This is a genomic window from Mucilaginibacter sediminis (assembly GCF_051903035.1).
Lineage (GTDB): Bacteria > Bacteroidota > Bacteroidia > Sphingobacteriales > Sphingobacteriaceae > Mucilaginibacter.
Map to the genome: position 1 here is coordinate 1 of NZ_CP170602.1, position 57,671 is coordinate 57,671.

Below are 57,671 nucleotides of genomic sequence, written 5' to 3' on the forward strand. Positions count from 1 at the left end.
TAAAAAAAGAAAAAATAAGTTTTGGAAAAGTAAAAAGGAATACTACCTTTGCAGACCCAAACGGAGGGTTGCTTTGAGGAGCGAAAGAAGTTAAAAAGCCGGAGCGATTCCGGTAATGAAAATGACAAATCAGACAAGGCAACTTGTAAAGATTATATAGCGGATTCGGATGATGAAGCGGGAAAGTTCTTTTAAGAAATAGAAAATCATGTAGAGTAACAACTCAAACAAAAAGAAGCTGCAAGGCGGAAAAGAGTAAGAGGAGTTATGATAACAAACAAGTGTTAGATACTGTATAAAGATATAATGATTATACAGATTCTATTATTAATAATAGGGTCAGTGAACAAACGAGACATTTTACAATGGAGAGTTTGATCCTGGCTCAGGATGAACGCTAGCGGCAGGCCTAATACATGCAAGTCGGACGGGATAGGAGAGCTTGCTTTCCTTGAGAGTGGCGCACGGGTGCGTAACACGTATGTAACCTACCTTGTTCAGGGGGATAGCCTCTCGAAAGAGAGATTAAGACCGCATAACATTATGATATGGCATCGTATTATAATCAAATATTTATAGGAACAAGATGGGCATGCGGAACATTAGCTAGTTGGTAAGGTAACGGCTTACCAAGGCTACGATGTTTAGGGGATCTGAGAGGATGACCCCCCACACTGGTACTGAGACACGGACCAGACTCCTACGGGAGGCAGCAGTAAGGAATATTGGTCAATGGGCGGAAGCCTGAACCAGCCATGCCGCGTGCAGGAAGACGGCCCTACGGGTTGTAAACTGCTTTTGTACGGGAATAAACCTTTGGTCGTGACCAAAGCTGAATGTACTGTAAGAATAAGGATCGGCTAACTCCGTGCCAGCAGCCGCGGTAATACGGAGGATCCAAGCGTTATCCGGATTTATTGGGTTTAAAGGGTGCGTAGGTGGCTTATTAAGTCAGGGGTGAAAGACGGTAGCTTAACTATCGCAGTGCCTTTGATACTGATGAGCTTGAATGAACTAGAGGTAGGCGGAATGTGACAAGTAGCGGTGAAATGCATAGATATGTCACAGAACACCAATTGCGAAGGCAGCTTACTATGGTTAGATTGACACTGAGGCACGAAAGCGTGGGGATCAAACAGGATTAGATACCCTGGTAGTCCACGCCCTAAACGATGAATACTCGATGTTGGCGATATACGGTCAGCGTCTAAGCGAAAGCGTTAAGTATTCCACCTGGGGAGTACGCCCGCAAGGGTGAAACTCAAAGGAATTGACGGGGGCCCGCACAAGCGGAGGAGCATGTGGTTTAATTCGATGATACGCGAGGAACCTTACCCGGGCTTGAAAGTTAGTGAATTGAGCAGAGACGCTCAAGTCCTTCGGGACACGAAACTAGGTGCTGCATGGCTGTCGTCAGCTCGTGCCGTGAGGTGTTGGGTTAAGTCCCGCAACGAGCGCAACCCCTATGTTTAGTTGCCAGCACGTTAAGGTGGGGACTCTAAACAGACTGCCTATGCAAATAGAGAGGAAGGAGGGGACGACGTCAAGTCATCATGGCCCTTACGTCCGGGGCTACACACGTGCTACAATGGGCAGTACAGAGGGCAGCTACCTGGCAACAGGATGCCAATCTCCAAAAGCTGTTCACAGTTCGGATCGGGGTCTGCAACTCGACCCCGTGAAGTTGGATTCGCTAGTAATCGCGTATCAGCAATGACGCGGTGAATACGTTCCCGGGCCTTGTACACACCGCCCGTCAAGCCATGGAAGCTGGAAGTGCCTGAAGTGCGTAACCGCAAGGAGCGTCCTAGGGTAAAGTCGGTAACTGGGGCTAAGTCGTAACAAGGTAGCCGTACCGGAAGGTGTGGCTGGAATACCTCCTTTCTGGAGCAGTATCGATACATCAGTTATTGTAACAAGTTACCTACATGATTATTTCTTAAAATTGGTTGATTGGTTTATTGAGTTAGATTAAGTTGAATAGGTTATATGCTATATATAATACAAAACAACAAATCAGTAATTCACTAATTCAGTCATTCAATAATTAAACACAAAAAGGAAACCCAAAAGATGAAGCCATCTATGTGGAGCGAAGCCGAAAGGTGAGCTGGGACACAGTTGGCAGTTCACAGTGGGCAGTAAAGAGCAGTTAGCAGTTGGCAACAAGAGCTAACTACAAAGCAGTACAAGCTGCAAACTGCAAACTAAAGACTGCAAACTGAAATATAGTCCTGTAGCTCAGCTTGGTTAGAGCACTACACTGATAATGTAGGGGTCAGCAGTTCAAATCTGCTCGGGACTACAAGCGCAGCGAAGCTGCGAGTGGGCAGTAAACAGTTCACAGTAGGCAGTAAAAAAAGGCTGCAAACTGCAAACTCAAAACTGCAAACTCATCTTAAGGGGGATTAGCTCAGCTGGCTAGAGCACCTGCCTTGCACGCAGGGGGTCAACGGTTCGAATCCGTTATTCTCCACCATGCCAGTTAGCAGAAGGCAGTTTACAGTGGGCAGTTAAAATAACTGCAAACTGAGAACGGCAGACTGCAAACTGACAAAACGTTCTTTGACATATTGGAAGAAGTAATAAAAAAGAGAAGACAACAGTATAGAGGACTGTTGCAGGCTTTTGAATATTGCGGAAAAGTAAAAAAGGAGAAAGGCTTCGGTCTTGCTACTTGATACTAAGTACTTGATACTAAAAACGGCAACAAGAATCAAAAAGCATACTATACGAGCAAAAGGCGTATAAGTAGAAGAAAGTAAGAAAGGGTACACGGGGGATGCCTTGGCTCTCAGAGGCGATGAAAGACGTGATAAGCTGCGATAAGCTACGGGGATTTGCAAATAAGATTTGATCCGTAGATTTCTGAATGGGGAAACCTAATTAGTTGAAGACTAATTGCATAAATGCGCAAACCTGCTGAACTGAAACATCTAAGTAAGCAGAGGAAGAGAAAATAATAATGATTTCCTGAGTAGTGGCGAGCGAAAGGGAAGAAGCCCAAACCAATTATGTTACGGCATAATTGGGGTTGTAGGACCACAACATGAAAATCAAACAAAACCGGAACGGGGTGGGAAACCCGGCCATAGAGCATGATAGCTGCGTACGGGTAATGAATGATTGGATAGTGGTATCCTGAGTACCGCGAGGTCGGAGACGCCTTGTGGGAATCTGCCGGCACCATCCGGTAAGGCTAAATACTCCTGAGAGACCGATAGTGAACCAGTACCGTGAGGGAAAGGTGAAAAGAACCCCGAACAGGGGAGTGAAATAGAACCTGAAACCGTGTACTTACAAGCGGTCGGAGCAGAGCAATCTGTGACGGCGTGCCTTTTGCATAATGAGCCTACGAGTTACTCTTTCCTGGCAAGGTTAAGTGTTTAAGACACGGATCCGAAGCGAAAGCGAGTCTGAATAGGGCGTATAGTCAGGGGAGGTAGACGCGAAACCTTGTGATCTACCCATGGACAGGTTGAAGGTGCCGTAACAGGTACTGGAGGACCGAACCGATAAACGTTGAAAAGTTTCCGGATGATTTGTGGGTAGGGGTGAAAGGCTAATCAAACTGGGAAATAGCTCGTACTCCCCGAAATGTTTTTAGGAACAGCCTGGCGGTTGAGTTAATAAGAGGTAGAGCTACTAATTGGGTGCGGGGGAGTCAAATCCTACCAAATCCAGATAAACTCCGAATGCTTATTAATATACGCTGGAGTGAGGCTCTGGGTGCTAAGGTCCAGGGCCGAGAGGGAAAGAACCCAGACCATCAGCTAAGGTCCCCAAATTACTGCTAAGTTGAACTAACGAGGTCCGATTGCACAGACAGCTAGGATGTTGGCTTGGAAGCAGCCATTCATTTAAAGAGTGCGTAACAGCTCACTAGTCGAGCGATCGGGCATGGATAATAAACGGGCATCAAGCAGTATACCGAAGCTATGGATTTGCAGCAATGCATCTGGTAGGGGAGCATTCTATTATCCGGCGAAGCAGGAGGGACAACCGACTGTGGAGGGAATAGAAAAGCAAATGTAGGCATAAGTAACGATAAGGCGGGAGAGAAACCCGCCCACCGAAAGACTAAGGTTTCCTGATCAACGCTAATCGGATCAGGGTTAGTCGGGGCCTAAGGTGAAGCCGAAGGGCGTAGCCGATGGACAACTGGTTAATATTCCAGTACTTTTTATAACTGCGATGCGGTGACGGAGTAGTGACACTGACGCGAACTGACGGAATAGTTCGTTAAAGGCCGTAGGTATATGGACTGTAGTTAAGTACGCAGACCATGCTGAAAGCTGATAGTATACCAAATCTTCGGAGGCGGTAATAGTTCAGGTAATCAGACTTCCAAGAAAACCCGCTAAGCTTCAGGTTATAAAAACCCGTACCGTAAACCGACACAGGTAGTCGAGGAGAGAATCCTAAGGTGCTCGAGTGAATCATGGCTAAGGAACTCGGCAAAATGGCCCTGTAACTTCGGGAGAAGGGGCGCTTTCAGCAATGGAAGCCGCAGTGAAAAGGCCCAGGCGACTGTTTAACAAAAACACATGGCTATGCAAAATCGAAAGATGACGTATATGGCCTGACACCTGCCCGGTGCCGGAAGGTTAAGAGGGGATGTTAGTCGCAAGGCGAAGCATTGAATCGAAGCCCCGGTAAACGGCGGCCGTAACTATAACGGTCCTAAGGTAGCGAAATTCCTTGTCGGGTAAGTTCCGACCTGCACGAATGGTGTAACGATCTGGGCGCTGTCTCAGCCATGAGCTCGGTGAAATTGTGGTATCGGTGAAGACGCCGGTTACCCGCAACGGGACGGAAAGACCCCATGCACCTTCACTACAACTTAACATTGATATCGGATACAGGATGTGTAGGATAGGTGGGAGACTGTGATCCAGCTTCGCTAGGAGTTGGTTAGTCAACGTTGAAATACCACCCTTTCTGTATTTGGTGTCTAACTCTGCACAGCGGAGGACATTGTTTGGCGGGTAGTTTGACTGGGGTGGTCGCCTCCAAAAAGGTAACGGAGGCTTTCAAAGGTAAGCTCAGTACGCTTGGTAACCGTACGTGGAGTGCAATAGCATAAGCTTGCTTGACTGTGAGGCAGACAAGCCGAGCAGGGTCGAAAGACGGATATAGTGATCCGGTGGTTCTGCATGGAAGGGCCATCGCTCAAAGGATAAAAGGTACGCTGGGGATAACAGGCTGATCTCCCCCAAGAGCTCATATCGACGGGGAGGTTTGGCACCTCGATGTCGGCTCGTCACATCCTGGGGCTGGAGAAGGTCCCAAGGGTTGAGCTGTTCGCTCATTAAAGTGGCACGCGAGCTGGGTTCAGAACGTCGCGAGACAGTTCGGTCCCTATCTGTTGTGGGCGTTGGAAGTTTGAGTGGGGCTGACCTTAGTACGAGAGGACCGGGTTGGACTAACCTCTGGTGAATCTGTTATGGCGCCAGCTGTATTGCAGAGTAGCTACGTTGGGAATAGATAAGCGCTGAAAGCATCTAAGTGCGAAACTAGCCACAAGATGAGACTTCCATTGAGGGTCGTAGCAGACTACTACGTTGATAGGTCATAGGTATAAAGGTGGTGACATCATAGCCGAGTGATACTAATTGCCCGAAGCTTTCTCATAGCAGGTAATAATAGTGGTTGATGGCAAATGGATCATAGTTCATAGTAATATGTACGATGAACCATGAACTATCAACCATGAACAGACTAATATTGTTGTTTTCTCTGATTAATTACTTCTTTCAATAATATGTCATTGTTAAGGCAGAAAGGCCAAAGGATAAAGGCAAAAGGTATTAAAAACCTTTCACCCTTCACCTTTAAGCTTTCACCTCAACATTAAAAATATTCAGGTGCCTATATCGGCGGTGTCTACCTCTTCCCATTCCGAACAGAGAAGTCAAGCCCGCCAGAGCCGATGGTACTGCGGTAAAACGTGGGAGAGTAGGTCGGTGCCAAATCTTAAATTAAGCCCTTGCTGGAAACAGTCAAGGGCTTTTTTGTGGACTGGAAGTTCATTGGTTCACTCGTTCATTAGTTCATTGGTGTTCGGTTGGATAGCATACTGTTCGGGTGTTCGGCACTGAACGCTTATATGGTTTATAGACAGCGGGTTAAGTGTTCGGGCAATCCAAAAACATGAATTTTACAGGCTGATCAACGCCTCCGTCCGCAGGCATAAGCATGCAATAATCCATCAATCTTCAGAATAGCACAGCGGAATAGGGTATCCCTGCCGGCACCTCGTCAGCTCCTTATCTGCTATCATCAGGCCACTATCGGTTACCCTTAATGCCGTCAATATGCACCCTTCGGGTACCGGGGTTTGGGGGTGGGCTGTTTTTGGCGGGGGCTGAGTGGGAAAGTCCATCAGGGGTTATTGGGTAAATCCTGTTAACAGAATTGTGGCGGGGTAGGTACCCTGTCGCGACAGGGCACTTGAAGATATAGAACCGAACCACGCTCCCGAATCACCCACCGTAAGCTTGTTCGCAGGGTAGTAGCTGCGGCCGGGCCGCGGGGTGTAGTTGTGCCGGGCAGGCCGGTGGTTAATCCTATTTAATCAGAACGGTCGTTACAGAAATCCAGGTGAGTCCGCCTCTGCTGCGGGCTTACCTGGGTAGTTGTTTTGAGGCTTATTTTATCCGAAGTAATTGCGCCTGCCTGCAAAAATTATTGCCTGCCGAAGAGCCATTTTACCCCCAGGCTCATGTATCTGTTGCCCGCGTAATAATTGCTGTTGTTGGTGTAATAAGCGTATGGAGCAAAGCCGAACGAAATTTCTGCTTTCCTGTTGAACATTACCCCGGCCTGTACCGGGAAATTAACCCATAACGAACTAAGATTAAATGGTTGGGGCACAGCCGTAGTGCCGTTATTGGCATTCGCATCGGCAAGGCGGAATTTATTGTTCGAATACACCGAATAATTAAGCCCCATCCCGCCGCCCAGGTACACCTTAACATCATCCTTATTATAAAAGTTAAATATTACCTGTGGCGTAAGCGAAGTGGTGTATTGGTTAAATGAATAAATCTCGTTGGTAGTTATCGTGTTGATGGTTACCGGGTACGGCAGCTGCGGCCTGATGTACCCGAACGACAGCTCGGCCCTGAATATAAATTGCTGAACGTTGGGGTTACTAAACAAATCAACCCCCAAACTTATTTTGGGCGTTATCGAACTGTAGGTTGATACCGTTGTTGTGGTAAAATTATGCACATCATTCACCTTGGTATCGGTGTTCACCAGCGCAATACCAACAAACAGCCTGGCGCCCGATTGCCTCTTAGCGGCAACGGCCTGGCCGGCGTTCAGCTGGTTTACCAAAGCTTCCAGGGCTGCATCGTCAAAGGCCGCCTGCTGGGCCCGGGCAATCAGCTTGCCGTTTGCGGGGGCATATTTATTAATGTACCACAAAAATTGACCCTTGTACACGTCCGATGTTATAATCTGCTTGCCGGGGTTGTAGTATACGTGGTACCTCAGCTCGGCCGGTTCGGCGGCTGTTTCGGCAATAAAAAAGCGGGTTTTAATATCGTCGCGGTGCTTAAAAAGCGTTAAATGTTCGCCCGTTGCCAGGCGCTTTAAAAAAATCGAAGCCACCGTTTGGGTGGTATCAAAACCATCGGGCAAATCGGGGAAGCTGGTTTTATCCATACTTACCGGGCCGGTATAGCTCATGTAGGTTTCCGCGCCGCTTATCCCAAACCCTTTAATAGCCTTAGCATCAAGCTGCTGCACCTGGTTACCCGTTTTCTCAACCTTAAAGTCGACAAGTATGGGCGATTGCTGCCAGTCGCGGTAATTAATATACCCTTTTACGGTATCGCCGTTATTTTTTAAAATATAACCCGCATGATAGTTTGATTGTGCAAAAATAGCCAGCGGAAAAGCTATTAACAGGATAAGGCAAAAAGGCTTCAAATGCATAGTGCGACTTGGTTCAGACGCCAAATATAACATAATTCTGTTGCGTATCATGTGCTGCGTGTCGCCAATTTAAAAGCCCCCAACCCGCCGGCGAAGTTAAAAAAGTCTTGCTACCTGGTACTTACTACTTGATACTAAAACCCCCCATCCCCGCACACAAGCAAAAAAAAATCTTACTACCTGATACTTACTACCTGATACTAAAACCCCATCCCCGCACACAAGCCAAAAAAGTCTTAACTCTTGATTCTAACCTCTTGATTCTTCTTCCGGGCGTTCCCTGCGGGCCGGGCTTTACATTCATACGCCTGCAGGCATTACGCTCGTGGGCCGGTACCCATTTCAATCCCTAACGCAAACGCCGGGAAATTGTAAACCTAAGGCCTCCCAATAAAATCCAGGTTTGCACGCGGGTACACAGGCCTGCCGCAGCATTAAAGGTTGCTTTCTACAGCATATGCAACAAAGTCGAACGAATTTGCAACATATGAGTAGGTGTTTTCTTTGGTCGGCTAAGTTTATTTGTAGCGAAATAAATGACACTTATGGTTAATTAATTAACTGTATCGGTGGTATTTATTGCTCTTAATTTAAATAATCAAAAAAAACAAAAACCATGAAACACAAACAGTATGAAGTTGATCCGGAAATGACCAACAGTTTAATCCAAACCATCAATCATCCTAACTTTAAAAAGTTCATTTCGGATATCGAGGCGCAGCCCGAGGCAGAGCGGCTTGAATATGCCCGTAAAATTACCAATATCGATGAAATGAGAAAAAGGCATATCCCCATCAACGAGAAATTCAGGATCACGTTACGCACTTTTGAAGATCCCTCACATCCGCTGGCGTCATTTGATTATAACCCCGCTAAAGATGATGATGCCTTAAGGATAGGGGGCACGCATACCATTTGTGGTTCTGTTGGCTATATTGCCTGCGCTACCTATGGTTACTCGTGGCCTGCAACTGATACACCTCAATAACCTAAATTTTTTTGACATATGACACAATCCTTAGTAACATACACCGAAGACGAATTAAAAAGTGTTTATGCCGAGCTGATCTCTTTTTACAACGATGAACCGTTTCAAAAAGTGGTTGCCGAACTTTTTTCAATACCCGATAGAAGCGGGCGCTTTGAGTTTGTAAAAGAGCAACTGATAAACAAGGAATATTTGCTTGCAAAAGGTGTTGATGTGCCTGAAGACATCATTGTTCAACGGTCGTATTTTTACGATAACCGCCCAACATTATTTTGCCTTACCAAATACCTGCAGGATAAAAAAAGAAAAGTGACGATAACTATCGACGACGGCGCTTTTTAATTCGGTGCTGGTTTTTGCCAGCTAAATGAAACGCCAGGTTCACTTGAGCCTGGCGTTTTGTTGTTAAGTGACGTTTTGAGGCGTTAGCGAACCGGGCGAAAGCATGGCGTACTCGCGTACGCTATTGGTAGTGTTGTTGATAACATCGGCCATAGGTTGACAAGCTAAAACGGTTTACAAATTGCCTCCGTTTGCTGGCGCACATGTGTCGTTATTCAATTGCAGGTATCGAACCAAAAATACATGGTGTGTCATGGCGTTTACCTATCAGCGGCACACACGAAACGGGTAGGTCAGCATAGGATAAAATCGGCGATAGCCTGGGATGCTAAAACGTTTTACAAATTGCGCACGTGTTTCAACCTGTCGGTAGTCTGATAACACCGACCAGAAGCTAAATGAAACAACAAGACTCACAATTACATTGGTATATGAGAGGATTGGAAATGGGGAATAAATAATTAAATTGAATTATGAAACAGTATTTAACCGAAGAGCAGATTAAATCCAACGTAAGACTTGGCAAATCCATAGAACAGTGGTTAGGTTTTACCGGGGAAGATGATTACGTGATACTTAAATGGTTAAGGATCGATAAGGAGAAAAATCAAGGCTATTCAGTATCATATTTTGAATCCTTCGACGAAGGAAATGAAGACTTATTAGACATTTACGAGTTTTCATTATTAGATCCTGATGAGCCTTTCGGAGTAATAAATACGTTTGCATCAATTGATGAAGCCTTGGAATTCGCAACTCAAACATATAATGCATCAAATACTAAATATGTTTCGGCTGGAATGATTCAAGAAGAGTATAGGGATTATCTTAACCGATAATTGTAAACTATAAATAATATAACACAGAATGCAAGAGCTCACTATGCGCACTACCGCGTAGATAACCCCAGCTACCGCGAGCGTTTTGTCGCTGCCGCAAGGCTCCAGCCTTGTTGGCCCGCTGATAGGTAAACGCCATGATAAGTAATGAATATGCAAATTCCGGATGTTTAATTTCATCCAGGATTTTGTATTTTAAACAGCGCAAAAGAGTAATACAAGAACTTAAGGTTAACAACAAACATTGTTGATTGTCCTAAAGGCATGGCGTAAACTTAGCATGTGGGCCACAAGGCCGGAGCCTTGCGGCAGCGGGAGGGGGCCCGCTGATAGGTAAACGCTATGATAAGTAGTTTTTTGGGTGTTTTTTGTCAGATAATGTTTAGTTTTAACTTTGAATCTAATGATTCAGACCGTTGTTTATAAAAACACATCAAAAAACCTGGACTATCATTTATCACTGATGGAAATTATAAAGTTCACACTCCAAAATGACGAGTTGGTCGTCCATAATGACAAGGTATTTACCGAAAGGGTATTTAATATCCATGATCAATCCTATTTCTTCAAAATTAATCCTCAGAGTGACTTCTGGAGATTTGGTATACGTTTTTCGAGGTCAAGAGAAATTCCTTTCCATCATCCGGAAAAGAGATATAATAGAGATTATATTGGTTATCAGGATCTGCATTTAGGAGTTGGAAACTGGGATAACAGTAGTTGGACCGATCCCGAAAAATTATACTTGGTTCAATATAATTTCGAAAATCAAAGAAAAGTGTTAAATGAACAGCAAGGTTATATTGGTGGCCAACTAGACCTGTTTATTCAATATCTCCCTGAAAAAGCCGCGTTACTGGTCTCCTATACCGCGATGGGGTGTGAGCCGTTTTCCGATTTGTATCCATTCAACCCCCAATTGGAGAACTTCCAGGTTTTTGCTTGGGCGGATATGTATCCTTACCACGTCGATTGTGAACTAGAGATAGTACCCAACAGCGATATCGACAGTAATTTTGCTCCATTTCGTATAGACAATGTTATCTTTCGATTGGGTGATATGTTCGACCATGAAGTCATGGTCAAATCAAATGTCGTCCTGCTTCCTGCTGCTACTGAAGGCAATGCCACCCATAATATCGTCAATAGGGCCGCGGAACTTGGTATTCCGCCAGTTGATGAAGGTTCAGCGGGCAGTATCAAGATTTTTGATATCTCTAAAAACGACAGAGTCCAATATGCCGGTTACGCTTACTCCGTTTCAAACTTTAGGTCTGAAATTTCTATAATTGTTGAGATCTGTAAAAATATTTTCAAGTTCATTAAGGGTACGGGCAATCTGTCGGGCGTAAATGTTCCCTTGCTAGGTGCGGGCAGCGGGCGTTTGAGTGCCATAAATGTGGCGTCTATTTTCGTCGAGGAATTTAAAAAAGCTAAATTTATCACCCCGATCATTATCAGTGTCCAGAGTGAAATGACATTTCTGGATATAAAACACCATTTCAATCGGCAATACATGCCCTTGCCGCATGAATTCAGGCTGGAGAAACCTAAAGTGATTAAGGTACTAGAAATGGAACTCAACAGCTACCTTTATTCGTCAGATTATAGGGTAGACAGCGAAGGAAAGGTGGTCGAGCTAAATCTGAGTAGGTTTAAAAATCCGCATCCATCGGCTCTACTGGATTTTTACGATCTCCAGGTATTGAATTTAAGTAATTCCCGGCTAAGTAACTACGATTTTCTTCGGGACTTGCATCATTTAAGGCATTTGTATCTGAGTAATTGCCAATTAGGTAGTTTTGATTTTTTCAGACATCTAAAGATGTTGTACACGCTTGACTTGAGTAGTTGCAATGTCGCGAACATCGACTTTCTGTATGATTTCAAGAACGTTACCAGTTTGCAGTTGCGCAACAACAAGATCGTTGACATCTCTGCGTTAAGTAAACTTTTAAAGCTGGAGTATCTTGATCTCAGCAGCAATAACATTTTCGACGCGCAGCCTCTGGCCGGCCTGATTGGGCTAACTAACCTTAACCTCTCATATAACAGAATTACCGACTTGCAATTTTTGAAGCGCATTAAATCGCTTTCGATTCTAGATGTCAGCTTCAACCAGGTTTACGACGCGAGTGTGCTGACGGATTTGGAAAAGCTAAGTTATCTCAAAATTCATCGCAATGCCGTTGTGTTAGCCTATGGCATAAGTGTAGATGAAAAAGAAAATCACCTGACAGCCATCAAGAACTATTTGTTAAAAAAGGATGAAAAAGATAGATTGCCACATAAAAGACCGGTAAAGGTCATGCTGTTGGGAAATCATGCAAGCGGAAAATCATCACTGCTACATTATCTACATACTGATTCATTACCTCAAACAGTCAGAAGTACACATATCATCAAAATAGAACATTATCCGGCGACTGATCCGCATGAGCCGGAAGCTATTTTTTTTGATTTCGGTGGGCAAGATTATTACCATGGCATCTACCGAGCTTTCCTAAGCGGGGAGGCCATCTATTTATTGCTCTGGCATACCGCTTCCAACTTAAATTGCCAGGTAAAGGACAACCAGGGTATTCTTACACAGAATTTTAAGCTGGACTATTGGCTATCGCAAAAAAAATATCTTGAGCAGGAAAAATTTGGTTCACATGATCCGGTAATGTTGATACAAACGTATGCTGGCACAGACACGCGGTCTTTTTGCGAGGATATCAGCGCTTTCCCTGATATTATAGGAGAATTTAATGTTAATTTAAAACATAACAGCAATTGCGTTCAACCTATAAAGAATAAGTTTGCCCTACAATACCTCAAAGCCTCAATTGAAGAACTAATTAAAGAAAAACAGATCAATCGCCTTGAGCCTAGCTGGTATATCCAGTTTATCAATTTTATTATAGAAATCGGAGCTCAATCCGGCCACAGAAGCATGGATATAGTTAACGATATTTTACCACATTATGGACGAAGGGATGATAATATCCTTGAGTACCTGATGGACGACCTGGATCAACTACACAAGCAGGGAATGATCCTTTATTACAAAGAGGAGATCCCCGACAAGGTTTGGTTGAACCCGGTCAAACTGGTTGAATATATTTACAAAGAGGTCCTTAATAAAGACTTATTCAGTGCGGGCTCTGAAGGCGAATTAGACCAATCAGACTTGGACGGATTTGATCAAGATGTGGTTTCGATGCTAATCCGGCAAAAGGTAATATTTAAACACAGCTTCGGTAACAAATACCTTGTTCCCAATTACCTCCCGTTGGCCAGTGAAAAAGAGGCAGAGTTTAGCATGTATACATTTGGTTTGGGAGAGCCGCTTTTCGTGATGAAATTTAAACATTTCATTCCATTTGGATTCGTTAACCAGGTGATTTGTTCGTTTGGGACGTTACCTGCTGAAAAAAAATTTTGGCGGGATCAGCTGTTATTTACATTGGATCGCAATGTTAAAGTGCTGATCAAAGTAGATTTTCAGCTTTTGGAAGTTAAGGTATATGCGAACTTTTTCGGTAATAGCGACCGGATAGAAAAAGATAAATACATCAAATACCTATTTTATGGTCTGTTGGCACTTTATTGGGATAGAGAACTACTGAGCTTTCAGGAATTCCAGAATTACCACCAAAAAAAACTGACGATAGAGAATACAGATCCCCACGATCCACTTTTTGAGAAGCTAAGGCAAATTGAAAATCTTTATACCAATATTAATTGTCGGCCTTTGGATCTCTATATATCTCTGGATAACACTTATTTTTTCAACTACGCCAATCTTTGCGATTCATTCGAAGCTTTGCAAATACAGGTTTATAAAGTAAATGAAAACAGGAACCTAACGGAGACAAGTAAATTTGTGCCCATTTATCCGTTTCAACCCTTCGCCATCCAAACTTTATTACGACCCAAAAAAGCGGTGATATCGTATTCTAAGATGGATGTAGCATTTGTCCATAAATTCAAACAATATTTGATCCCCCTGTCGGACGATGGCTTAATACAGAAACCTTGGTATTGTACGGAACTTATCGCGGGCAGTGAATGGGATGATACTATCCAGCAAAAATTCAATGAAGCAGATATCATATTTTTTATGATTAGCGAAAATTTGTTGGCGACGCAATATGTTAAAGATCACGAGATAAAAAACGCTATTGATCGTTGGGATAATACCAAGGATATTCGCATAGTACCAATTTTACTTGTTCCATATCATTGGATCAGAAAGGGAACATATAATTTAGGAAGGTTTACGGCACTTCCGTATACGGCAATGCCGGTGAGCAGTTTTCCGGATCAGCATCTGGCTTGGGATTATATTTCCGAAGCGATTAGAATTATGATTGAGCAGGACATTTATCCCGGTTCCGAATCCTACGAGTTAAACGCAGATATAAAGCAATTTTTTGAAAAAGTAATCAATCTAAGGAAAGAAAATGTGATCAAATAGGCTCACATCCATGCATCACTAATTCAAATCTCCACACCGCAAAACTCTACGCAACTTATGAAGATCGAGCACGCAGAAAACCGGGCAAATGTATTAAAATTTATAGCGCAGTCATCGATCTATGGTAACCTGGGCTTATTTATAGGGACCGGTTTGTCTATGGCTATCATGAATACCGAAGATACAGAAATCGCGCTTTCTTGGGGAAAACTAATACAAAAATGCGCTGGTGATTTAAAACTGGATCTGGAATCTATCCAAAGCCCCGGTCAATCGTATCCAGACCTTGTTTCGGCGATGATTTCGACTTATGCGAAAAAAAAAGAGTTGAACTATCCGCAAGCTACAAAAATTGTAAAAGAAAAAATTTGTGACTTGACCAGTTGGTACCCCTCACCAGAAAAAAGACAAGAGTATGGTGACTATTTGGAAAATATGAATCCAGGCTGGGTGATTACGACTAATTATGATCTCATATTGGAATGCTTGCTTACCGGACGATCTATTTCATTGGGGCCAGATGATCAGCTAATCGCCCCAGCAGGTATTATTCCAATTTACCATCTCCATGGTGTTAGGACAAACCCGGGGGGAATTGTGCTGACCCAAGAAGATTATGTAAGTCTGTTCCGGCCAAACGAATACCGACATACCAAGCTGCCTCTAACCATCAAGGAATCAACCACTTTGATTATCGGGTACAGCCTCGGTGATGTCAATGTCTTGACTGCTGTTGACTGGAGCCGTAACGTTTTTAAAGATTCGGGATCTAGTTATCCAAGTGATATCATTCAGGTCGTCCGCAATAAAGAAGGGCGATGTTACCGTGCGCCCAACAATATTGTTATAGTTGAAACGGATAGCCTTGATGCTTTTTTTGAAGAGGTCGGGGATGCTATTCAAGTAGAAATCCGCACCGACAAAAGGCAAAAGAAAACGCTCGACAAGCTCAATAACCTGCTTAATGACCCAACACGCGATCAAATAGATATATTTATCAATGATGAAGAAAACCGACACAACATTTTAAAGGCTCTTTCCAAATTTGATACCTATGTAATCTCCGGTTTTCTCGAAATGTATACCCGTGCCATTGATGAAACCTGGGTGCTTGCCAGGCCGTCCGGGGCTTTTTGGGCTTATGAACTTAATCTAAATATAAACTTAGATATATTGATCATGCTTGATATCAAGAAGATGCCTCCCGCGTTAATTGAAACGGTAGCCTATAATCTCAATAAAATTGCCTATTTCGTTGGCCCCAACATAGGGCAAAGTGCTGCGGCGGAAAAAACATGGCGACGACGAAAAGGAGAGCTAACAGTAGAGACTATACATGAATTGCGTAGTATAGCGAAAGTCCACTGGTATAGTTTTCTTCGCAGATTATTAAGTGACTAAGTTGCCCACCGCTTCGCACTTGTTGGTATTCTTCCCGCACTTTGTTGGCGTTGTCCTCCAACAAACTCGTTACCCGTTATAACGTCGCAGAAAACCGACTCCTCTTTGCCAGTATCATAATACTGGGCCGACGAATATTTGCACTCTTCGCCCTTGCCACTGCGGCTGATATGCCGCCCTTTAATGGCTATTTGACTGGTGTATTTTAATCGATGGGCGATGCGCATCGCAGGCGGATGTTGCCCTTTCAGGGCTGGGCAGGGGCGTTGCGGCATATTTTTAGTACCCAGGTAAATTTTTGAATTTTCCCGGCCCTGAAAGGGACTAATCCATCAGCACAGGGCATCGCCCTCTGCATGAATGCACCGCCGTTGAAAAGCCCTGAAAGGGTGAGATCTGCCTGGCAAAGCGTTGTGCATGCAGTGTAGGTTACCCGTACGCACTGTTTGGCGGCCGATATGTCACCCTGTCAGGGCTATCTCGCGGGGATCTTATCCATTATAGCACAGGGCGAGGCCCTGTGCTGGCGTATGTCGCCCTTTCAGGGCTGAGCAGGGGAGTTGCGGCATATTTTAGTACCCAGGCAAATTTTTGAATTTTCCCGGCCCTGAAAGGGACTAATCTGTCAGGGCCGGGTAGGGCGCGGTTTCGCATATTTTAGTACCCGGATAAATTTTTGAATTTTCCCGGCCCTGAAAGGGACTAATCCATCAGCACAGGGCATCGCACTATGCTGAAAAAAGGGTGACATATACTGGCAAGGCGTTCTGTATGGTTTTAGGTTAGTCCCATACATACTGCTCGTCATACTCCACCTGGTACTTTTTAAGGAAGGTCCGGTATTCGTCCTGGAATGATTTGCGGCTGTGGTGTTCGTGCTGATTGGCAATGTAGGCTATCACCTTATCTACCTCTGCAGGGTTTACCGAAAAAGCACCATAGCCATTTTGCCAATAAAAATTTTGCAAAGAGGGATCCAACGTTTTAATCCATTTGGATGAATTGGATTTTACGTCCTCGACCAACTTCATCAAAGCTATCTTTTTCGACAGCATACATAAAATATGCACATGATCTGTATAACCACCTACTTTTATAGGCTGGCATTCAAGGCTTTTACAAACGCCTCCTAAATAATTATGTAAGTCGTTTTCATAAGGTGGATGTATAAGCGGTTGCCGGTGCCTGGTGCTGAACACGATGTGCAGGTAGTTTTTTACGAGTGATTGTCCCATGGTTTGTTGATGTGGATAAGTGCGATGGCGGCGCCATCGTTGGTGTCTTTATGGTTTCTAATTTAGATATTTTTTGATTGCAGATAGCGGGAGGCCTTTTAATTAACAAAAGATTTGTTGCTGATCGCCGGACTTTAGATATCCCCACAAACTCGCGTTAGGGATGGAAGTGGATACCGGCCTCGCGCTTAATGCCTGTGCAGTATGAACGTACAGCACGGGCCGCAGGCAACGCCATTATTTTAATTCAAAAGTTAAAATTCAAAAGTCAAAAATCGAATAGTTCCTTCGCCCTTGTTAGTATTTCTCCCTCGCACTTTGTTGGAGTTGTTCTCCAACAAACTCGTTACCCGTTATCATATCGTAGGAAACAGAACCCTCTTTGCCAGTATCATACTACCGGGCCGACGAATATTTGTGCCCCGTGCTCTTGCCATGGCGGCTGATCTGTCACCCTTTCAGGGCTATTTGTTGGTGTGTTTTGACCGATGGGCGATGCCCATCGCAGACGTATGTCGCCCTTTCAGGGCTGGGTCGGGGGCGTTTCAGCGTATTTTATACCCAGGCAAATTTTTGAATTTTCCCGGCCCTGAAAGGGACTAATCCTTCAGCACAGGGCATCGCCCTGTGCTGTTTGGTTGGCATGGTTTAATCGATGGGCGATGTCCATCGCAGACGGATGCCGCCCCTTCAGGGCTGGGTCGGGGACGCCGGTGTGCTGTCTTTCTTTCAGAATTTCGCGAAATTTTGGGGTTATACATGACGTGTTCGGGGGGCATAAACCTTCGGTTGAACGCTGGCTACGACTCACCCCGGCTACGCTGCGCTGGCCGAATCTCTCTCCGGCTGCGCCGCAAAGAGGGTTGAGGAAAGAAAAATAATTTTTTGGCCCCTCTATGCGCGAAGCGGAGGGGCAGACGGGATACGCCCGACCACCCTCTCATCACCTGCGGTGGAAAGAGGGGATTGAACGTTCAATATCAATATATTATAAAAAAATAAACAATAAATTTTCAAGCCCCTCTTTCCGGCGAAGCCGAAGAGAGGGTGGCCAGCGCAGCGTTGCCGGGTGAGTCTTCGCCGCCATGCGATACAGCCCACTCAAAACTGCAAACTACTTCACCACCGTTACACTGCCCGATAGCGCCTTCTTGCCGTTTTTCAGGTTTACGATGTAGTAATAGGTGGCCGGCGGAACGGGATGGCCGTTGAAGGTACCGTCCCATGAGGTGCTGTAGCCGGCTGATCTGAATATCCGCTGGCCGTACCGGTTAAATACTTCTACCGTGTTTTGGGGGTAGGCGCTTAAGCCGGCAATGGCCCACAGATCGTTGCTGCCATCGCCATTGGGCGAGAAGCTGTTGGGGATGCTGATATCAACCGGAACCGCCGATGGGTTTACGGTAATAGCAAACTGAACGGGCAAACCGGGACATTCGTTATCGCTTAAAATAGCCATAAACCTGCCACCGGACTGAACGGGGATTTGTTGGGTAACAGCGTTGGTAGCGGCGTTGATGACGGATATATACGGCGAAAGGGAATTAACCACATAAACCTTGCTGCCATCGCTATTGGTGGTTATGCCTGCCGGGTTTTGGCCTACATCAATAGGGGTTACAATGCTGCGGCTGAGGGTGTTGATGACGATGACTTTTTTGTCGTTAATCAAGGATACGTAAAGCCTTGCCCCATCCGGGCTTATAGCCAGGCAGTTGGCAGCTGTGCCAACGTCTATTTTATACTGGATACGCCTGGCGGCAATATCTATAACGGCTACATCGTGCGAGTTATAATTGGCCACGTAAAGCGTTTTATTATCCGGGCTGATGATAATACTGTTAGGCGTTGTGCCGGTAATTATGGCATATTCAAAATAACCGGTTGCGATATCATAAAACTGCACAATGTTTGAGCCTGCATTGATGATGTACAGTTTTGTACCGTCGGCGCTGATGGTTAAATCATATGGGATATTGCCCGTGGTAACAGTTTTTATAACCGAGTAGTCGGCAGTGCTGATGGTGGTTAACTGGTTGGTGCTGCCATCGGTAATATATAGCTTGCTGCCGTCGGGGCTTATGACCATGCCGACGGGATCAAACCCGGCCGGGAAAGTGGTGACTACTTTATTGGTGACGGTATTAATTACAGCTATGGTATGTGAGCCTTCGTTTTCGACATATAGCAGGCTTTTATCGGGGTTAAACAACAGCCGCTGCGGGCTGGAGTTTGCAGGCATCCCTTCGGTAATAACCTGCTCGGTATTGCCGGTAATGGTATTGATAAGCGAAACCGAGTTGGCCGAACTGTTGGCTGCATAGGCATAGCTTGCCGGCGCCGGGGTAACGGTAATATGTGCTGTAACAGGCGCAGCACCCGTGTTTACGGCTGTAAACGAAGGTATACCCTGGTTTCCGCTGGCGGCCAGGCCGATGCTGGTGTTGTCATTTGTCCAGTTGAAGATGCGGGCGGTGCCGGTGAAAATAACGCCCATGGTAAGCTGTCCGTTTTGCAGGGTTTGATCGGGAATTGGGCTAACCAGGGGCAGGGGGTTAATGTGGCCGGTTACTCTTGCCGTTTGTGTTACTTCGCCGGAAGTTAGCGCGACATCGCCCGAAATATTACCCGCTACCGCCTGTGCCGATGAACGTACATAAACCACCTGGCTGGATATTAAGCCGGATGTTTGCGTAAGCATAACACTTGCGCTAAAAGTGCCATCGGCAGTAAGCGATACCTCGAAATCTGCGGGTGCTGTAACCAGTACATCGGCAGATAAGCCGCTTGCCGAAACCGTGAATTGCTGGATGGCCGGACTTGCAGACACGGTACCGGCGCAGGCAGAAATAGCCCCGGTTACCTCGCCGATGATAAGCTGTGGCGTGGCGGTTTCGGCCTGGTATGATATTTTGAATAAAATAGGGTTTACTGTTTTGCCCGGCCGCGCCCAAACTCCTGAAGTTACAGGAAACAGGAATGCTATTATTAACAGGATAGGCAGGTGTTTTTTCATATAACTTCGTCGCCGCAAAATTAAAACGACTGTTAAACGCTGTAATCCATGCAAATATAGGGCTATCTTAATTTAACTGGTAAAGGTTGGGCATACAAACACTGTTTTTAAAGTTTTTCTTTTAAAACATTGAGAGCTTAAGCAATTAAAATCCATTTATTCCTGCATCATCTGCTATATTCATTTTTTTTAGTACTTAATTGTATTATTTTATTGCTATTAAATACAATTAAGTACTATATTTGTTTATTCAATAATTGGTTTATCCCCAACGATAATCCATATTTACATAAACAATCATTTAAGTGATTTTGAACGATACTACCAACATTGCTGTTATAGGCTCGGGTTTTGCCGGGTTAAGTGCTGCTGCGTACCTGGCCAAAGCCGGTTACCAGGTGGATGTGATTGAAAAAAATGCGGTAACAGGCGGCAGGGCAAGGCAGTTAACTACCGATAACGGGTATATGTTTGATATGGGGCCAAGCTGGTACTGGATGCCCGAAGTGTTCGAAAAATTCTTCGCCGACTTTGGCTGCAAACCGGCAGATTTTTATGAACTACAGCAACTTGATCCGGGTTTTACGGTAGTGTTTGGCAAAAATGATGTATTGGCCATACCTGCCGATTTTGATGCTTTATGCCGGCTGTTTGAATCGATAGAAACGGGTAGCGCGGCGCAATTAAAGGCGTTTTTGGCCGAGGCCGCTTATAAATATAAAACAGGGATGGATAAACTGGTTTACAAGCCGGGTTTGTCGCTTACCGAATTTTTGGATTGGGACCTGTTTAAAGGTGTTTTTAAACTGCAGGTGTTTACCGCTTTTAGCAAGCATGTGCGCGGGTTTTTTAAAAATCCTAAGCTAATTGCGCTTATGGAGTTCCCGGTATTGTTTTTGGGCGCCATGCCCCAGGATACTCCGGCTTTATACAGCCTTATGAATTATGCGGGCCTGCAGTTGGGTACCTGGTACCCAAAAGGTGGTTTTGGCAAAGTAATAAATGCTATGCAGCAAGTTTGCGCATCGCAGGGGGTAAAATTTAAAACCGGTACTGCGGTTACTGCTATCAGGGTTGATAAAAACCGGGTTTCGGCCGTTGTTACCGGCGATGACAGTAAGGCTTATGATGGCGTTATAGCCGCAGCCGATTACCACCATGTGGAAGAGAAGCTGTTGGAGCCCCGGTTCAGAAACTATAAAGAAGCTTATTGGGATAAGCGGGTGATGGCGCCATCGAGCCTCATTTTTTACCTTGGCGTAACCTGCAAAATTGACCGCCTTGACCACCACACCCTTTTTTTTGATGCCGACCTTGAACAACACGCGGTGGAAATATATAAGGAGCCGCAATGGCCGTCGAAACCGCTTTTTTATGTTTGCTGTCCTTCAAAATCGGATGATGCCGTGGCACCGCCCGGTCACGAAAACCTGTTTATCCTGATGCCGCTTGCGCCGGGAATTAAGGATGATGATACCCTGAGGGCCAAATATTTTGATTTGATTATGGATAGACTGGAAGATTTTACGGGCATAGCTATCCGCAAACAGCTTGATTATAAAAAAAGCTATTGCGTAAATGATTTTATGGCCGATTATAATTCATACAAAGGGAATGCCTATGGGCTGGCCAACACGCTGATGCAAACGGCCAACTTAAAACCATCCATCAGCAATCGCCGGGTAAATAATTTGTTTTATGCCGGGCAGCTTACCGTGCCGGGCCCCGGTGTGCCGCCGTCAATCATATCGGGCAAGGTTTCGGCCCGTCAACTGATCAACTACATTAACCAAAATAAATGAAAGCGACATTCGACAAGTTATCTGCCACATGCAGCAGGGAAACTACCCGGCTGTATAGTACCAGTTTTTCGCTGGGCATCTATTTTTTGAAGAAGGAGCTGCGGGCGCCCATTTACGCCATTTATGGCTTTGTGAGGCTGGCCGACGAAATTGTAGATAGTTTTCATGAGTACCCCAAAGCTGCCTTGCTGGAAGAATTTAAGGAAGAAACTTTCCTGGCCATTAGCCGCGGCATCAGCATAAACCCGGTGCTTAATTCGTTTCAGCAGGTGGTTAATAAGTACCGCATTGAACACGGCCTTATAAGGCAGTTTTTAAAAAGTATGGAAATGGACCTGGCCGCACAGGAATATACACCGGATAAGTATGAAGAATACATTCTTGGATCGGCACAGGTGGTGGGGCTGATGTGCCTGCATGTGTTTACCAACGGCAACGCTGCCGATTTTGAGCGGCTGCGCCTGCCGGCTATGAAACTGGGGTCGGCTTTTCAAAAAGTAAATTTTTTGCGTGATATCAACGCCGATTACCGGGAACTTAACCGCACCTATTTTCCGGAGGTAAACCTGTCTGCTTTTTCTGATAGTGATAAAAAGGCTATTGAGGAGGATATACATCGCGAGTTTAATGAGGCCCTGGCCGGTATCAGGCAGCTGCCGCGGTCATGCCGGAAAGGGGTTTACCTGGCCTATGTTTATTACAGGCAGCTGTTTCGTAAAATCGCCAATGTACCGGCCGAAAAAGTATTGGACAAACGGATCCGGGTATCAAACGGGCATAAATTTTGGCTGATGTTTGATTCGCTGGTGCGCTACAAGTTAAACGTGTTATGAAGCTTGCCCTATATATTACGCTGATGCTTCCCTTGCTTAGCCCGCAGCAGCAGGTGCCGCCGCTAAAACAGTTGCGGTCGCTTTACAGGTATGCGGTAACCGACAAAGACTCGTCGGCAAAATTGCTGCAGCTTACCACAACAGTTGATAGCAGCGCGGCGCCTATACTGAGTTGTTACAAAGGTGTGGCGCAGGTTTTACAGGCCAGGTTTACCGGCAGCCCTTTCAGTAAGTTCAAAAAATTCAACGCTGGTAAGTTAATAATGGAAAACGCAATAGTCCGCGATACACTGAATGTAGAGATGCGGTTGTTGCGTTACAACATACAGGCAAATGCCCCGGCGTTTTTAGGATACAATGGTAGTTTGCAAAAAGACGGAGCATTTTTAAGGGCCAACCGTTACAAACTTGATGATACCGATTTAAAACTAATGGTAAATAAAGCTTTGGCGGCCCCCAAAAGTAATTGATAATTTAATACAGGTACGATGGAAGAGCGTGTTATTTTGGTTGATGACGATGATAACCAGTTGGGTACCATGGAAAAGATGGAGGCCCACCTGAAGGATAAAAAGCACCGTGCATTTTCGGTATTTGTTTTTAACCTCAAAGGCGAGTTGCTGTTGCAGCAGCGGGCACTGGATAAGTACCACTCGGGCGGTAAATGGACAAACACCTGCTGCAGCCATCCGCGGCCTGGTGAGGATACACTGGAGGCTGCCCATCGTCGCTTAATGGAAGAGATGGGTATGGATTGCCCGCTAAACCACGTTTTTAGTTTCAGCTATCGCTCGGTATTGCAGGCAAACATTGTTGAAAACGAATATGATCACGTGTTTTTTGGCGTAAGCAACACAGCGCCCAATCCATCGCCCGGCGAGGTAGAAGCCTACAGGTACATCAGCCTTGAAGACCTTGCCCGGGAGCTGGATGAACATCCTGCCGATTATACCGAATGGTTAAAGATATGCTTTGAGCAGGTGCGCGCAAATTATTACCAATAACCCCAATTAATCCGCAATAATGAACGCTCTAATTATCATAATCACTTTTATGGGCATGGAGGGTGTTGCCTGGCTCACCCACAAATATGTAATGCACGGTTTGTTATGGGTATGGCACCGCGATCATCATAAAAAAGAACAGCCCGGATACCTGGAAAAAAATGACCTGTTTTTTCTCATCTTCGCTATACCGGGTATCAGTTGCCTGGCTGTAGGTACCTTAGGGGCTATGCCGGTTTTTACTTGGGTGGGTACCGGTATTACGCTGTATGGTGCCTGTTACTTTTTTGTGCACGATTTATTTATACATCAACGCATTAAAGTATTGCGCAACTCGCAAAACCGGTATTTAAAGGCCATTCGCAGGGCGCATAAAATGCACCATAAGCATATTGGGAAAGAAGAAGGTGAATGTTTTGGCATGCTATGGGTTCCTCTTAAATATTTCCGCGAAAACAAAAACAGTCAGCCGGCATGAAAAACACTTATCTGTTGATTGATTTTTTTTCAATCCTGGTACCTTTTCTGTTTTCGTTTCATCCAAAGCTAAAGTTTTACAAAAGCTGGCCGGCCTTTTTCCCGGCAGTGCTTATTACAGGTTTGCTTTTTATTGGGTGGGACATGTATTTTACCCACCTGAAAATATGGGGGTTTAATCCGGCTTACCTTATCGGGATAAATGTAGGTAACCTGCCTATTGAGGAAGTATTGTTTTTTTTATGTATTCCTTATTCCTGTGTTTTTTCTTACGTGTGCCTTAATATGCTCATCAAGAAAAATATACCAAAGACATTGGAATCTGCCATTAGCATTGCCCTGGTAGCTTCGTCGGTTTTTATGGCGGTGTTTTTCAGGAATTTAAGCTACACAGCCTTTACTTTTACGGCGCTGGCCATCCTGGTTTTTGTAGCAAGGTTTGTTTTGCAGGTAAACTGGTTACCCGGTTTTTACGTGAGTTACCTTATATTATTATTGCCATTTTTAATTGTGAACGGATTGCTTACCGGCACAGGTTTGCAGCAGCCGGTTGTTTGGTATAACCCGGCACAAATGCTCAATATCCGCATCCTGACCATACCCGTTGAAGATGTTTTTTATGGTATGGACCTGATACTTTTAAACGTAATAATTTATTCATGGATAGGGGATAAGCAACGCCGCCACAATGAACTTGCTAAAAAAATGGCGCCAGTTATAAACCTGGGTTGAATTGTACACCGAACACTCAAATATATTAATGATAAACAACGATACTTTAATTAAAAACGATAGGGGCAACGATTTTGCCGATGCTGCACTGGAACATGCTGGTTCGGCATTTGATACACCCCTGCGCAGCGACGCTTTTGAGCTTGACGATGAAACTAAAATAGAATTGATTGAAAAGCATTTTGCCGGCATTATGCATGTGTTAGGCATGGACCTGGACGATGATAGCCTGAAAGATACGCCTAAGCGGGTTGCCAAAATGTATGTTAAGGAGATATTTAGCGGCTTAAACCCGGCTAACAAGCCTGTGCCCACGCTTTTTAAAAACCCATTTAATTACAACCAGATGCTGGTTGAAAAAAATATAGCGGTATTTAGCAATTGTGAGCATCACTTTGTGCCTATTGTGGGCAAAGCTCATGTTGCTTATATCAGCAACGGGCAGGTAATTGGCTTGTCAAAACTTAACAGGATTGTTCAATACTGCTCGCAAAGGCCGCAGGTACAGGAAAGGCTTACGATACAAATTGCAGGCCTGATAAAAGAGGCACTGGGGACAGAAGATGTGGCGGTAATAGTAGATGCTTACCACCATTGCGTTTCCAGCCGGGGTGTAAGGGATACAGGCAGTACAACTATTACGGCCGAGTACAGCGGCAAATTCCTTAATCCCGAAACAAAAAATGAATTTCTTAAACACATAGGCTCATGAATTTTCATGGCAAAAATATTGTGGTAGCGGGCGGCAGCTCGGGCATCGGGCTGGCCCTGGTTAAACAGCTTAGCCAGGCCGGGGCACAGGTTTATGTTATCTCCAGGAACCTGTCTGCCAGTTTGCCGCAGGGTGTTAAGCACCTGGCAGCTGATGTTACCGGCAATCTGGAAACTGCAGCCACTTTTTTCCCCGAAGTATTGCACGGCGTAGTTTACGCTGTTGGCAGCATCAATTTAAAGCCATTCGGCAGGCTTACCGATGTTGATTTTTTGAATGATTACCAGCTAAATGTGGTAGGTGCGGCCCGGGTTGTGCAGCAGGCGCTAAAAGCGTTAAAGGCCTCGGGTTCATCATCTGTAGTATTTGTAAGTTCGGTAGCGGCAAAAACAGGTATGCCATATCACGCCAGTATAGCGGCAGCTAAAAGCGGGCTCGAAGGGATGGCCCTGTCATTGGCGGCCGAACTGGCCGGTCAAAAAATAAGGGTAAACGTTGTTGCGCCATCGTTAACAGATACCCCCATGGCGCAAAACCTGTTAAGTACCCCCGAAAAAAAGGAAGCATCAGCAAAAAGGCACCCCATGGGTAAATATGGGCAGCCCGAAGATATTAGCCAGGCCATTGCTTTTTTATTGTCGGACGATAGCAGCTGGATAACGGGCCAGGTTATAGGTATTGATGGCGGATTGGGTAAATTGAAAACAAACTGATATGGCAAGTATTAATAGCGGGCAATTTGCGGCTATGGAAAAACGGTACCGGGTTAACCTGGTAAATAGTTTAAACGGCTTTAAATCGCTTAACCTGTTGGGTACCATTAACCCCGATGGTATAACCAACCTGTGTTTGGTTGGTTCGGTTTTTCACCTTGGGTCAAACCCGCCGTTGTTCGGTATGATCATCCGGCCCGAGCGCGAACATAATGATACCCTGCGTAACATTAGCCAGGTGGGGCAATATACCCTTAACAATGTGCTGCCGGCATGGTACAAGCAGGCGCATCAAACCAGTGCAAGCTACCCGTCTGGCGTGTCGGAATTTGACGAGTGCGGATTTAAAAAAATGTATAGCCGGGGTTTCCTGGCACCCTTTGTTGCAAACTCCACCTTGCGGATGGGGCTCGAACTGCGGGAGATGACAGAGCTGGCAATAAATGGCACTACCATGGTGATAGGCGAGGTAGTATTACTAATGGCCGATGATAGCCTGATAGCCGATGACGGAACGGTGAATCATGTTGCCGCGGGCACCATGACGGTGTCTGGATTGGATAGCTATTACCTGCCGCAGCCTTTGGGCCGCCTGGCGTACGCAAAACCGGGTGTTCAACCCAAAGAAATAGAATTATAAACAGGTAAATGAATGGCTCGATTAATGCAGCAATGAAGAGCGGAAGGTTTGCCGCAGAAGCTATTATTCAATCGATGAATTAAAATGAGTGGGCACAATACTTATACCAACGAGTTTTTGAACGGCAAAAGATTGCTGGGCGACCAGCCTGCAGATGCGTTTATTGCCCAGGCTTTTAAGGATGCCGGTTTGAAAAAGGATTTGCAGCTTTGGTTAAGTGGTACCGCGGGCTATAGCCGGTTAACTGAGCAATTTCCGGGTATAGCTTTCATAAATGAAGCCAATTGTTTGCCGGCATGGGCCAGCCCCAGGCTAATGAAAACCGGGGCGGCTTTTTTTGCAAGGCATGCCGAAACTATCATGACTTTGCTGGGCCTGCTTTCGCTTCCGTATTGTTACACCGCTGCCAATGGCGCCATGGTGCTCTATCTTTCGGAGCGGATGAGAAATGAAACCAGTAAAAGACTGCACGAAACCGCAGTATTTGTTTGGGAAATAATGGCGCCCGGCGCTTTTGCAGGCGATGGGAATGGTTTTACCGAAATACTGAAGGTAAGGCTAATGCATGCCGCCGTACGCTACTATACGCTGCAAAGCGGCAAATGGGACCATGCCTGGGGATTTCCTATCAACCAGGAAGATATGGCCGGCACTAATCTCTCGTTTTCGCTTATTGTTATCAGGGGACTGCGGCTTATGGGCTTTACCGTAAGCGAGGCCGACCAGGAGGCCTATATCCACTTATGGAATGTTATCGGTTATTTATCAGGCCTTCAGGAGGATTTAATCCCCACAACCTCAAAAATGGCCCAATTGCTTGACCATACCATTAATGCCCGCCAGTTTTGCGTTTCGGAACATGGCCGCCGGCTTACACAAACACTTACAACACATATCGTAGCGGTTAACGAGGGTAAAGCCACAGCCAAAGAGATACTTGGGCTAATGCGTTATTTACTGGGTGCTGATGTTGCCGATATGCTGGGCATTGATGCGCCTGTTTTGCCCGCTTATAAATTAACGCTGTTGCGCACTATAAATTTGTTCAAAGGCTTTAAGCCCGAAAAAGATCCGCAAACGGCTTATAGTAGAGCCTATTCGGAGTTCAAAAAGCAGAAAACAGCATAACAAGATAAAACTTATAAATTTGGCAACAAATGGTAGTAACCGGTAAATAGAAAAATCATGAAATCATACAAACTCATTCATCAATTGATAAGCCTTGTAGAAGAGATGGAGAAAGAGCACAAAGGCGATGAAGTTTCTATTCAGGATTTTACCGGTTTTCTGCTTAATCATGTAGCCGATCCTACCGACGAATATGTTAATGGTGATGTCCGTTTTGGTAAAAGCGAAAAAATGGCTCTTGAAGTGGCGTACCAGCTTGATAATAATATAGGCAGGCTGTTTGTTTTCATGAGCCGTTATGCCAAATTCTATATTAAAAAAGCGCTGGATGGCACCCCCCTGCAAACCGCCGAGGAATTTACCGGGCTGGCTATTTTGCTTACGCATGATCATTTAACAAAAAGCGAGCTGATTAACTACAACCTGCAGGAAAAAACATCGGGCACAGAGGTGATCAGGAGGCTGATAGCTGCTGGCCTGGCCAGGCAATGGGACAACCCTGAAGACAAACGCGGCAAATACGTGGGTATTACCGATAAGGGCAAGCAGTTATTATACGAGGTTTTTGTGGATACCAGCTATGCAGGCAAAATGATAACCGGCAAGCTCAGTATTCCCGAGAAACTTACGCTGCAGCACCTGCTTCAAAAGCTGGAAGATTTTCATTATGAACATCATGAAAAGAAAACCATCAGCACAAAAGCCGATATGAAAGCATTTATTGAAGAGGGCGTTGATTAAAAATCAAACCTAACGTTTTGTGAAGCCATATGGAAAATAGCACCTCAATCATCTCGCCAGCCGAACTTACCGCGTTATTGTTATTGGCAAAGCAAGCCGGCGCCGGTATTTTAAGCGTTTATAATACGCGCATCGAAGTAACACTGAAAGATGACTTGTCGCCCTTAACGCTGGCGGATAAGGTATCACATGATATTATTACCGAAGGTTTAACCGCGCTTACTCCCGATATCCCTATAATTTCTGAAGAAGGCAAGGATATTCCCTATGAGACCAGGAAAAATTGGGAGTACTACTGGTGTGTTGATCCGCTTGACGGCACCAGGGAGTTTATTAAACGCAACGGCGAGTTTACCGTGAACATTGCGCTTATGCATAACAATATCCCCGTTTTAGGCATCATCTATGTACCGGTAACCGATGTGCTTTATTATGGAGGTGAAGGGATTGGCAGCTGGAAAGAAACAGCCGAAGGCGGAAAAACGCAAATTTATGCCGACGTGAACGCGAAGGAATGGATATCTGTAGGCAGCCGGTCGCATGCATCAGCTGAGGAAGCGGAGTTGCTGGCGCGATACCCTGTTTCGGCTACTATTTCCATTGGCAGTTCCATTAAGTTTTGCCTGATAGCCGAAGGTAAAGCCCATATTTACTACCGCCATGGCCCCACCATGGAGTGGGATACCGCCGCCGGCCAGGCCATTGTCGTTTATAGTCGCGCCGTAATGACCAGGCCCGATGGCCAGCCATTTGAATACAACAAACCATCGTTATTAAACGGAAGTTTCCTGGTGAAGGTAGGATAGGGGGGAATATTAACCAAATCGATTTGCCAGGTGAAAGCTGTAAAGAATAATTGGAAAGTAGATAGGGGATTGAAAAAACGGTAAGTACATATTGAGCGATTGAGTTTAACGTTTTCCAAATCCTACACATAAAGGAAACTTATAAAAGTTTATCGGTGCCATATAAAGCCATCTCCAGGCTGTTATCTAAGTTATAGATGTCGGTAAGGCTTATCAGTTCGCCATCTTTTATTTCGCAGGTTAAATAAGTGATTTTGATGGGCATGGCTTTCTTAAGGTAGATGTTTTGCTTAAAATAAGTGTTCAGTCCTTTATCCAGTGCCTTGATCTTGTCGGCCGAGTCGTCATTTTTTAATAAAAGTATTGCAAACCGGCGTGCTTGTTCAATGCGGATACAGCCGTTGCTTAAAGCCCGGTTTTTTTTGACAAATAACGATAGCTGCGGGGTATCATGCAGGTATATTTTATAAACATTATCAAAACGGAATACCACCAGCCCAAGCGCATTGTCGCAGCCGATGGTTTGCCTGGCATAGTATTGCGTGGGATTGTTTTTTATTTTGGTTAGGTTCGCCGGGGTTGGGTCAATAAAGTCGCCGGCCTGGCTATATATACCGTAATTGTTATTGTTAAGGTACGCGGTATCATTAATAGCGTTTGGCAATACGGTACCGGCGAACATTGCTGCCGGAACTTTCCATTCGGGGGCAGTTGTTAAATAGTTAACGGCGCTTTGCAGGGTTGGTGTTGGCGTTTCTGGCCTGCCTACAATAACTTTAAAACTACAGGTCGAATCTTTAATATGCAATTTTAAAGTGTACGATGGAATATTGATATGTATGTAATACCTGTCGCCGGTATTTATCCATCTCAGTCGTTCCATATTAATAGCAATCTTGCGTTCCTGCGCTTGCGGAAGCTCGTAACAATTATTTTGGCGCAGGCCTTCAAGCAGGTACAGTTTTCGGCGCAGGTCTGCGTATTCAGGCATGGCAGGCTGAACTGCAGCTATGGCTGTTATTAATTTTTTTTGCAGCAGGGCAAGCGTCAGTGTTTTATCGGCCATGAAGGCCGCATCGGTCAAAGCGTCAATTTTGCTTGCCGGGTACTCGGGGTTTAGCTTTCCGTAATGCAGGTTATTAATCAGGTTAATGATTGCATCCGTCAGCATAATATCAAACAAGGCCTGTTGCTGAAGGCGCACCTTTTTTGGGGTATCCAATATGTTATGTAATTGATCATTAATCAATTCTTTAGGATGGTAGTCGGCATGCGAAAGTCCGAATTGCAAAACGCAATCAATCATTTGCATGGCCTGCCAGGCTGGCCCTTCATAGTTTTGCGGTTTTATCCACACCGGCATAAAGCCCGCTTGTATATATAAGCGGCTTACCGATTTGGGGTAGTATAATTGCAGCCTTACATCCTTATCGGCTAATTGCTTTTGAATCTCGTTGCCTAAGCTATCAACAGGGTTAATGTTATTGTTGAATGCAAATGCGCCGCCAACGCCGGCAGCTGATAGCATGAGCATGGTTATGCCTGCCAACAAAATGCGCTTGGTTAAATTCGATTTCATGCTAATGGGATTATAGCGTAAAAATCGATGATTGAACGCCCTTAAATAATGACTTTGGGCATGTTTAATTTTGATTTTAAACACGATAAAACTCCGGGGAAAATGAAAAATACCCACATAAGCAAGCACTCAAACTGTTAATAATAAGGCTTCAATTAGGTTGTAATAGTGTTATTAAACTGGTGCGGTATTTAACTGTTACTGATGCACAGGGATAAAAGCTATAGCCATCCCGACCGGGTTGTTACAACAACCAGCCCCATGTGCGGGCCATTGCCGGGGATACGTTATTGGTTACCAAAGTCATATAAATATGCGCTTGCGCCGCCAAATGTATATGATTCAATTTTTTTGTATTTCAATTTATCTAATGTGCTAATTATAAATTTTTCTGCATCCGTACCTTCATAACTTAGCAAAAGCCAATTTTTACCTTTCAATAATTTCAACTGGTTTATATAGTTATTCCGGTCCGGGTCGTAAAATCCATAAGTAAGGGGGTTTTTTAGGTTCATAAACCGGGTTTGGTTATAATATGTAAAAGCCGGCACTAAATCATAGTAAACATACACCCGCTGATTATCTTCCAGCCTGGATTTGATAAAATTAATGCTCTGTTTTATCTCCGTATGCACCATTGGGAAAGAATTAAAGTAAACGAAGGAGCAAAAATAGATGGGTATAACTACCACAACAGGTGCCAGCTTCGCAAGTACTTTAGGTTTTACTATGCCTGCCAGCTTTACCCTGCAAAAATCGAATCCAAAAGCTATTGTGATAATAAAAATTGGATATAGATACAATATCAGCCGCTTATCAAAAGGATACATTTTGAGCCCGGATAGTGCTAAATGCACCATAATTGGCAATGTGATGAGCATGATACTGCCAAATGCTTTTCTGCTGTATAAATTAAAAATGCCAGTTAAAAATAGTAAAGGAAAAAAAATCTTCCCAAGGTTGCCATACCCGAACAAAAAGTAAAAAATCATCTGGCTTTTTGCGAAAAGGAAAAGATAAAAACTCCGGCTTAATGGGTTTAGGGGAAGGAACGCCTGCTCTCTTGACCAATACCCTACCATATAATCTCTTGTTGGGTGATTTAGGATGAAGGAAAAATAATATATTCCAAACGTTATTGACCATGTTAAAAATACATAGGTAATACCCGGATGCCATGCCTTTTTTTTGTAGCTATCAAAAATGAGGTATAAGCCAAATGTAAATAATATGATAATAGAGATGTTTGATAAAAAAATTGATACTGCGCCAACAATAGCAAGGGTAACGTACCTGTTGAAATCGCGCTTATAGGTTTTTATTAAACAATAATATAGCATATTGGCAACCAGTACATCGCTCATATACTGTTTAACCTCACTTGAATAGTAAAGTAAAACAGAATTAAATACAAATAACGATAAAGCAAAAATATGTGTTGAGCGATTTTTAAACGCAATTTTAAGAATTTGATATAGAAAGAATATGGAGGCTATAAAACTCAATAAAGGGAACAACCTTAATCCGTATTCGGTTCCTGAAATAAAATAAAAGGTAAAATGCTCAATTTCCAAAAACAACAAAGGGGCAACCTGGGCAAGATCTAACGGTTTAAGTAATTTAGCAGGGCTTTTATGGATAATATTTAAAGATAATGTAGCTTCATCATTCCATAAACTTCTGTTGTAAAGAAACTGGTAAACGGATAATAATATCCCCAGGGAGATAATAAGGAAGATCAAAAATTTAAACAGGCCCGGCTTATTCATGCTTGAAAGTTAATAAAATTCAGTGTACCTGCCTGAAGGTGCTGATATAAAATATACCTTTTGTAACCCCAAACGTCCCGATTAATGATTTTGCCGGTTTTGAGAGGAGGTGGAAGAATGCAATAATCGGATGCCTAAAGGAAGGATAGCAGCTTTGCCGATTGTGTTTTTTTATTTTACCATTTGAAGTTACCATCCATGAATTTTTGGTACCCGTAATAGGCAGATGCTTAAATATAACGTTGTTGCCTGGAAATAAAAAAGCGCCCGTATAAACAGGCGCTTTAACTGTTAATAATAAGGCGTCAGTTAGGTGGTAATAGTTTTATTAACTTGTGCGGTATCCAGTACCAAATTAAACAGGTCTTGCTTAACCTGCCTGAATTCGCGGGTAAGGTTGGTCATAAAATAGGCCAGTTTTACCTGGGTAGGTGCAAGTGCATCGGTATCTTCGGGTATAATATCTTCAGACATGAGTTCCAGCAGCCTTACCTGCCTTGTAAGCAACTCTTCAACTTCTGTATCCTGGAGGTGTTTTAAAGCTTTCCCGGCGGCAATTAATTTATGGATATGATTGGCATCCTGCAAATTGGCAATATGCTTATCCAATAACCTTTGCAGGAACGATGTTTCTATCTTAAAAAACTCAAGATCGGATAACCAGCGCCGCGCTATTACGTAGTACTGTAAAGAACGTGCAGACATTGATGTGGTAGATTGCATATTTAATTTACTAATTATTTAAGATTGCATTATTGCTTCGCCGGTAAAATTAGCCGGCCTTTTATACATAAAAAATGATCGTGGTCATCTTTAAGTTAATTAAGGGCACGCTCAAACAACCATTTAATTGGTTTAGGCTTAGCTTTTGCTTTCAGGCCATATTGTTTAATGCTTTTTTCTTTGATAAGGTTTACAGCCTCTTCAATATCATCGGTAACCAGGCAAAGGCTGGCGTCAAGTTCGCCTATTGTGGCGTTCTCTTTCATAACCTGTATATGCTTAACCAGTTCTTTGTGGTATTCTGTACCGAAAATGATTACCGGAAAATTGTTTATTTTATGTGTTTGGATAAGGGTAAGCGCTTCAAAATATTCATCTAAAGTGCCGTAGCCGCCAGGCATCACTATAAATGCAAACGAGTATTTTACCAGTAAAACCTTACGCAAAAAAAAGTGCTTCATGTACACCCACTTATCCAGGTAGGGATTGGGTTTTTGTTCAACCGGCAGCTGAATATTACAGCCAACCGAGCGGCCCCCAACGTCTTTGGCGCCACGGTTGGCAGCTTCCATCAATCCGGGGCCGCCACCCGTAAGAATAGTAAAACCAAGCCTGGCAAATTCGCCGGCCGCCTTCCTGGTAAGCTGGTAGTAAGGGTGATCTTCCGGGTACCTGGCCGATCCGAAAACGGTTATACATGGGCCGATAAAATGCAGGGCCCTAACGCCGTGTATCAGATCGGCCATGGTTTTAAACGTAAATTTGAGTTCGCTTAACCTTGATTGCGGGCCTTCAAGAAATTGTATCTCTGCATTATTCATGTTTATTTTTATTAGGTTAATATCCATCAAATACAACGTAAAGGTTTAAGTTATTTATTGCTCAAAACATGACAACGAACATTATAGTACATGTTTGTTATCAGTTTACCGGCAGCCGGGCCAGGCAACTTATAGCGTGAGCCAATAAAAATGACCACCATCACATTTATACATGAAAACAATTATATTTTAATTGCCTGTTTATGTTAATATTTGTGATGTTTATCAGTTGATGGAAAACACCTGTATATGGAAAATGCGGCCTTACTAAAAGCTATTATTGAAAACGCCATTGATGGTATAATTACTATCAACGGACGGGGCATCGTAGAAACGATTAACCCTTCGGCTTGCAAGCTGTTTTTGTGTACGCCGGAAGATGTTATTGGCAAAAATATATCGGTACTGATGCCGCAGCCGTATAAGGCACAACATGACGAGTACATTCACCGTTATCAACAAACAAACGATCCTCATATTATAGGCATTGGACGGGAGGTTACAGGTTTGCGAACAGATGGTACAACCTTCCCCTTCAGACTTGCAGTAAGCGAAGTTGATTTTGCCGGCAGAAAGATTTACGCCGGTTTTATACACGACCTTTCAAGGGAAAAAGAAGCCGAGGAGCAGTTGCGGGATTATGCCGCCCACCTGGAAGATTTGGTTGAGCAGCGTACCCAAACACTTAAAAATACCGTAGGCGCACTGCAACAGGCAAAAGAAGAGGTGAGTGTTTCGCTCGAAAAAGAGAAGGAACTGGGGCATTTAAAAAGCCGTTTTGTATCTATGGCCTCGCACGAGTTCAGGACGCCTTTAAGCGCCGTGCAGCTATCGGCGTCGCTAATAGAAAAATATGCCCAGCCTTATGATAATGCCAACATCCGCAAGCATGTAGCAAAAATTAAAAACGCGGTTGGCAATTTAACAACCATCCTTAACGATTTTCTGTCGCTTGAGAAATTGGAGGCAGGCCGGGTTGAGCCAACATGTACACCGTTTGACCTGGTGAAATTTTCGGAAGAAATAACCGAAGAGCTGCAAATGGTTGCCAAGCAAAACCAAAGTATTATTTATCAGCACACCGGCACGCGCAGTATAGTAAACCTCGACCCTAACCTGCTTAAAAATTGTGTTATTAACCTGATGTCAAATGCCATCAAATATTCGGGCGAGAATACTTTTATCGAGTTTAATACCGAAATTGCCGATAGCAACTGTATTATAACTATAAAAGATAACGGCATTGGTATACCTGATACCGATCAGAAACATTTGTTTGAGGCATTTTTTCGCGCGCATAATACGGGCAATATTCCCGGTACGGGATTGGGCCTTAATATTGTTGCACGCTATACCAGTTTAATGAATGGCCGTGTTGAGTTTAAAAGCAATATTAACCAGGGTACATTGTTCACAATAACTTTTCCAATATCATGAATAAAAAAGTTTTGATCATCGAAGATAATAACGATATCCGCGAAAACGTGGTTGAAATTCTGGAGCTTGCCAACTACCAGGTTTTTGATGCCAATAATGGCAAAAAAGGGGTAGAGATTGCCGTAAAAGAGTTACCGGATATTATTTTATGCGATATCATGATGCCCGAACTGGACGGTTATGGCGTATTATATATGCTGAACAAAAACCCTGAAACAGCCGCCATTCCTTTTATATTTTTAACGGCTAAAGCCGAAAGGCTGGATTTGCGTAAAGGCATGGAAATGGGCGCTGATGATTACCTTACCAAGCCTTTTGATGACATGGAACTTTTAAATGCTATTGAAAGCCGGTTGAAAAAAAAAGAACTGCACGAAACCTTTTACAGTAAATCGTTAGACAGGCTGGGCGGCCTGATAGCAAAAAATGATGGCCTGGCCGAATTAAGGAAGATAATTAGCGAGCGTAAAAGCCGCCATTTTAAAAAGAACCAGGTAATTTATTACGAGAGTGATAAAGGTAACGGCCTTTACCTTGTAATAACCGGCCGTATAAAAACAATAAAGCTTGCCGAGGACGGACGCGAACTGATGACTGGTATTTACGTTGGTGAAGATTACCTGGGTATTAATGCTATTTTATCTAACGAACCCTTTTCAGATACAGCTACTGCGCTTGAAGATAGCACGCTTTGCCTTATCCCTAAAGACCAGATAGATCACCTGCTGAGCCATTACCCCGAAGTGGCCCGGGAATTTATAAAGTTACTTGCCAATGATATTCGTGATAAAGAAGATCAGTTGATGCAGCTGGCCTATCACTCGGTACGTAAAAGAATGGCCGAAGCATTATGCCGACTGCACCGGCAGCATGCGGATAGTGATGGGATTAAAATTACCCGCGAAGACCTGGCCGCCATGGCCGGCATGGCTACCGAAACGGTAAGCCGCACGCTGTCTGACTTTAAAGACGAAGGAATAATAGAAAAAAAAGGCAGCCTGATTACAATTCTTCAGCCCGAAAAGTTATCTAAAATGAAAAACTGATAATAATCATTTATTGAGTTGATAGTGCTCATTCTATTGCTGCTTATGCAATTGTAGTTTTGTTTTTATAAACAAGATACGATGAAAGCGGTAGCCTACAGTATAAAACCTTTCGAAAAAGAATACCTGGCCAAGGCCAATCAAAAAAAGCACGATATCACCCTGATTTCAAATCCATTGGGGCCCGATACGGCTATTTATGCTGAAGGTAAAGACGCTGTTATTGTATTTACCAATGATGACGTTTCGGCCGTTGTAATAGGCAAACTGGCCACACTTGGGGTAAAATATATCGTTACCCGATCGTCCGGTACCGATCATATCGATAAAGATGCCGCAGCCGCGCATCATATAAAAATTGCAAACGTACCTTCTTATTCGCCGCAAGCCATTGCCGAGCATGCCGTAGCTATGGCCTTTGCCCTTAACAGGCAGGTTGTGAAGGCCGATCAGCATAGCCACGCGTTTGATTTCAGGAACGATGGCCTCATCGGCTTTAACTTTGCCGGAAAAACCGTAGGGATAATAGGATTAGGCAATACCGGCCGGGCCGCGGCGGCTGTTTATCATGGGCTGGCCTGCAACGTTATTGGTTACGACCCATTTTTTCCGGCCGATGAAATTTATGCTAAACCGGTATCGCTTGATTATTTACTGCAAAATGCAGATATCATAACCCTGCACCTTCCGTTAACTACCGGTACAAAGCATTTGATAGACGCCGAAAGTATTTCGAAAATGAAAAACGGCGTAATGCTGATAAATACCTCGCGCGGCTTGCTTATTAATACTGCGGATGCGCTTTCGGCAATTGAAAGCGGCAAAATAGGATACCTGGGTATTGATGTGTATGAATTTGAGAAAGGTTTATTTTTTGAAGATCATCAAAAAGATGCTGTAAAAGATCCATTGTTAAATAAGCTGATGGAGCATCCCAATGTGCTGGTAACCCCGCACCAGGCATATCTTACCCGCGAGGCATTGCAGGAAATTGCTAACTCAACCATATCAAGCCTTGATTTGTGGCAGCAAAATAAATGCGTAGGCAAAGCCTGCGCATGTTCAAAAGAATGCCGGAAAACGGCCACCAACAATATACTGACCGAAGTTAATAATGGAAAATAAATCGCTCCTGCTAACTGATAAATATAATGTAGCTGTTCCACGCTACACCAGTTATCCAACAATGCCTTATTGGGATGCCAATACCTTTAGCCCCGAATTGTGGCAGCAATCGGTTAAATTTTCGTTTACAGAAAGCAATGTGCAATCGGGCATCAGTTTATACATCCATTTGCCTTATTGCGAAAGCCTGTGTACTTATTGTGGCTGCAATACCCGTATCACCAAAAACCACAGGGTGGAGGAACCTTACATAGCGGCTGTTTTAAAAGAATGGGCTATTTATTTAGCAATGTTTAATGATATGCCCGTAATAAGGGAAATTCACCTGGGCGGGGGGACGCCTACTTTTTTTGCACCCAAAAACCTGCAAATGCTGATAAATGGCATTATTAAAAAAGCCAAAGTTCATCCTGATGCCGAATTTAGTTTTGAGGCGCACCCGGCAAATACAACGGTAGATCACCTGCAGGTTTTGTATGATCTTGGCTTCAGAAGGCTTTCATTGGGGATACAGGATTTTGACCCCAAAGTGCAGTTTATCATCAACAGGCATCAAACCGCCGACCAGGTAATGGCTGTAACCCAACAAGCCCGCAGGATAGGCTATACATCAATCAATTACGATTTAATATACGGACTGCCTTTGCAAACTTTGGCCGGTCTTGCCGATACTATGAATAAAGTTGCCTTATTCAGGCCGGATAGGATTGCGTTTTATAGCTATGCCCACGTGCCATGGATAAAACCAGGCCAAAGGCGGTTTACAGAACAGGACCTGCCCGATGCTGCCGCCAAAACCAAACTGCACGAAACCGGCAGGGCTTTGCTAATGCACTACGGCTACCATGAAATTGGTATGGATCATTTTGCACTGCCCGGCGATGAGCTTTTACACGCAGAACAAAATGGCAAACTGCATCGTAATTTTATGGGGTACACCCACCAGCATACACAGTTGCAAATTGGCTTGGGCGTATCATCTATAAGCGATTCATGGTATGCTTTTGCCCAAAATGTAAAAACGGTTGACGAGTACCTGCAACTTACAACTGCAGGCCAACTGCCGGTGTTTAAAGGCCATATTTTAACTGCAGAGGATTTGATTGTAAGGAAACATATCCTGAACATTATGTGCAAAGGCCAAACAGTGTGGAACCATCATGGCCAGCCTTGCGCTGCCATAGCTGATGGCCTGGAGCGATTAAATGCCCTGGCAGATGACGGCCTGGTTGAACTAACTGCCCTGGGGATGACTGTTACCGAAATTGGCAAACGCTACCTGCGCAATATTTGTATGTGCCTTGATGCCCGCCTATGGGCCGATAAACCTGCGTCGCAGCTGTTTAGTATGGCTATATAAATATTGAGTGTCAATTAAAAACAAAATGTCATTTCGACGAATCTGAAGGGGATTGTGTACAGGGGGAGAGGAGAAACTATCTCTTGAGCGCAGCGAAAAATCTTTTACACCCTGCATTCCACGAAGCATTGTAAGTATAGCGGGGCGTAAAAGATTTCTTTTTCGCGCCCTGCTCTTTTCCCTCCCTTGCTCTATCGAAATGACATTTTTTGTTGAAAAGATGTTGGTACACGGTAGCTTTATGCATTAATTCATTGCCGTTGGCTTCAGCCTGATTTTCGCATTCTGCCTTAAGCTTAAGTCCATAGTATTTTTTAGCCCAAATAAAAACCAGGTAACTTTTAGGTTCCTGGCTTTTGTTTGGATTATGATGTTGATTTTTGGGGCGATATTTTATGGTTTGGCTATCTCTAATACCACGCGGCCGTCAATTTTGCCGGCTTTCATATCGTCAAACACCGTGTTGATATCCTCTAATTTAGCGGCGTGTACGGTTGCTTTAACCTTGCCCTCAACTGCAAACGCAATGGCTTCTTCCATATCTTTACGGGTACCAACTATTGATCCTCTTACGGTATAGCGGTTAAGCACGGTTTCAAATATAGGCAGTTCAAAGGCACCTTTGGGCAAGCCGTTAAGCGCGATGGTACCTTTGCGGCGCAGCGCCGATATCCCCTGGCTGAAAGCTATTGGCGATACTGCCGTAACCAATACACCATGCATACCACCCGTTTCTTTTTGCAGATACGCGCCGGGATCTTGTTCTTTAGCATTAACAACCAGTTCGGCGCCTAATTTTTGGGCGAGTGCCAGTTTATCATCAGCAACATCAATTGCCGCCACGTGCATGCCCATGGCCTTGGCATATTGTACAGCAAGGTGGCCTAAGCCGCCAACGCCGGATATAGCTACCCATTCGCCAGGTTTCACTTCCGTTTCTTTTAATCCTTTATACACCGTTACACCGGCACAAATAATAGGCGCCATCTCGGTAAAATTAATGCCCGCGGGGAAGTGCGCCACATAACGCGGGTCGGCCAAAACGTACTCGGCAAAGCCGCCATCTACACTGTAGCCACCGTTTTGCTGGGTTCCGCAAAGGGTTTCCCAGCCTGTAATACAAAACTCGCAGCAGCCGCAGGCGCTGTGCAGCCAGGGCACACCTACAATATCTCCTTCTTTTACGTTCTTCACTTCGACGCCCAGGGCCACAACATAGCCAATAGCTTCATGCCCCGGAATAAGGGGTAGTTTGGGTTTTACCGGCCAGTCGCCATTGCAGGCGTGCAAGTCGGTGTGGCAAACACCACAGGAAATTACTTTAACCAATATCTGGTTTGCGTTCGGGGTTTTAACCTCCACGTCTTCAATTTGTAGTGGTGCGCCAAACTCACGTATTACGGCTGCTTTCATTTTTTGAGGTATCATAGGTATATTAAATAGTAAACACAATAAGCATCAGGGCATGAAGCGCTATGCTTGCAGCAAACAGGGTAAGCAAGGTTTTAATGCCGGCGCCGCCCATACCCGCAATAATGTTGGCAAAAAATAACGTTAAGGTTACAACCAAAACAAGTATAGGGGCGTTAAAATAATATAACAATATGGCGGGTACCGGTAAAAAAAATACACCCTGAAAAACCAGTGATACCAGAAACCATAATGTTTTACTATCGGCCTGGCTATTTACAAAGGTGTTCCATTTGTAAGTTAAACTTTGGGTGTTTTTTTCTGTTGTTGGTTTGGTGGTCCATTGGACACGGGTACTCATTGTAGTTTCCATGATTCAATTTATTTTTATAGCGCAAATATCCCTGGAATTTGCAGGGCGCACCATGACAACGGGCACTGCAAAAAGTGATGATCGTCACACCACGGGTGTTTGGAGGAAATAAAAAGGAGGGGGTGTGCGAATCGTTATTGGGGGAAGGAGGTATATCACATGGCGACTAAGACTCACCCGACATCGCTGCGCTTGTCACCCTCTCTTCACCTGCGGTGGAAAGAGGGGCTTGAATGCTGAATATCAATATATTATATAGAAAAAATAAATAATAAATTTTCAAGCCCCTCTTTCCGGCGAAGCCGAAGGAGGGTTGCGGGCGCAGCGATGTCGGGTGAGTCTCGGCCAGTGTTCAAAGTCGATGTTTGACTAAACATGTTACGAGTAGGATCTAAAAAGATTACAGTAGCCCGTTGGAAGTAATTAAAAAATATTAGATAACAGTGTTTAAATCGGCCCTTTCAAACGGCCTTGCATACTCCGGTAATATTGCTTAACCGCAATACGGAAAATATCATACAATAAGGTGTATATTAATATGATAACAGGGACGAAAAAACAATAAAAATGCAGCCATCGAAAAATATAGGCACCTGCCAATGCGCCGCACATAAAAAAGAGGATAATAGCCATGCGTAATTTTATTTTTGCTTTTAAGGCTGTCCTGTCCTCTGCTTTACGCCTGAAAAACTGGGCAAGTTCAATTCCCAGGTCGGTAAATGTACCGGTAAGGTGGGTGGTACGTACAACCGAGCCCGAAACCATTGATACAAGCGCGTTTTGCAGCCCCATGGCAAATAGCAGGCTACCGGCAAATATTTCTTTTCCCACTAAACTATGATCATACCGGTAGCCCAATAGTGCAACGCTGAGCAGTATGGTAGTTTCAATTAAAATGGGTATTACGTAAGAATAACGCTGATTTTTGCCTATCCGGGAAATAATAAAACTCGACACAAATGCTCCGGCTAAAAAAAGGAACATCCATAAGGCAATTACCCGGGCTGTTTTCCAGTTTTGCAGGGCAATTTGCTCGGCAAATAGTGCCGCATGCCCTGTTACATTGGTGGTAAGCACGCTAAAGCCAAGAAAACCAGCTGCATTTACAAAACCTGCAGTAAGCCCAAGCAGCGAAGCAAGTTTTACGTTATGCTTGTACGTTCTTTTATTACCCAGGTGTCTCAGCATTTGTTATAAATAAGTCTTAAGTACTAAGCCCGAAGCCTTAAGTTCTGAGCTTGTATTGTCGTTTTTGACTTAGAACTTAAAACTTTCGACTAAGAACTATCCTAACGGCAATTGTTTATTTCCTGCGATTGTGTAGCAGGGCTTAGGTAGGGGATGTTTAAACCCAACCCGCGCAGCACAAACCACAACCCTAAACATACCATTAGGTAAGGCATGGCTTTATTAATACGGTTGCGAACCCGCGGCCCGATAAAACCCATACTTACCGTGGCCAGCAGCATTAACGGGAAAGTACCTATCCCAAACCAGAACATATACTGCGCAGATGAATAGGGCGAACTTGTATTTACCGCGCCAATAAGGGCCAGGTATACAAAGCCGCAGGGCAGGAAACCGTTAAGCAAACCTACCGCGAAATGACCTGCCTTATGTTTCAGCGCGAAACCTATAAGCTTGTTAATTGGGGCCAACATTTTGGGCATCAGCTTACTTTGGCTAAACTTAATTTTAAACATACGTGAAAAGCCGGCCATGATAATTAATAAGCCGCTTACTATACTGACACTTTGTTGTAAACCGGCCAGCCAAAGCTGCCTGCCCAATAAGCCTATCAGCAAACCCAGCAGGGTATAAGTAATAACGCGCCCGGCGTTGTATACAAATTTATCAACCACTACCATCCACCACTGCGAATGAAACGATGGTACTGCAAAAGCAAGCGGGCCGCACATGCCAATGCAGTGCACGCTGCCAAACAGGCCAATAAAAAAAGCTACCTGGTTGCTGCTCATTCTATATCTACTTCCTTTTCGTACAGGTACAATTTTCGGTCGCTCTTCCATTCCAACACCATATTCCACCGGCCTTTAACAAGAGCAGCAGCATCGATATTGGCAGTTTTGCCGAGTTCGGTGTTTATGGGGAAGGTTTTATCAAGCGCCTGGCTGGAAGGACGAATGAATTTAACGCTGCCTGTTGCGGGCGCTATAAAGGTTATGCTTACCTGTTTGCCGTTTATGCGTAATACCGGTGTGGCATGGTCTGTAACAACCTGTTTTTCTTTTGCATAATCTTTATCAAAATTAAGCCCTTTTTCATAATAATGGTGGTCATATTCATCGGCTGGTAAAGCAAACATTTTTACGCACATAAATATGATAAACAGCATGAATATGGCCATGCCCGCAATTAATCCTTTTCCCCAATTCATCTTTTTAATCATTTGGTGGCCCTACAAACGCTGTACTGACCGTTTGAATTACTTTGTTATTTAATACCAGGTTGATTTTGACATCCGTTTTTGCCGATTTGATATGCGTGGCCGGGATCATCAGGAAAAACACGGTTTTAACCGAGCTTCCGGCAGCTATTTTTCCGGGTGCCTGGATGTATTTTATCTTTATAGCCGGATCATTAGGTTGTATGGTAATATCGCGGCTTTGGTTTGATTTGTTTATAACCTCGGCATTATAAATATTACTTATAATACCATTTTTTTGTTCCTGGTACAACATGCCGGCGCTGCGCATAACCGCAAGGTCCATATCGCCCCTGCTGAAAATGAAGTAACAAAGCACCGTCATTAAAACAATAATGATTCCGCTATAGCCCATCATCCTGCCGGTAAACGACGGTTTCTGCTTCTTGTGGATCATGTTTTCCGAGTAAAATCCAATCAGGTTAAGCGGTTTATGGATTTTATCCATTACCTCGTTGCAAACATCAATACACGCAGTACAGTTAATACATTCCATTTGGGTGCCCTGCCTTATATCTATGCCGGTAGGGCATACAGATACGCATAGGCCGCAATCTACGCAATCGCCTTTTGGGGGGGCATTGTTGGCTGTTTTTGAAAGTTTTCCCCTTGGTTCTCCGCGCACCTCATCATAGGCTACCACCAGGGTATCCCTATCCAGTAGTACACCTTGCAGGCGTCCGTAGGGGCATGCTACCGTACAAACCAGTTCCCTTACCTGGCTGTAAACCAGGTAAAAAACAATAGTAAAAACCCAGATGCTTAAAAAGCCAACCAGGTGCAGCTGTACCGGTTCGGTTATTATTTTAAATAATACATCGCTGCCTACAAGGTAAGCCAAAAAGGTGTTAGCTATCAGGAACGAGAATATGATGAACAGCAAATGTTTGCTCCCCTTTTTCAGTATTTTTTCTTTGGTCCAGGGGCCTGAGTCTAATTTTTTTTGTTTGCTGCCATCTCCCTCAATCCAGTTTTCAATCTTTCTGAAAAACATTTCCATAAAGATGGTTTGCGGACAAATCCATCCACAAAAAACACGGCCGAAAGCGATAGTAAACAGTACCACGCAAACCACAAATACCAGCGATGCCAAAACAAACAGGAAGATATCCTGGGGCCAGAAAACCTGCCCCAGGATAACAAAATGCCTCTCCATAAAATTCAGCAGCAATAAGGGTTGCCCTTTTATCCTGATAAGCGGCCCTGTAAAAAACAGCAGGAGATAGGCGTAGCTAATCCATGAACGCCATTTATATAATTTGCCCTTGCGGATTAGCGGGTATATCCACTTGCGCTTATTAGTCTCTTTCGCTACCAGTAATCCGTCCATAATTTATTTATTTGCTACCAGTTTATCGTCGGTATCACTCTCTTTTGTGCCTTGCGGCTCTTTTGCGCCGGCAGGGTGAGTTCCATGTAATGATTTAACGTAATTGGCTACATCGGCAATTTGCTTAGGCGATAATTGTTTTTCCCAGGTAGGCATACCTTTGGCAAGCACACCGTACTTAATGGTTTTAAACAAATCGTTAATCTTGCTGCCGTGCAGCCAAAAATCATCTGTAAGGTTGGGGCCCACATTTCCCTGCGCATGATCGCCATGGCAGGCAACGCAATTAGTTTTAAATATACCCTCGCCGGATGCAATTACCGCCGGATCTTTTACCAGTTTTACCGTGTTTTCATCTACCCGGTTAGCGGCTTTGCTCAGGTATGCCTTTTTTTCGATGTCGGCCTGTACCATTTCTGTTTTATACTCGGCATACTGCAGCTGCCCGGTTTTAAATACGTGGTAGTTGAGCAGGTAGCCTGCACCAAAAATGATGGTGGCATAAAAAAGGTACATAAACCATCCTGGTATCGGGTTGTCAAGTTCCTGGATGCCATCGTAATCGTGCTGAATAAGGAGTTCTTGTTCTTCCTCCATCGGCCGCAATGAGAGGAGCTTTTGCCAAACTTCTGCCTTTGGTTTCTTATTTTTCTTTTCCTTAGCGGGATTCATTTGCGCGGCTATCTCGGCATCTGATAATCCTTGCTGTTTAAGCATTACGCGTGCTAAAACATTAAATGTTTTTACCAGCACCAACATGGCTATTAAAAAAAGCAGCAGCATGCCAACAATAGCACCATAAGCAATATAATTCATTACATCACCCGGAATAAGACCATCAGCCATTACGGGCTGAATAAATAATATAAATGCTGATATTAATATAATGCGGTGGTACTTCATGATTGAAAAGGTTGTTGATCTGTTAAACTATCTTTTAAGGGCAAATCGCTCATATATTGAACATGTGGCTTCCTGATGCGAATGAGCATGATGGTTACTACAATAAAAAACACAAAGAATATTCCCAACGAGAAAAGCAGGTATGCCTGGTTTGCGTTGATGTTTTCTGTAAATTGCTTAAACATGATGGTGATTATTTATTGGCAGTTTTGTTAGCTTTAATGTCTGTTCCTAACCGTTGCAGGTAAGCAATTACGGCTATGATTTCCTTATTGCTTTTTACTTTAATATGATCGGCATACAGGTTGTCCCTTATCTCTTTTTCCTGTTTTTCAAGGTCCTGGTTGGCTATGTTTTCATACCCCGCCGGATAGGGAACGCCTAATTTGCGCATGGCATTTATTTTTGCGCGGGTTGATGTAGTATCCAGGTTTTGGGTTATCAGCCAGTCGTAATTAGGCATGATACTTCCCGGCGACATCAGGCGCGGATCCATCAGGTGATTGTAATGCCAGGCGTTGCCATATTTTTGACCTTCGCGGGCCAGGTCGGGCCCGGTACGTTTTGATCCCCATAAAAACGGGTGGTCGTACACAAATTCGCCGGCCTTGCTGTATTCACCATACCGTTCAGTCTCTGACCTGAAAGGGCGTACCGTTTGTGAGTGGCAGTTAACACAACCCTCGCGGATGTATAAGTCGCGGCCCTGCAATTCAAGTGGTGTATAAGGTTTTACAGAGGCTATGGTAGGTATATTGGAGGATACGGTTAGCGTTGGCATCAGTTCAATAAAGGTGCCTACAAGGATAACCAACAGGGCAGCAATGAGCATTTGAATTGGCTTACGTTCCAGCCTGCGGTGCCAGCTGTTTTCCCTTGCAACCATATGAACGGGCTCAAGTGGCATTGCCTGCGCTGCTTCATCAGCAACCAATTTGCCTTGCAGCGCTGTGCGGGTAAGGTTATAAGCCATAACTATAACACCCAGCAGATACATTGCGCCACCTGCAGAACGCATCATGTGCATTGGTAGTATTTGCAGTGTCGACTCCAAAAAGTTTGGATATTTCAGCATGCCTTCGGCGGTAAACTCTTTCAGCATCAGACTTTGGGTAAAACCTGCCCAGTACATTGGTATAGCATAAAAAAGGATACCCAGTGTGCCTATCCAAAAGTGGAAGGATGCCATTTTTTTGGAGAACAACTCAGTTTTATAAATGCGCGGGATTAACCAGTACAGGATTGCAAATGTTAAGAAACCATTCCAGCCTAAAGCGCCAACGTGCACGTGGGCGATGATCCAGTCGCTAAAGTGAGCTATACCGTTAACTTGTTTAAGGGAAAGCATAGGGCCTTCAAAAGTGGCCATACCGTAGGCGGTTAAGCCTACTACCATAAATTTCAGGATCACATCGTCCCTCACCTTATCCCATGAGCCGCGCAGGGTTAATAATCCATTGATCATACCGCCCCAGCTTGGTGCTATCAGCATAATAGAAAAAGCTACACCTAATGATTGTGCCCAGCCAGGTAAAGTGGTATACAACAGGTGGTGAGGACCTGCCCATATGTAGATAAATATAAGCGCCCAAAAGTGAAGGATACTTAGTTTATAGGAGTAAATAGGGCGGTTGGCCATTTTGGGTAAAAAGTAGTACATCATACCCAGGTAGGGGGTAGTCAGGAAAAACGCAACCGCATTGTGGCCATACCACCATTGCACTAATGCGTCCTGAACGCCGGCGTAAACCATATAGCTTTTAAATGCCGATACCGGTAACTCAAATGAGTTTACTATATGTAATACAGCTATGGTAACAAACGTGGCTATGTAAAACCAAATGGCTACGTATAAATGCCTTTCTCGGCGTTTAAATATGGTGCCAAACATGTTCCAGCCAAAAACTACCCAAATTACGGTGATGGCAATATCTATAGGCCACTCCAGTTCGGCGTATTCATGTGATGTGGTTAAACCTAAGGGAAGTGTAATTACTGCCGATAAAATAATCAGCTGCCATCCCCAGAAATGGATTTGGCTAAGTACATCGCTAAACATCCTTGCTTTGAGCAGGCGTTGCAGCGAATAATAAACGCCCATAAAAATGGCATTGCCCACAAAGGCAAATATTACCGCGTTGGTGTGTAACGGGCGGATACGACCGTATGTAGTGTACTGGTTACCCATGTTGGCGGCCGGGTGATAAAGCTGAATGGCTACAATTAAGCCTACAGTCATGCCGATTATCCCCCAGATTACGGTAGCAATACCAAAATTCCGGACGATTTTGTTGTCATAGTAAAATTTTTCGGGCTGCATAAAATGTTATCTTTTTATGGGTGTAAAATTATTGAAGTGCAATGGGTGACAGAATGATGACAGTTTGCTTTAAAAGTGATTAGCATCACTTTTTGTCTGCTTCAGCATCGTCATCGTCAAGCAGGATACGCATGGATGGTGTGTACAGGTCATCATTTTGACCGCTGCGCTGCGCCCAAAAGAAGGCGGCTAAAAATATCAGCGCGAGCAAAACACTGCAGCCAATTAAAAAATAAATGATGTTCATATGAGTTTTCGTTTTTTGGCTGCAAAATGGGTTGCCAGCGTAGTAAATGAAATAATGGTAACAGTACTCAATGGCATTAATATGGCGGCTATTAAAGGAGATAAATGACCGGTAACCGCGTAACTAAGGCCTATGATATTGTAAGTAAGGGAGATGAGGAACGACAGGCGGATGACGTTTACAGCATCCCTGGCAAAGCGAAGAAAAGAGGGAAGTTTGCTAAATGATTTTCCATCTAAAATGGCATCACAGCCCGGCGAGAAATTGTTTACATCGTCGGTAACTGCTATGCCAACATCACTTTGTTTTAGTGCGCCTGAGTCGTTTAACCCATCGCCTAGCATTAAAACCTGTTTCCCTTTTTGTTGAAGTGCTTTTATAAAATCCAGCTTGTCCTGGGGCGATTGGTTAAAATGCATGGCTTTATCGGCCTTAAAAAATTGCACAAGATCTGTACGTTCATGGTCATGATCGCCCGAAAGTAAAAACAGGTCATAGCTCTTATTCAACAAGCTGATGTTTTCCATTCCGGCCCTGTATTCTTGGGCAAATTGAAAATACCCAAGGTAGTGGTTACTGATCATGATATGTACGCTGGTATTGCGCACGCCACCTTCGGCAAAGCCAAATACGAAGGACCCGCTACCCATGCGTAAAGTATTGCTTTCTACAGTTGCTGTAATTCCCTTACCGGGAATCTCTTTATAATCTGTTACCGGCAGCTTTTTATAGTCGCCTAAAAATTGACAAATCATTCGGCTTAGGGGATGTATCGAGTTACGGCAGGCACTGTATATCAACTGTTTTTGTTTTTCGGTAGGCTGGCCTTGTATTACTACGCTTTTGCTGTTACCTGTTGATATAGTGCCGGTTTTATCCATTACAATAGTGTCAATGGCGGCCAGTTGTTCAACAATCCGGGTATTTTTAAGGTAAAAAAGGTTCCTGTCAAATATGCTTAGTGCCGCGGCCATGGTAAAGGGTGTGCTTAGGGCAAGGGCGCAGGGGCAGGCAATTATAAGTACGGCAGTAAAAGCATCAATTCCCCGCCGGTAATCGGTAAATAGCCAAGCCAATAATGATCCAAATGCAATAATCAGCAGCGCTATTGTAAAGTATTTGCTAATGGTTTCACTAAAGGTCTTCGTTCTGCTATCCTGTTTCCGGGTAAAAGCTTCGTTATTCCAAAGCTGTGTAAGGTAGCTTTGCGATACCGGTTTCACTACTTCCAGCTCAATGGCATCGCCGGTTTGCCGCCCTCCCGCGTAAATAATTTCGCCCCATGTTTTATTTACAGGTATTGCTTCGCCGGTAACAAAACTAAAATCAATGAGCGCATCTCCTTTTAGCAGGATAGCATCAGCCGGAATAATTTCATTATGGCGTATCAATATCCTTTGGCCGGTAACAAGCTGTGCCAGGGGTATAGGTTTTTCAGTATCGCCGGTTAATACCTGTACTGCAACGGGAAAAAATGAGCGGTAGTCGCGCTCGAACGAAATATGGTGATATGTTTTTTGCTGTACAAATTTGCCCACCAGTAAAAAGAAAACCAGGCCGCAAAGGGTATCGGCATATCCGGCCCCGGTATGGGCTAATACTTCGGCTACGGTGCGAATGAAAAGTATAGCGATGCCCAGCGCTAATGGAAAATCAATATTGAGGGTCCTGGCTTTTAAATTATTAAAGGCAGAAACAAAATAATCGCGGCCACAAAAAAATACCACGGGCAATGTGAATACTATATTCAGGTAGCCAAAAAAATGTTTAAAAGTTTGCTCAAAGGCCGAAAGGCCAAAATATTCGGGAAAGCTTAGCAACATAACATTGCCAAAGCAAAAACCGGCCACAGCTATTTTTTGAACCAGGTTGCCTTTATTGGCTGAGTTTTGCTTTTTGATAACATCCTGCAGACTGATTAATGGTTCGTAACCAATATCATAAAGCAACTCTACCAACTGTTGCAAGCTGCAAATACGATGATCAAAACGTACTATTAATTGCTTTTTTAAAAAGTCGACCCTGGAGTAATGTATGGCAGGGTTAAACCTGTTTAATTGTTCAAGCAGCCACAAACACGAGCTGCAATGAATGTGAGGTATATATAAAGTGATGATAGTGATATGCTCATCGGTATAATCCAACAAATCGTTAACTATAGATGATTCGCTTAAATAATCAAATCGTTTGCTAACCCGTGCCCGGGTTGCACCCGGGTGATCGTTGTAATTATAATAACTGCCAAGGCCGCTGCCTGCCAAAATCTGGTACACGCTTTTACAGCCCTGGCAGCAAAACTGTTTTTCATCTGCTACAAATGAGGTAGTTAAACATTCATCGCCGCAATGGTAGCATAATGTTTTAACAAGAATTGTGTCGTTCGTCATCTTTTTATTCTGGTTTATCAAAAGTCCATTTTCAGGGCGGGAGTTTAAATGATGGACGTTATGGGCTAATGTGACCCTCGTCATTTTTTGGGAGCATGAACGCCGATAGATTTGTAGTTGATGAATAGGCCGGAAACTTTTGATGTTAGGATGATTGATCCAGACACAACGCACGTTGATATTTTTGAAAAGCTAAGTGCTTTGGAGATTGGCCAATCAATAGTGATAAATCATGACCAAAACCCGCGGCCGCTTTATTTTCGTTTACTGGCAGAGTGTAAGTATGCATTTGGCTGGGAAACACTGCATGATGGGCCCGAAGCTTGGCGTGTTCAGGTCACCAGGAAAACGGCCTGGGTAAATAATGAAACCATAGGCGATATAGTATCTAAAGATTACCGGCATGCCACGGTGTTTAAAAGGTTGGGCATTGACTTCAGCTGCAACGGAAAGAGGACGTTGGAAGAGGTTTGTCTTGATGATCATTTGGATATAAATGACCTGCGCCAGCAGCTGGCACAGTGCTTAAACCAGCCCATGATACAAACTATAAACCTATTAAGCTGGGCGCCTGCTTTTTTGTGCCGTTACCTTGTTAATCTAAATCACCAATACATCAAAATAAATACCCCATTCATAACCGAACTTGCCCAAAAAATGGCTGTTAGTTATGGAGAAAGCCATCCGCAGATTGGCCAGATTAGCACAATTTTTTTTAACGCGGGGAAGGTTTTGATGCATGATGTATCAATTGAAGAGTCCTCGTTGTTTCCGGATGTTGTAAAGCTATCAGAATGTTATGTTAAAGGACGTACGCTTGCAGAGGATGAAACGGGAGCTGTTTTAAGTGCTTTTTACGATATAATGGCTTCGCACGAAAAGATAGCAGCCGATTTTCGCCTTATCAGGCAGCTAACCAATAATTACCAGGTTCCACGTTATGTTTCTTCATCCTACAATATATTATACAAGCTTTTGCAGGACTATGAGGACGATTTGCTATTCAATTTTCATCTTGAAAACAATTTGCTTTTTCCTAAAGTGATAGCGATCCGCGATAAAATGCGATCAACCTAAATATTTCCTTAGTTACCTATTTATAAACACTGATGTCAAATAATTCTGCTCTTAAATATTTTATATTATGATTCACACATTTCATATCCCGGTTTTGGGCCTTGGTTACTCCATCGATACCCCGCTAAAAGTTGCCCGTTATGGCATATCGTCTGTTATATCTATTGTAGACGATGAGTTGATTGAAAGAATGCGGGCTTACCACAGCCAGCTAAATAATGAGCCCTATACCGCGATAACCAAAAAAGAACCTGATTACCGGGCAAAGCGGATTACCGCTTATCTCGACCTGGTTAACCTGTTGGCCTCGCGGCAGTTTGATCATTTGCGGGCCATGGACTTTGACAAAGGAAACGACCTTTGCCGGTATTTTGAGCTGCTGCCTGAGCAGTCAAGATTAAGGCAGGGGTATGACCTGATGCTCGATTATCCCGAAGGAATGCAAAAGAAATTATTTCAGCAAAGGCTGATTAAAGAGATGGAGCCGGGAAGCATTGATGTAAACATCATGTCGAAACTGGATAAAATGAATTACACCGCCAACGGCGATTACAGTGGTGATACCTTTACAGATGCCCTGGCAGCGTTGCGGGGCTTTGCGAATAGTAAACTCCGTTCGTCAATTATTTTATCGGCTGGTATGAACCCTCGTTTATATAGTTACCTGGAAGCCTTTCCCGTTTTTTTTCCTGACGATGACGGGCAACTGGCTAAAAAAGTTGTTTTAAAAGTAAGCGATTTCAGGTCGGCGTTCATACAGGCCAAATTTTTGGTTAAAAAAGGCTTGTGGGTATCTGAATTCAGGATAGAATCGGGCCTTAACTGCGGCGGGCACGCGTTTGCAACCGACGGCTTTTTACTTGGGCCTATATTAGAGGAGTTTAAACAAAAAAGGCAGGAGATGCTTGACGAACTGTTTAGTACTTACCAGGCCGTGTTGTTGCAAAAGCAAATAGTTATAGCCCACCCACCAAAACAAAAACTTACCGTACAGGGAGGTATTGGTACGGCGTATGAAAACCGTTTTTTGTTAGATTATTATGATATGGACGCTACCGGGTGGGGAAGTCCTTTTTTGTTGGTACCTGAAGTAACCAACGTTGATGAAAACACACTTACCCAATTAGAAACCGCTACCGAAGATGATTTTTACCTAAGCGGATCATCGCCATTAGGGATTCAGTTCAACAACTTTAAAAAAAGCACCTCGGAAGAATTGAGACTGAGCCGTTTAGAAAGGGGCAGGCCCGGCAGCCCATGTACTAAAAAGTATTTGGTAAGCAATACCGAGTTTACCGAAACACCTATTTGTACAGCCTCAAGAGAGTATCAGCATTTGAAAATTGAACAACTGCAAACCCTGGAACTTACAGCCGACGAATATGAGCAGCAGTACAAGGCAGTTACCGAAAAGATATGCCTGTGCGAGGGGCTTTGCGCGTCGGCTTATATAAAATACGATTTGTTAAAACCAAGGGAAAATAAAGCGGTTGCCATTTGTCCGGGCCCTAACCTCGCTTATTTTTCGCGGGCTTACTCACTGGATGAAATGGTGCAACATATTTATGGCGCTACGGATTTGCTTGATAAAATAAAGCGGCCGCACATGTTTATAAAGGAATTGAACCTTTATATCGATTATCTTCAAAACGATTTACAATCGCAACTGAAAGATATTACCGAAAAAAAGAAGAAACAATTGAGCAAATTTAAGTTACAGCTGCAGGATGGAATTGCCTATTACAAAGAATTGTTTGCCAGTTCGGCAAATCAAACATCTGGTATAGTGCAGGATTGGATAAATGATTTGACCACTTCAGAAGAGCAGTTGAGCGGTATAGCCATATAGTTATAGCCAAAGTGTAATATATGGGCAGCCCTTTTTTGTGAGGGCTGCCTTTTTATTTATTAAATGTTCAGGGCCTTTTAGGCAATACCATAACCGGGATGGTTATATGGTGGGTTACGTGGCTACTTTGGCCGCGTTTAAAAAAAGATATCATTTGTTCTTTGGGCTGTTTAGCAACGGCCAGCAAGTCTGCCCGTTTATTGGCTTTTAGCCATTCCCAATCTTTTTGATGCTTTATATCGGGTACACTACGAAAGTATACGCCGCCGCAACGCAGGTCGGTATAAAGTTTGCGGTTAATTTCTTTTTCCGCAGCTTTTGTATCATTGTCGGCTGGATTATTGTTCAGGTGGGCAACCATCAATTCGGCGTGGAAACCATCCATCAGGCTGCCAAGTTCTGCTATTGATAATATATCTCCGACGTCCAGGGTAGTGGCAAATGCCATTTTTTCAATATTGCGCAGCGGGGTGTTTTGAGGCACTACCAAAACGGGTACAGTTGTCCAGTCTATTATCCTGCAGCATGCGTCGCTCATTATAAAAGATGCCAAGTCATCAGTTTCAAGCGGGGCCATAACAATAAAGGCTATCTCCGTATCGTTTATGATTTCTGTCATCACATCTACCATATCCGTACTGCCGGTGTAAACAGATGTTTGCGGCATAAATGATCCCGGAAAAACCCGTTTCATTAAGTCGGCTTCCAATATTTCTGAAAACGCTGCAAGCTTGCTATCAATCATCAATTCTTCGGGACAATCTTCTCCACTTAAAACCGGCTGCGCATGAAATATCGCCGGTACCAGTTGCAAGTGATAAAATTTAACATTAACCCTCATCTTTCTGGCAAGGTGTAACGCATACTTAGCCGCATGGGCAGATTTTTCTGAAAGGTCGGTCAAAACTGCTATGGTCTTCATTTAGTTATCTTTTAATACTGGAATAATTTTGCCGGATGCCATAATTCTTTCCGCATAGGTAAATAACTTATTTTTTGTTGCCTTTAAGGCATTCATAGCTTCGGTTAAGCCACTTGCCAGTTCACTATATTTTTCAATAAAATGAAGGTTCATCGCTTCTTTCTCATTACCTACAAACGGTTTAAGAAATACGAGAAATGCAGGTATATCGGATTTAAGACTATCGATTTTTTTTGCCTGTTTGGATACTTCCTGTTCAAATTCTTCCTTTTTTATCATCATATCAGGAGTAAGTTCAGCGTTGTTATATTTACAAAGAATGTTATTAAAAAAACGGATTTCATCCTCCATAAAACAAACATCTTTCATCCACTGGCCGGCTAAAATATAAAGCTCCTGTATTTCATCTTCTAACCCGGTATCGGGGGTTAACTTATTCATGGCGGTAATTTTTATTAAAGTAAGTGTTAAGATTTTTCAGGTATTACTAATAATGGTAAAGCAATGTGCCCTGCCATTTTTTTAGTATGGCTGCCGGTAAACAGCGAGGCAAGTAAACCACGATGGTGGTGCACCATAGCCAGCATATCAACATTCCCGTAGTTACATAACCAGTTAAGCCCGGTTTCGGTTGGGGCCTGTTTAATAATTAATGAACCTGTTTTGGCATATCCTGCAATTTGTTTAACCTCTTGCACCATTTCGGTCAGGTATAATCCTGCTTCGGCGGTGTCTTCGCCTTCGTGGCAAATGTGTATCAATTGTATGGTTGCATTTAATAAAGTTGCCAGCGGCAGTATGCCTGTAATGGTCGTAAAATCTTCGGCCTTATGTTTCATATCAAGTGCAATAGCAATGGTTTTAATATGGGTATACCTGAAGCCCGATGGGATAAGCAATAATGGGGTTGGTGTGGCATCAATCATATTGCGTGCATGGTTACCAAGCATTAAGCTGCTTATGCCCCCGGCGCCATGTGTTCCGGCAACTATCAAGTCAGCATGATCCTGCTCGGCCAGTGTTTTTAACACATCAGTAGCTGTGCCTGGTTGGGCCTTAAGGCTTATGTGGGGTTTAAAATCGCCATCGGCGTGTTGTGCTTCAAGTGCTTTTTTTAGCAGCTTTAGTTCGGCTAGTGCGCCTTCTTCAATAACGTGATATTCTTCCATAGGCCACACAATTACGCCTGCTTGCGGAATTTCGGCGGGGATTATCATCGCTGTGCATATTTCTATATCGCTTTTGGTTTGCACTGCCAGCTTGTAACCAAAAATGGCGGCATTTTTGGCATTCTCTGAAAAATCGGTACCAATCAATATTTTTTTCATGGCTTTTACTGTTTAATTATTTTGAGTAAAGCTCAGGAAATGAGGGTGTTTAAAAAGTGACGCCTGTCACTTTTTATTATGATGCTATATCATTTGAAGCGCTAACCTGCACCTGTGGAATTGTTGTGGCGAAACTAATTTTGAACCCGAATGACTGATATCACCTATGATTATGCCCGCTGTCATTTATTATAATGCACAGCAAACTGATATTTGATAACAACTTAAAGTTTTGGTTATGAATACAATACTGGTGCCTACGGATTTTTCTCCCTGCGCGGTAAATGCAAGCCATTATGCTTTACAACTGGCCGCGGGGCTAAGGGCTGGTGTGCACATCTGTCATGCTATATTATTGCCTGTGCAAACATTGGTAGCCAATCCGGATGCTTGGGCAACAGCCGACTACTCGCACCTGGAAACAGCCACTATGGACGCCTTAAGCGTTACCGCGATTGAAATGGAGCATGAGATGGCGCGTGAACTTGCCCCTAACGCGGGCAATTTTAAACCCCATGTTGGTTATTCGTGCCAAATGGGTTTGGTAGCCGATGTGGTTGGCAAAATTGTTCAGGAAAGGCGGCTATCGTTGGTTGTAATGGGGATGTCGGGTGCGGGCGCATTGAGTAGGCTATTCATGGGCAGTAATAGCCGGTCGGTAATTGATCATGCAAAATTCCCGGTGCTGTTGGTGCCGCCTAAAGTTAAATTTAAACCCTTTAAAAAAATAGCTTTCACTACCGATATGCTGACCGGAGATATTGATGTATTAAATTCTGTTGCCGAAATAGCTAAATATTTCAATGCCGAAATTTTGATTGCACACATTGCCAGCCAGAATAAGGATGCCCATTTGGATGATAAGCAGGTGAATAAATTTTTAAGTGATGTAACGGATAAAATTAACTACCCCAAAATTTACTACAGAAACATAAAAAGCGCCGACGTAGATCAGGGACTTGATTGGATATGTAAACACGGGCAAATTGACATGATTGCTACCGTGCACCGTCGACAAAATTTTTTAGAACGATTTTTTTCAGGTAGCTACACACAAAAACTGGCCAAGCATATCGGCATGCCCTTGTTGGTTTATCCGGCAATTGCTGCGGTAAAATAATATTTAGCCGCTCCCGCTAAATCAAAACGACTTACCAACCGGAATAGTTGCCGTGATTGGCCGGGTACCTTTTATAAACCGGAAAGTTGATAAATATTTTTTTTATTTCAACATTAAGTGTAGCTTACACAATTAAACTAAAACCAGTTGAACCTAAAATTCGTGGCCGTAATGGTTTCATGCCGATTTGCAAATTGGTAACTTGCGGTTATGTTATTGTGTGTTATTGGGCAGTATGGAGTGCAGTTGACGCCTGATTTTTTATGAAGAAAATAATT

48 protein-coding genes, 2 tRNA genes and 3 rRNA genes (1 of these 53 running past the window's edge) are annotated in these 57,671 nt (G+C 43.9%); 30 read left to right on the forward strand and 23 right to left on the reverse strand.

From position 1 onward, the window contains the following. Positions 1-362 precede the first annotated feature (362 nt). From ACFGVS_RS00005 to rrf, 5 genes are all read left to right on the forward strand, one after another. Positions 363-1,884 (forward strand): 16S ribosomal RNA (locus tag ACFGVS_RS00005). Between the two features lie 346 nt (positions 1,885-2,230). After that, a tRNA-Ile gene (locus ACFGVS_RS00010) sits at positions 2,231-2,305 on the forward strand. Positions 2,306-2,402: 97 nt separating this feature from the next. Then, positions 2,403-2,479, forward strand: a tRNA-Ala gene (locus tag ACFGVS_RS00015). Positions 2,480-2,755: 276 nt separating this feature from the next. Then, positions 2,756-5,634 (forward strand): 23S ribosomal RNA (locus ACFGVS_RS00020). Positions 5,635-5,863: 229 nt separating this feature from the next. Then, positions 5,864-5,975: ribosomal RNA gene (gene rrf, locus ACFGVS_RS00025) — 5S ribosomal RNA — on the forward strand. Together the 16S, 23S and 5S rRNA genes with 2 tRNA genes alongside form the textbook arrangement of a ribosomal RNA operon. Before the next feature lie 236 nt (positions 5,976-6,211). On the opposite strand, the gene ACFGVS_RS00030 is transcribed toward rrf, so the two are convergent. Both ACFGVS_RS00030 and ACFGVS_RS00035 read right to left on the reverse strand, forming a co-directional pair. Next, positions 6,212-6,385: a hypothetical protein gene (locus ACFGVS_RS00030; RefSeq protein ID WP_439696917.1), complete on the reverse strand. Its 174-nt coding sequence runs from the start codon at positions 6,383-6,385 to the stop codon at positions 6,212-6,214. A gap of 302 nt (positions 6,386-6,687) precedes the next feature. Then, positions 6,688-7,947: a hypothetical protein gene (locus ACFGVS_RS00035; RefSeq protein ID WP_439696918.1), complete on the reverse strand. Its 1,260-nt coding sequence runs from the start codon at positions 7,945-7,947 to the stop codon at positions 6,688-6,690. A 616-nt stretch (positions 7,948-8,563) separates the two neighbouring features. Here ACFGVS_RS00035 and ACFGVS_RS00040 point away from each other — a divergent pair. The 5 genes from ACFGVS_RS00040 (at position 8,564) to ACFGVS_RS00060 (ending at position 15,982) form a co-directional block, all read left to right on the forward strand. Then, positions 8,564-8,935, forward strand: coding sequence for a hypothetical protein (locus ACFGVS_RS00040; protein ID WP_439696919.1), 372 nt, complete (start codon positions 8,564-8,566; stop codon positions 8,933-8,935). An 18-nt stretch (positions 8,936-8,953) separates the two neighbouring features. Further along, positions 8,954-9,277 (forward strand): hypothetical protein, encoded by a 324-nt coding sequence (locus ACFGVS_RS00045; protein WP_090653144.1) that lies wholly within the window; start codon positions 8,954-8,956, stop codon positions 9,275-9,277. Positions 9,278-9,750: 473 nt separating this feature from the next. Further along, on the forward strand, positions 9,751-10,116 hold the full coding sequence (locus tag ACFGVS_RS00050) for a hypothetical protein (protein ID WP_439696920.1): 366 nt from the start codon (positions 9,751-9,753) through the stop codon (positions 10,114-10,116). Between the two features lie 463 nt (positions 10,117-10,579). Then, a complete protein-coding gene (locus ACFGVS_RS00055; protein ID WP_439696921.1) occupies positions 10,580-14,581 on the forward strand; it encodes a leucine-rich repeat domain-containing protein in 4,002 nt (1,333 codons plus the stop codon). A gap of 57 nt (positions 14,582-14,638) precedes the next feature. Then, entirely contained in the window at positions 14,639-15,982 is a 1,344-nt protein-coding gene (locus ACFGVS_RS00060) for an SIR2 family NAD-dependent protein deacylase (RefSeq protein WP_439696922.1), read from the forward strand. Here ACFGVS_RS00060 and ACFGVS_RS00065 read toward each other — a convergent pair. The 3 genes from ACFGVS_RS00065 to ACFGVS_RS00075 all read right to left on the reverse strand — a co-directional run bounded on the left by ACFGVS_RS00065 (position 15,979) and on the right by ACFGVS_RS00075 (position 20,233). Further along, complete coding sequence (locus tag ACFGVS_RS00065; RefSeq protein WP_439696923.1) at positions 15,979-16,257, reverse strand: hypothetical protein; 279 nt, start codon at positions 16,255-16,257, stop codon at positions 15,979-15,981. The two genes, ACFGVS_RS00060 and ACFGVS_RS00065, sit on opposite strands and share 4 nt — an antisense overlap. Positions 16,258-16,764: 507 nt before the next feature. Further along, positions 16,765-17,217, reverse strand: coding sequence for an IS200/IS605 family transposase (gene tnpA / locus ACFGVS_RS00070; RefSeq protein ID WP_439696924.1), 453 nt, complete (start codon positions 17,215-17,217; stop codon positions 16,765-16,767). A gap of 1,114 nt (positions 17,218-18,331) precedes the next feature. Continuing rightward, positions 18,332-20,233 carry a gliding motility-associated C-terminal domain-containing protein gene (locus tag ACFGVS_RS00075; protein WP_439696925.1) on the reverse strand — a complete coding sequence of 634 codons (1,902 nt, stop codon included), beginning with the start codon at positions 20,231-20,233 and terminating at the stop codon, positions 18,332-18,334. Positions 20,234-20,538: 305 nt separating this feature from the next. On the opposite strand from ACFGVS_RS00075, the gene ACFGVS_RS00080 reads away from it, so the two are divergent. From ACFGVS_RS00080 to cysQ, 12 genes are all read left to right on the forward strand, one after another. After that, positions 20,539-22,035: a phytoene desaturase family protein gene (locus ACFGVS_RS00080; RefSeq protein ID WP_439696926.1), complete on the forward strand. Its 1,497-nt coding sequence runs from the start codon at positions 20,539-20,541 to the stop codon at positions 22,033-22,035. Continuing rightward, on the forward strand, positions 22,032-22,868 hold the full coding sequence (locus ACFGVS_RS00085) for a phytoene/squalene synthase family protein (RefSeq protein ID WP_090653133.1): 837 nt from the start codon (positions 22,032-22,034) through the stop codon (positions 22,866-22,868). The genes ACFGVS_RS00080 and ACFGVS_RS00085 overlap by 4 nt, the downstream gene beginning before the upstream one ends. After that, positions 22,865-23,338: a hypothetical protein gene (locus ACFGVS_RS00090; RefSeq protein ID WP_439696927.1), complete on the forward strand. Its 474-nt coding sequence runs from the start codon at positions 22,865-22,867 to the stop codon at positions 23,336-23,338. Before ACFGVS_RS00085 ends, ACFGVS_RS00090 begins: the two co-directional genes overlap by 4 nt. Before the next feature lie 18 nt (positions 23,339-23,356). Then, positions 23,357-23,872, forward strand: a complete 516-nt coding sequence (gene idi / locus ACFGVS_RS00095; protein WP_439696928.1) for an isopentenyl-diphosphate Delta-isomerase — start codon at positions 23,357-23,359, stop codon at positions 23,870-23,872. 19 nt (positions 23,873-23,891) lie between these two features. Then, the gene (locus ACFGVS_RS00100; protein ID WP_090653130.1) at positions 23,892-24,350 is read left to right on the forward strand and encodes a sterol desaturase family protein; all 459 of its coding nucleotides are present in this window, start codon (positions 23,892-23,894) and stop codon (positions 24,348-24,350) included. Further along, entirely contained in the window at positions 24,347-25,081 is a 735-nt protein-coding gene (locus ACFGVS_RS00105; protein WP_439696929.1) for a lycopene cyclase domain-containing protein, read from the forward strand. Before ACFGVS_RS00100 ends, ACFGVS_RS00105 begins: the two co-directional genes overlap by 4 nt. A 28-nt stretch (positions 25,082-25,109) precedes the next feature. Continuing rightward, a complete protein-coding gene (folE, locus tag ACFGVS_RS00110) occupies positions 25,110-25,793 on the forward strand; it encodes a GTP cyclohydrolase I FolE (RefSeq protein WP_439696930.1) in 684 nt (227 codons plus the stop codon). Then, positions 25,790-26,506 (forward strand): SDR family NAD(P)-dependent oxidoreductase, encoded by a 717-nt coding sequence (locus ACFGVS_RS00115; RefSeq protein WP_090653127.1) that lies wholly within the window; start codon positions 25,790-25,792, stop codon positions 26,504-26,506. The genes folE and ACFGVS_RS00115 overlap by 4 nt, the downstream gene beginning before the upstream one ends. Before the next feature lies 1 nt (position 26,507). After that, positions 26,508-27,146 (forward strand): flavin reductase family protein, encoded by a 639-nt coding sequence (locus tag ACFGVS_RS00120; protein ID WP_439696931.1) that lies wholly within the window; start codon positions 26,508-26,510, stop codon positions 27,144-27,146. Between the two features lie 84 nt (positions 27,147-27,230). Then, positions 27,231-28,274 carry an oxygenase MpaB family protein gene (locus ACFGVS_RS00125; RefSeq protein ID WP_439696932.1) on the forward strand — a complete coding sequence of 348 codons (1,044 nt, stop codon included), beginning with the start codon at positions 27,231-27,233 and terminating at the stop codon, positions 28,272-28,274. 57 nt (positions 28,275-28,331) lie between these two features. Further along, on the forward strand, positions 28,332-29,015 hold the full coding sequence (locus ACFGVS_RS00130; protein WP_090653124.1) for a MarR family winged helix-turn-helix transcriptional regulator: 684 nt from the start codon (positions 28,332-28,334) through the stop codon (positions 29,013-29,015). 29 nt (positions 29,016-29,044) lie between these two features. After that, positions 29,045-29,821: a 3'(2'),5'-bisphosphate nucleotidase CysQ gene (cysQ, locus tag ACFGVS_RS00135; protein WP_439696933.1), complete on the forward strand. Its 777-nt coding sequence runs from the start codon at positions 29,045-29,047 to the stop codon at positions 29,819-29,821. 139 nt (positions 29,822-29,960) lie between these two features. Here the strand turns inward: cysQ and ACFGVS_RS00140 are convergent, their stop codons facing one another. From ACFGVS_RS00140 to ACFGVS_RS00155, 4 genes are all read right to left on the reverse strand, one after another. Continuing rightward, positions 29,961-31,400, reverse strand: a complete 1,440-nt coding sequence (locus ACFGVS_RS00140) for a L,D-transpeptidase family protein (RefSeq protein ID WP_439696934.1) — start codon at positions 31,398-31,400, stop codon at positions 29,961-29,963. A 287-nt stretch (positions 31,401-31,687) separates the two neighbouring features. After that, complete coding sequence (locus tag ACFGVS_RS00145; protein WP_439696935.1) at positions 31,688-33,169, reverse strand: hypothetical protein; 1,482 nt, start codon at positions 33,167-33,169, stop codon at positions 31,688-31,690. 309 nt (positions 33,170-33,478) lie between these two features. After that, the gene (locus ACFGVS_RS00150) at positions 33,479-33,874 is read right to left on the reverse strand and encodes a hypothetical protein (RefSeq protein ID WP_090653119.1); all 396 of its coding nucleotides are present in this window, start codon (positions 33,872-33,874) and stop codon (positions 33,479-33,481) included. A gap of 113 nt (positions 33,875-33,987) precedes the next feature. Beyond that, complete coding sequence (locus ACFGVS_RS00155) at positions 33,988-34,713, reverse strand: TIGR00730 family Rossman fold protein (protein ID WP_090653148.1); 726 nt, start codon at positions 34,711-34,713, stop codon at positions 33,988-33,990. A 249-nt stretch (positions 34,714-34,962) separates the two neighbouring features. Between ACFGVS_RS00155 and ACFGVS_RS00160 the strand changes: the two genes are divergently transcribed. The 4 genes from ACFGVS_RS00160 (at position 34,963) to hemN (ending at position 39,681) form a co-directional block, all read left to right on the forward strand. Next, the gene (locus ACFGVS_RS00160; RefSeq protein ID WP_090653118.1) at positions 34,963-36,150 is read left to right on the forward strand and encodes a PAS domain-containing sensor histidine kinase; all 1,188 of its coding nucleotides are present in this window, start codon (positions 34,963-34,965) and stop codon (positions 36,148-36,150) included. Beyond that, on the forward strand, positions 36,147-37,196 hold the full coding sequence (locus ACFGVS_RS00165) for a response regulator (RefSeq protein WP_439696936.1): 1,050 nt from the start codon (positions 36,147-36,149) through the stop codon (positions 37,194-37,196). The genes ACFGVS_RS00160 and ACFGVS_RS00165 overlap by 4 nt, the downstream gene beginning before the upstream one ends. 81 nt (positions 37,197-37,277) lie before the next feature. Continuing rightward, the gene (locus tag ACFGVS_RS00170; RefSeq protein ID WP_439696937.1) at positions 37,278-38,321 is read left to right on the forward strand and encodes a 2-hydroxyacid dehydrogenase; all 1,044 of its coding nucleotides are present in this window, start codon (positions 37,278-37,280) and stop codon (positions 38,319-38,321) included. Then, complete coding sequence (gene hemN / locus ACFGVS_RS00175) at positions 38,311-39,681, forward strand: oxygen-independent coproporphyrinogen III oxidase (protein WP_439696938.1); 1,371 nt, start codon at positions 38,311-38,313, stop codon at positions 39,679-39,681. The genes ACFGVS_RS00170 and hemN overlap by 11 nt, the downstream gene beginning before the upstream one ends. 393 nt (positions 39,682-40,074) lie before the next feature. Here the strand turns inward: hemN and adhP are convergent, their stop codons facing one another. The 11 genes from adhP to ACFGVS_RS00230 all read right to left on the reverse strand — a co-directional run bounded on the left by adhP (position 40,075) and on the right by ACFGVS_RS00230 (position 51,097). Next, positions 40,075-41,109: an alcohol dehydrogenase AdhP gene (gene adhP, locus ACFGVS_RS00180; protein WP_439696939.1), complete on the reverse strand. Its 1,035-nt coding sequence runs from the start codon at positions 41,107-41,109 to the stop codon at positions 40,075-40,077. Positions 41,110-41,116: 7 nt separating this feature from the next. Continuing rightward, positions 41,117-41,464 (reverse strand): hypothetical protein, encoded by a 348-nt coding sequence (locus tag ACFGVS_RS00185; RefSeq protein WP_090653113.1) that lies wholly within the window; start codon positions 41,462-41,464, stop codon positions 41,117-41,119. Between the two features lie 447 nt (positions 41,465-41,911). Next, on the reverse strand, positions 41,912-42,652 hold the full coding sequence (locus ACFGVS_RS00190; protein WP_439696940.1) for a YoaK family protein: 741 nt from the start codon (positions 42,650-42,652) through the stop codon (positions 41,912-41,914). A gap of 101 nt (positions 42,653-42,753) precedes the next feature. Further along, complete coding sequence (locus ACFGVS_RS00195) at positions 42,754-43,443, reverse strand: sulfite exporter TauE/SafE family protein (RefSeq protein ID WP_439696941.1); 690 nt, start codon at positions 43,441-43,443, stop codon at positions 42,754-42,756. Further along, complete coding sequence (locus ACFGVS_RS00200; RefSeq protein ID WP_439696942.1) at positions 43,440-43,862, reverse strand: FixH family protein; 423 nt, start codon at positions 43,860-43,862, stop codon at positions 43,440-43,442. The genes ACFGVS_RS00195 and ACFGVS_RS00200 overlap by 4 nt, the downstream gene beginning before the upstream one ends. A gap of 4 nt (positions 43,863-43,866) precedes the next feature. Then, complete coding sequence (ccoG, locus tag ACFGVS_RS00205; protein ID WP_439696943.1) at positions 43,867-45,240, reverse strand: cytochrome c oxidase accessory protein CcoG; 1,374 nt, start codon at positions 45,238-45,240, stop codon at positions 43,867-43,869. 3 nt (positions 45,241-45,243) lie between these two features. Beyond that, a complete protein-coding gene (locus tag ACFGVS_RS00210; protein WP_439696944.1) occupies positions 45,244-46,143 on the reverse strand; it encodes a cbb3-type cytochrome c oxidase N-terminal domain-containing protein in 900 nt (299 codons plus the stop codon). After that, positions 46,140-46,328: a hypothetical protein gene (locus ACFGVS_RS00215; protein WP_439696945.1), complete on the reverse strand. Its 189-nt coding sequence runs from the start codon at positions 46,326-46,328 to the stop codon at positions 46,140-46,142. Before ACFGVS_RS00215 ends, ACFGVS_RS00210 begins: the two co-directional genes overlap by 4 nt. 8 nt (positions 46,329-46,336) lie before the next feature. Continuing rightward, entirely contained in the window at positions 46,337-48,463 is a 2,127-nt protein-coding gene (ccoN, locus tag ACFGVS_RS00220) for a cytochrome-c oxidase, cbb3-type subunit I (protein ID WP_439696946.1), read from the reverse strand. 85 nt (positions 48,464-48,548) lie between these two features. Beyond that, entirely contained in the window at positions 48,549-48,710 is a 162-nt protein-coding gene (gene ccoS / locus ACFGVS_RS00225) for a cbb3-type cytochrome oxidase assembly protein CcoS (RefSeq protein WP_090653105.1), read from the reverse strand. Then, complete coding sequence (locus tag ACFGVS_RS00230; protein ID WP_439696947.1) at positions 48,707-51,097, reverse strand: heavy metal translocating P-type ATPase; 2,391 nt, start codon at positions 51,095-51,097, stop codon at positions 48,707-48,709. The genes ccoS and ACFGVS_RS00230 overlap by 4 nt, the downstream gene beginning before the upstream one ends. Before the next feature lie 120 nt (positions 51,098-51,217). Between ACFGVS_RS00230 and ACFGVS_RS00235 the strand changes: the two genes are divergently transcribed. Both ACFGVS_RS00235 and ACFGVS_RS00240 read left to right on the forward strand, forming a co-directional pair. Continuing rightward, positions 51,218-52,174 carry a DUF542 domain-containing protein gene (locus tag ACFGVS_RS00235; RefSeq protein WP_439696948.1) on the forward strand — a complete coding sequence of 319 codons (957 nt, stop codon included), beginning with the start codon at positions 51,218-51,220 and terminating at the stop codon, positions 52,172-52,174. Positions 52,175-52,241: 67 nt separating this feature from the next. Next, a complete protein-coding gene (locus ACFGVS_RS00240; RefSeq protein WP_439696949.1) occupies positions 52,242-54,023 on the forward strand; it encodes a hypothetical protein in 1,782 nt (593 codons plus the stop codon). 67 nt (positions 54,024-54,090) lie between these two features. Here the strand turns inward: ACFGVS_RS00240 and ACFGVS_RS00245 are convergent, their stop codons facing one another. From ACFGVS_RS00245 to ACFGVS_RS00255, 3 genes are read right to left on the reverse strand one after another with little or no spacing between them, the layout of a single operon-like run. Next, on the reverse strand, positions 54,091-54,945 hold the full coding sequence (locus ACFGVS_RS00245) for a universal stress protein (protein ID WP_439696950.1): 855 nt from the start codon (positions 54,943-54,945) through the stop codon (positions 54,091-54,093). Beyond that, positions 54,946-55,386, reverse strand: a complete 441-nt coding sequence (locus tag ACFGVS_RS00250; RefSeq protein WP_090653100.1) for a hypothetical protein — start codon at positions 55,384-55,386, stop codon at positions 54,946-54,948. Between the two features lie 26 nt (positions 55,387-55,412). Next, positions 55,413-56,273 (reverse strand): universal stress protein, encoded by an 861-nt coding sequence (locus ACFGVS_RS00255; RefSeq protein WP_274208750.1) that lies wholly within the window; start codon positions 56,271-56,273, stop codon positions 55,413-55,415. A gap of 238 nt (positions 56,274-56,511) precedes the next feature. Here ACFGVS_RS00255 and ACFGVS_RS00260 point away from each other — a divergent pair, with 238 nt between their 5' ends. Continuing rightward, complete coding sequence (locus ACFGVS_RS00260) at positions 56,512-57,393, forward strand: universal stress protein (protein ID WP_439696951.1); 882 nt, start codon at positions 56,512-56,514, stop codon at positions 57,391-57,393. A 263-nt stretch (positions 57,394-57,656) separates the two neighbouring features. Continuing rightward, a protein-coding gene (locus ACFGVS_RS00265; RefSeq protein ID WP_439696952.1) for a hybrid sensor histidine kinase/response regulator transcription factor crosses the window boundary here: on the forward strand, positions 57,657-57,671 show its beginning. 4,161 nt of this gene lie beyond the right edge of the window; only the first 15 of its 4,176 coding nucleotides appear in the window; it begins with the start codon at positions 57,657-57,659; the stop codon falls past the right edge of the window.

Excerpts from the sequence above, each read along its gene's own strand:
- ACFGVS_RS00125 (WP_439696932.1), top strand. The coding sequence starts at position 27,231 with ATGAGTGGGCACAATACTTATACCAACGAGTTTTTGAACGGCAAAAGA.
- ACFGVS_RS00165 (WP_439696936.1), top strand. The coding sequence starts at position 36,147 with ATGAATAAAAAAGTTTTGATCATCGAAGATAATAACGATATCCGCGAA.
- ACFGVS_RS00050 (WP_439696920.1), top strand. The coding sequence starts at position 9,751 with ATGAAACAGTATTTAACCGAAGAGCAGATTAAATCCAACGTAAGACTT.
- adhP (WP_439696939.1), bottom strand. The coding sequence starts at position 41,109 with ATGATACCTCAAAAAATGAAAGCAGCCGTAATACGTGAGTTTGGCGCA.
- ACFGVS_RS00075 (WP_439696925.1), bottom strand. The coding sequence starts at position 20,233 with ATGAAAAAACACCTGCCTATCCTGTTAATAATAGCATTCCTGTTTCCT.
- folE (WP_439696930.1), top strand. The coding sequence starts at position 25,110 with ATGATAAACAACGATACTTTAATTAAAAACGATAGGGGCAACGATTTT.
- ACFGVS_RS00040 (WP_439696919.1), top strand. The coding sequence starts at position 8,564 with ATGAAACACAAACAGTATGAAGTTGATCCGGAAATGACCAACAGTTTA.
- ACFGVS_RS00140 (WP_439696934.1), bottom strand. The coding sequence starts at position 31,400 with ATGAAATCGAATTTAACCAAGCGCATTTTGTTGGCAGGCATAACCATG.
- ACFGVS_RS00235 (WP_439696948.1), top strand. The coding sequence starts at position 51,218 with ATGAATAGGCCGGAAACTTTTGATGTTAGGATGATTGATCCAGACACA.
- ACFGVS_RS00195 (WP_439696941.1), bottom strand. The coding sequence starts at position 43,443 with ATGAGCAGCAACCAGGTAGCTTTTTTTATTGGCCTGTTTGGCAGCGTG.
- ACFGVS_RS00065 (WP_439696923.1), bottom strand. The coding sequence starts at position 16,257 with ATGCCGCAACGCCCCTGCCCAGCCCTGAAAGGGCAACATCCGCCTGCG.
- ACFGVS_RS00230 (WP_439696947.1), bottom strand. The coding sequence starts at position 51,097 with ATGACGAACGACACAATTCTTGTTAAAACATTATGCTACCATTGCGGC.
- ccoS (WP_090653105.1), bottom strand. The coding sequence starts at position 48,710 with ATGAACATCATTTATTTTTTAATTGGCTGCAGTGTTTTGCTCGCGCTG.
- ACFGVS_RS00240 (WP_439696949.1), top strand. The coding sequence starts at position 52,242 with ATGATTCACACATTTCATATCCCGGTTTTGGGCCTTGGTTACTCCATC.
- ACFGVS_RS00160 (WP_090653118.1), top strand. The coding sequence starts at position 34,963 with ATGGAAAATGCGGCCTTACTAAAAGCTATTATTGAAAACGCCATTGAT.
- ACFGVS_RS00055 (WP_439696921.1), top strand. The coding sequence starts at position 10,580 with ATGGAAATTATAAAGTTCACACTCCAAAATGACGAGTTGGTCGTCCAT.
- ACFGVS_RS00030 (WP_439696917.1), bottom strand. The coding sequence starts at position 6,385 with ATGGACTTTCCCACTCAGCCCCCGCCAAAAACAGCCCACCCCCAAACC.
- cysQ (WP_439696933.1), top strand. The coding sequence starts at position 29,045 with ATGGAAAATAGCACCTCAATCATCTCGCCAGCCGAACTTACCGCGTTA.
- ACFGVS_RS00090 (WP_439696927.1), top strand. The coding sequence starts at position 22,865 with ATGAAGCTTGCCCTATATATTACGCTGATGCTTCCCTTGCTTAGCCCG.
- ACFGVS_RS00120 (WP_439696931.1), top strand. The coding sequence starts at position 26,508 with ATGGCAAGTATTAATAGCGGGCAATTTGCGGCTATGGAAAAACGGTAC.
- ACFGVS_RS00185 (WP_090653113.1), bottom strand. The coding sequence starts at position 41,464 with ATGGAAACTACAATGAGTACCCGTGTCCAATGGACCACCAAACCAACA.
- ACFGVS_RS00170 (WP_439696937.1), top strand. The coding sequence starts at position 37,278 with ATGAAAGCGGTAGCCTACAGTATAAAACCTTTCGAAAAAGAATACCTG.
- ACFGVS_RS00250 (WP_090653100.1), bottom strand. The coding sequence starts at position 55,386 with ATGAATAAGTTAACCCCCGATACCGGGTTAGAAGATGAAATACAGGAG.
- ACFGVS_RS00210 (WP_439696944.1), bottom strand. The coding sequence starts at position 46,143 with ATGAAGTACCACCGCATTATATTAATATCAGCATTTATATTATTTATT.
- ACFGVS_RS00100 (WP_090653130.1), top strand. The coding sequence starts at position 23,892 with ATGAACGCTCTAATTATCATAATCACTTTTATGGGCATGGAGGGTGTT.
- ccoG (WP_439696943.1), bottom strand. The coding sequence starts at position 45,240 with ATGGACGGATTACTGGTAGCGAAAGAGACTAATAAGCGCAAGTGGATA.
- ACFGVS_RS00255 (WP_274208750.1), bottom strand. The coding sequence starts at position 56,273 with ATGAAAAAAATATTGATTGGTACCGATTTTTCAGAGAATGCCAAAAAT.
- idi (WP_439696928.1), top strand. The coding sequence starts at position 23,357 with ATGGAAGAGCGTGTTATTTTGGTTGATGACGATGATAACCAGTTGGGT.
- ACFGVS_RS00260 (WP_439696951.1), top strand. The coding sequence starts at position 56,512 with ATGAATACAATACTGGTGCCTACGGATTTTTCTCCCTGCGCGGTAAAT.
- ACFGVS_RS00085 (WP_090653133.1), top strand. The coding sequence starts at position 22,032 with ATGAAAGCGACATTCGACAAGTTATCTGCCACATGCAGCAGGGAAACT.
- ACFGVS_RS00105 (WP_439696929.1), top strand. The coding sequence starts at position 24,347 with ATGAAAAACACTTATCTGTTGATTGATTTTTTTTCAATCCTGGTACCT.
- ACFGVS_RS00200 (WP_439696942.1), bottom strand. The coding sequence starts at position 43,862 with ATGAATTGGGGAAAAGGATTAATTGCGGGCATGGCCATATTCATGCTG.
- ACFGVS_RS00145 (WP_439696935.1), bottom strand. The coding sequence starts at position 33,169 with ATGAATAAGCCGGGCCTGTTTAAATTTTTGATCTTCCTTATTATCTCC.
- ACFGVS_RS00045 (WP_090653144.1), top strand. The coding sequence starts at position 8,954 with ATGACACAATCCTTAGTAACATACACCGAAGACGAATTAAAAAGTGTT.
- hemN (WP_439696938.1), top strand. The coding sequence starts at position 38,311 with ATGGAAAATAAATCGCTCCTGCTAACTGATAAATATAATGTAGCTGTT.
- ccoN (WP_439696946.1), bottom strand. The coding sequence starts at position 48,463 with ATGCAGCCCGAAAAATTTTACTATGACAACAAAATCGTCCGGAATTTT.
- ACFGVS_RS00245 (WP_439696950.1), bottom strand. The coding sequence starts at position 54,945 with ATGAAGACCATAGCAGTTTTGACCGACCTTTCAGAAAAATCTGCCCAT.
- ACFGVS_RS00035 (WP_439696918.1), bottom strand. The coding sequence starts at position 7,947 with ATGCATTTGAAGCCTTTTTGCCTTATCCTGTTAATAGCTTTTCCGCTG.
- ACFGVS_RS00115 (WP_090653127.1), top strand. The coding sequence starts at position 25,790 with ATGAATTTTCATGGCAAAAATATTGTGGTAGCGGGCGGCAGCTCGGGC.
- ACFGVS_RS00060 (WP_439696922.1), top strand. The coding sequence starts at position 14,639 with ATGAAGATCGAGCACGCAGAAAACCGGGCAAATGTATTAAAATTTATA.
- ACFGVS_RS00130 (WP_090653124.1), top strand. The coding sequence starts at position 28,332 with ATGAAATCATACAAACTCATTCATCAATTGATAAGCCTTGTAGAAGAG.
- ACFGVS_RS00215 (WP_439696945.1), bottom strand. The coding sequence starts at position 46,328 with ATGTTTAAGCAATTTACAGAAAACATCAACGCAAACCAGGCATACCTG.
- ACFGVS_RS00155 (WP_090653148.1), bottom strand. The coding sequence starts at position 34,713 with ATGAATAATGCAGAGATACAATTTCTTGAAGGCCCGCAATCAAGGTTA.
- ACFGVS_RS00190 (WP_439696940.1), bottom strand. The coding sequence starts at position 42,652 with ATGCTGAGACACCTGGGTAATAAAAGAACGTACAAGCATAACGTAAAA.
- tnpA (WP_439696924.1), bottom strand. The coding sequence starts at position 17,217 with ATGGGACAATCACTCGTAAAAAACTACCTGCACATCGTGTTCAGCACC.
- ACFGVS_RS00150 (WP_090653119.1), bottom strand. The coding sequence starts at position 33,874 with ATGTCTGCACGTTCTTTACAGTACTACGTAATAGCGCGGCGCTGGTTA.